Here is a 56228-nt window from a genome sequence, read left to right on the forward strand (position 1 = left end):
GGCAGGCCGTCGGCGATATATCGCTCGACCAGGGCTTTCAGCAGTGTTTGGGCACGTGTATCGAGTTGCATGGTGTCTTAGGTAAGCAAATATTCTTTAAACAAGCATATTGTTAATCAAGCGGCAACAACAGCGGCCGAACGTGCAGTAACAGCACCTATTATGCACGTTCGCCCGACCAGCGGCGATCAATCTTCCAGCTGGCCTTGCAGCCACAGCAGCAATTCATCAAAGTTGGCGCAAATGGCGTCGGGCTGCACGCCGGCGGCCAGGTGGGCATCGCTGCCCTTGCGGTTCATCCATACGGCACGCATGCCCGCGCCTTGCGCTCCCGTCACGTCGAAATACAGGTCGTCGCCCACATACACGGCTTCATGCGGGGCCACTTCCAGCGCGGCGCAGGCGGCCAGGAAGATGCTGGCATCGGGCTTGGCCACGCCAAAGTCGCTGGCGGCGATCGATACCTTGAAATGCTGCGCCAGGCCGATAATTTCAAGGTCCGCATTGCCATTCGAGATCGAGCCGAGCAGCATGCGCTGGCGCATCCAGGCCAGGCCAGGCAAGACGTCATCATACGGCTGGACGCGGTTGCGCGCGGCCAGGAAGTGCGCGATGGCCTGCTCGACCAAGGCGGCATCCTCGCCAGCGGTCTCGAAGGCGGCCAGCAGGCCAGCGCGACGCAACTCGATCAAATTGCCATGAAAATGCGGTTGCGCATTGAGCATGGCCAGACGGTGCTGGCGCAGCACCTCGATGGAAAATTGCTGCGCCACCCTGGGCGCATGCGCGGCCAGCCAGTCGTGCAACAGGGTTTCGGCGGCGGCAATCACGGGCGCGATGGGCCACAAGGTATCGTCAAGATCGAACAGGATGGCCTTGGGTGGCACGGCGGGTTTTACAGGGGCAAGGGACATGGGACTCACGGTGGTTGCTGCGCCACGATGCGCAGGCTGCATGTATTGTCGCACTGATCGCCGCAGCAGGCATGGCTGCGCCCCCGTGAAATGGGGCCGGGCCAGCGCTTCCCGGCGAAAAATTGTTACAGGGTGATACAAGGCAAGATCATTCGGCTTGCCAGATAGACTAAAATAGGCGCCATTCCAATGCGGCGCCAGCGTCCGCGTTGCGCTACCCAACCTAATTCGTTTTGGAGAATGTATGAAAAATTTGTACCTGCGCTCGATGCTGGCGGCGGCTTGCGCCGTCACACTGGCAGCTTGCGGCGGCAGCGGCGGCAACCTGTATCTGAGTGGCCAAGTCTCCAATCTGGCAAAAGAGGGACTGATTCTGCTGAATGATGGCGAACGCTTGTCCGTTCCTGCGGGCCAGTCCTCCTTTGTTTTCACCAAGCTGGTCAAGACCGATGACCGCTACGATATCACCATCGCGCAGCAGCCAAAGGGCGCCGTTTGCAGCATTACCAACGGCAGCGGCAAGGCAACAAGCTATTCCGCGAGCACGGCCGTGGTGAGCTGCCAGACCAATACCTACCCGCTGAGCGGCACGATCACGGGCCTGACCGCTGGCGGCTTGCGCCTGGTGATGGGCCCTAACGGCACCAGCCCCCTGGCTAACACCGGCTCCTACAAATTCGATGCGGTAGCTGACGGCGCCCCATACGGCATTTCCATACTGACTCAGCCGACGGGCCTGAAGTGCCGTTTCCAGGGCTCCACCAGTGCCGATGGCAGCGATACGGTCGGCACGATGGGCTCTGCCCCCACGACCGCGGCCACACTCGACTGCACGCCGCAGTAATCCTTGCGATCCGTCACCTATTTTTTGGAGAAATACATGAAGTTATCCTGCTTGCGCCCACTCGCCGCGCTGCTGCTGACCCTGGGACTGGCCGCTTGCGGTGGCAAGGCCTCGTATGATGTCAGCGGCTCCATCAGCAACTTGAACAACAATGGCCTGATCCTGGCCAACGGCGGGGAGGAACTCCCGATTCCAGCCGGCCAGACCTCGTTTACCTTTAAAAAACGCATCGACTATGGCACCGACTACAACATCACCTTCAAGCAACAACCGGCCCATATGACTTGCGGCATCAATGGTGGCTCCGGTTCGGCTGGCCATTACATCAACATCAGCGCCGCTGTTTTTTGCTCACAAAACACGTATAGCGTGGGCGGCACGATTTCCGGCCTGACAGTAGAAGGCTTGGTGTTGATTAACGGCAGTACAACCACCACGGTGGCCAAGGATGCCACGAGCTTTACCTTGAACGGCCCTGTCGCCGATGGCGCCACCTATAACGTCACCGTCTCCCCCACCCAGCCGAAAGGCCTGTTGTGCGTCGTACAGCCAGGCACAGGCGTCGGCACGATGGGCGAAGCGAATGTGACGACAGTGAAGATCGCCTGTAATCCGGTCTGAGTTGTGGGAACGGTAGCCGCCATGCGGCTACCTGGAAGAGATATCACCAAAACATATAGTTGATATTCTAAAGATAAATTGGAGTTATATGTGGCGATGCAGCATAATGCATCTGTCTCCTCCAACTCTTCCAAGAATTGGATTTAGCCCGCTTTTACCAGCGGGCTTTTTTTTGCCCAAAAATTCCTCAGACAGTCTTGTTCAAGCCCGGCTGCAGCATGTGCACGATGCTGGAGAAATCCTGCTGCGCATAACCGGCTTGCGCATGCATCTGGTACAGCTGGCGCACCAGGCCACCCAGTGGCGTGGGCGCGTTTGCCGACAGGGCCGACTGCTGCGCCAGGCCCAGGTCTTTCAGCATCAGCGCCGTGCCGAAGCCGCCCGTGTAATTGCGCGACGCGGGCGTACCGTCCATGACGCCGGGCCACGGGTTGTACACTTCCAGGGTCCAGTTGCGGCCCGAACTCTTGGCCATGATGTCGGACAGCACTTTCGGATCGAGGCCATGCGCCACGCCCAGGTTCAGCGCCTCGGCCGTACCGGCCATCAAAATACCCAGCAGCATGTTGTTGCAAATCTTTGCCACCTGGCCTGCGCCGGCCTCGCCCGCATGGAAAATGTTCTTGCCCATCTTTTCCAGCAAGGGCCGCGCCTGCTGCAAGGCCGCTACGCTACCACCGACGATGAAGGTGAGGGTGCCGGCCGCCGCGCCCGCCGTGCCGCCCGAGACGGGCGCATCGATCATGGCAAAACCCCGCTCGCTGGCTGCCTGCGCCACCTGGCGCGCCACATCGGCGGCGATAGTGCTGCAATCGATAAACAGGGCGCCGGGCTTGGCCGAATCGAGCACGCCCCCTGCGCCCAGGTACAGTTCCTGCACGTGCTTGTTGGCTGGCAGCATGGTGATGACGGCATCGGCCGTCTGCACGGCCGCGCTGGCGGATGCGGCCGCCGTGGCGCCTGCTTCGACCAGCGACGCCACTGCCGCTGGTGCCAGGTCGAACACGGAGACGTGGAAGCCAGCGGCCACCAGATTGCGGGCCATCGGTGCACCCATGTTGCCCAGGCCGATAAAAGCGATATGTTGCATTTTTAGAGTCTCCTGTTGTTCTTTTAATGCAGGTCGCGCAAAGGATGGCTATCCCATGGCGCCGTGAAATATTCATTGAGATACGCTGCGCTGACGTCGGCCAGGCTGGCTGGCTGCCATTGCGGCGCGTTGTCCTTGTCGATCAGCAAGGCGCGCACGCCTTCGCTGAAGTCCCCATGGGCGCAGCATTGCACGGCAACGATCAGTTCCAGCTGGAACACTTGCGCCAGACTCAGATGCCACGTGCGTTCGCGCATGGCCCAGACCAAAGCAGCCGAGCTGGGTGCGCCCTTGTGCAGCGAGTGGGCCGCCTTTTGCAGCCAGGCCGAGTCGCCGTCATACGCGGCAATGGCGGCCACCACTTCGGGCAGAGTGGGCGCTTGCGTCAAGGCGGCGATGGCGTCGAAATTGGCGCGCACTTCGGAGACGGGCAGCATGGATGCCGGAGCCGAGAAGCCGCGCAGCAAACGGCTCAGCTGCTGATGGTTTGCGGGCGCATCCACTTGCCATTGCGCCAGCGCCAGCGCGTCGAGCACCATGGCGCGCTCTTCCTGGCGCAGGAAATAATCACCCAGGCCCGCGAACAGGGCGTCGGCCGCGTTCATCGGTGCGCCCGTCAAGCCCAGGAACAGGCCGCTGCGTCCCGGCATGCGGCCCAGGAACCAGCTGCCGCCCACGTCGGGGAACAGGCCGATCGTGATTTCCGGCATGGCGATGCGCGTGCTTTCCGTCACCACCTTGTGGCTGGCGCCCGCCATCAGACCCAGGCCGCCACCCATGACGATGCCGCCGCCCCACACCAGCAGCGGCTTTGCATAGGTATGGATGCGGTGGTCGAGCCGGTATTCCTCGGCAAAGAAGGCCAGCGCCTGCGGATTCGGCACGACACCGGGCTGCTCGGCGACTGCCGAACGCAGACTGCGCACATCGCCGCCCGCGCAAAAGGCCTTGTCGGTCGACGATTGCAGCACCACGCAGGCGATGGCGTCGTCACCGGCCCAGCGCACCAGAGCGCCATCGATGGCGCGTATCATCTCCAGGGTCAGCGCGTGCAAGGACTTCGGTGCGTCGAGGGTGATGACGCCCAGCTTCATGCCGCCGGGACAGTCGCGCTCCTCGAGCTTCACGGTCTCAATATTGACGGTTTCAGCCATTCTTCCACTCCGCCGGACGTTTTTCCAGGAACGCTTGCACGCCCTCTTTCTGGTCTTGCGTATCGAACAAGCCCAGGAACAGGGTGCGCTCATCGGGCAGGGAATTGACCAGCGGATGGCTGCGCGCGCCCTGGATCAGGGTCTTGCATGCCGTCACGCTGCTGGGGCTCTGGCGCGCCACCTTGGCGGCCAGTGCCAGCGCCGTGGCGGCAGCCTTGCCGGTTGGCACGACTTCCTCGACGAGGCCGATGGCCAGGGCCTTGGCCGCATCGACACGCTCGCCGCACAAAATCATGCGCTTGGCCCAGCCTTCGCCCACCAGCCACGGCAAGTGCTGTGTGCCGCCCGCGCATGGCAGCAAGCCGACGGACGCTTCCGGCAAGGCCATCTGCGCATGTTCTTCGGCAATACGGATGTCGCAAGCGAGCGCGCATTCGAGCCCGCCGCCCATGGCATAGCCATTGATGGCGGCGATGCTGACGCCGCGAAACGCGGACAGCGCCTCGAAGGCCTCGCCAAACGCGGCGGCCATGGCGAACGCCGTGTCCTTGTTACCATCGGCAAACACCTTTAAATCCGCACCGGCCGAGAAGAACTTGGCGCCACCGCCCGTGATCACCAGCGCATACACGTCCGGATCGGCATTCAGGTCGGCCACCAGCTGCGTCAGCGCGTTCAGGCTGGCCAGGGTCCACGTGTGGGCGGGCGGGTTGTCGAGGGTCACCAGGGCCGTATGGCCGCGGCGTTCCAGCAACAGGTTGGTATACACTTTAGTCATCGTAAGGTCTCCGTGGCGCCATCTTTCAAAATCGCTCGCGCGACGATCAGGCGCATGATTTCATTCGTCCCTTCCAGGATCTGGTGTACGCGCGTGTCGCGCACGTGGCGCTCAAGCGGGTACTCGCGGATATAGCCGTAGCCGCCGTGCAATTGCAGCGCATCGTTGGCCACATTAAAACCCACATCCGTGGCGAAACGTTTTGCCATGGCGCAATACGCGGTGGCGTCCGGGCTTTCCTGGTCCAGTTTCCAGGCCGCCAGGCGCACCATCTGGCGCGCCGCCACCAGTTCCGTCAGCATGTCGGCCAGCTTGAATTGCAGGGCCTGGAACTGGGCCAGCTCGCGGCCGAACTGCGTGCGCTCCTTCATGTACGCCTGCGCCCGCGTCAGGGCAGCCTGCGCCGTGCCCACCGAGCACACGGCAATATTGATGCGCCCGCCATCGATGCCCTTCATGGCGATGGCAAAGCCTTCGCCTTCCGCGCCCAGCAAGTTAGCAACAGGCACTTTCACCTGGTCAAAGCTGATGATGCGCGTGGGCTGGCTGTTCCAGCCCATCTTTTCTTCTTTCTTGCCATATACGATGCCGGGCAAATTCGCCGGCACGGCAAACGCGGAAATGCCGGCCGCACCTTCGCCGCCGGTTCTCGCCATGACGATCAGCATGTCCGTCTGGCCCGCGCCGGAAATGAAGGCCTTCGTGCCGTCGAGCACGTAGAAATCGCCATCCTTGACGGCTTTCGTGCGCAAGGACGCCGCGTCGGAACCCGACTGCGGTTCGGTCAGGCAATAGCTGGCCAGCTTCTGGCCGGCGGCCAGGGCCGGCACCCACTCGTCGCACAGGGCTTCCTGCCCCCAGCGCGACAGCATCCAGGTGGCCATGTTGTGAATCGTGATGTAGGCCGTGGTGGAGGTGCAGCCGCCGGCCAGCTCCTCGAAGACGATGGCCGCATCCTGGCGCGACAGGCCCAGGCCGCCCCAGCGCTGCGGCGTGTACAGGCCGCAAAAGCCCATCTCGCCCGCCTTGGCAATCGTTTCCACCGGGAAGATCGATTCCGCATCCCAATGCGCCGCGTGCGGCGCCAGTTCGCCTTCGGAAAACGCGCGCGCCGCCTGCTGGAACTCGCGCTGCTCGTCGCTCAATTCAAAGTCCATGCCAGCTCCTTACTTGAGGCTGATGGTGGTGTTGACCTTGCCCACCGAAGCCGCATCCGTGAACCAGCGCTGGGTAATCGTCTGCGTCTGCGTATAGAACAGCACGACTTGCTTGCCGAACGGACCCAGGTCGCCCAGCTTGGAGCCGCGCGAGCCCGTAAAGCTGAACAGGGGAACAGGCACGGGAATGGGCACGTTGATGCCGACCTGGCCCACGTCGATTTCTTCCTGGAAGTAGCGCGCGGCCGCGCCGCTTTGCGTAAACAGCGCCGTGCCGTTGCCGTTCGGATTCGCGTTAACCAGGGCGATCGCTTCATCCAGGGTATCGACTTCGACGACGATCAAGACGGGGCCAAAGATTTCCTGGTCATACACGACCATGCCGGGTTTCACGCCGGACAGAATCGTCGGCCCGACGAAGTTGCCGTTCGGATAGCCATCGACCTTCACGTCGCGGCCATCGAGGGTCAGCACGGCGCCCTGTTCGATGCCCTTGGCGACCAGGCTGAAGACACGCTCTTTTGCCGCGCAGGAAATGACGGGGCCCAGGTCAGGGTTATCCTTGCCCGCGCCCACCGTCAAGGTTTGCGCCTTGGCGGACAATTCCGGCAGCCACTCGCGCGCCGCACCCACCAGCACGGCGACAGAGGCGGCCATGCAGCGCTGGCCGGCCGCGCCGAAGCCGGCGCCCAGCAACTGGTTCAGGGTCTGTTCTTTATTTGCGTCAGGCAAGACGACGGCGTGGTTCTTGGCGCCCATCATGCATTGCGCGCGTTTGCCGTTCAGGCTGGCGCGCTGGTACACATGCGTACCCACCTTGCTCGATCCCACGAACGAGATCGCCTTGATGTCCGGATGGTCGCACAGGGCGTTGACCACGTCTTCGCCGCCGTGTATCACGTTCAGCACGCCGGCCGGGATGCCCGCCTGCAAGGCCAGGCGCACCAGCTTTTCCGTCACGAGCGGATCTTGCTCCGATGGTTTCAGCACGAACGTGTTGCCGCAGGCAATTGCCATTGGGAACATCCACAGGGGGATCATGGCGGGGAAGTTGAACGGGGTAATGCCGGCGCACACGCCCAGCGGCTGCATCACGCTGTAGGTATCGACGCCACCGGCCACGTTTTGCGCGTATTCGCCCATTTGCAGGGTGCCGATATTGGCGGCATGCTCGACCACTTCCAGGCCACGGAAGACGTCGCCTTCCGCGTCGAGCAGGGTCTTGCCCTGTTCCATCGTCAAGGTGGCGGCCAGGTCGGCCATGTTTTCGCGGATCAACTGCTGGAGTTTGAGGAAGATGCGCGCGCGCGCGCCGATCGGCGTCTTGCGCCAGGTTTTGAAGGCGCGCTGGGCCGAGGCGATTGCCGCGTTGACTTCATCGGGCGTGGCAAACGGCACACGGGCCAGCACTTCCTGCGTGGCCGGGTTGACGACGTCGCGCCAGACGGTGGTTTGGGATTCAACCCACTCGCCGTTGATCAAGAGGGGAACGGTCGGAATTGTTGTTTGCGTGGTCACTCGGTGTCTCCTGGTGTGGGTATAGGTCTGTTTGCATTATTCGCACAATACGGCCCGCAAACAAGGCGTGAAAATGCGAGATAATGCAAAGCTGAATCTGTTAATCTGCAAATATTGTAAATTTGCAGATTCCACAAACCGGGGAAGAGGAAGCGCGATGGCAAAGGTTTTCATGGGCGTGCGCCTGCAGCGGCTGCGCGAGGAACGACGCATGACGCAGGTAGCGCTGGCCAAGTCCCTGGGCATTTCGCCCAGCTATCTGAACCAGATGGAGCGCAACCAGCGCCCGCTGACGGTGCCGATACTGTTGCGCATTGGCACGGTACTGGGAGTCGATCCGCAAATTTTCTCCGAACACGACAGCGCCAGCCTGGTGGCCGACGTGCGCGACGTGTTCGGCGAATTGCCCGACGCGCCGCCCACCTCGATGGCGGAATTGAAAATGCTGGTGGAAAACATGCCGGAACTGGCACGCTCGATCTTGCTGCTGCAGCGGCGCTACCGCGTGATGGCGGAACGGGCCGATACCTTGGCCGCGCGCCTCGATGACGGCAGCCGTGGCGCCAGTTCGGCGACTCCTTCCACGGACGAGGAAGTGCGCGAATACCTGAACCGGCGGCAGAACTATATCGATGAGCTGGACCGGGCGGCGGAGCGGGTGGCGGGCGAACTTGACCCTCAGTTGCGCGCGCTCGACGCGCTGCAAAGCCGGCTGCTGGAGCGCCACGGTATCCAGGTGCAACTGTCCGATGGCGACGCGGGCATGGTGCGCAAGCACCGCTTCGACGCCCAGCAACACATCCTGTGGCTGCCCGACACCCTGACGGGCGGCCAGCGCGCCTTCCAGATGGCGGCGCAAATCAGCCTGCTCGAACACAGCGAGCTGATCGACGCGCTGGTGCTGGCGGCGGGATTGTCCGGCGCGGCGGCGCAAACGAGCGCGCGCCTGGCATTCTCGAATTACTTTGCCGGCGCCCTGCTGATGCCGTACCAGCGCTTCCTGCAGGCGGCGGAAACGCGCGCCTACGATATCGAGCGCCTGGCGCACCAGTTCGGCGTGGGCTTCGAGGCCGTGTGCCATCGTCTGAGCACCATGCAGCGCCCCGAGGCGGCGGGACTACCCTTCTTCTTCGTGCGCGTCGACCGCGCGGGCAATGTGTCAAAGCGCCAGTCGGCGACGGATTTTCACTTTTCCAGGGTGGGCGGTACTTGCCCCCTGTGGATCGTCTACGACGCCTTCAGCCATCCGGGCCAGGTGCTCACGCAAGTGGCCAGCATGCCCGACGGCTGTACGTATTTGTGGATCGCGCGCCAGGTCAGCACGGCCTCGCCGGGCTTCCGCGCACCGGGCAAGACCTTTGCCGTGGCGCTGGGCTGCGACATCTCGCAGGCGCACCGCTTGATCTATTCGAAGGGACTCGATTTGCACGACCCTTCCAGCGCCACGCCCATCGGTACGGGCTGCAAGGTATGCGAGCGGCAGGCGTGCCCGCAACGGGCATTTCCATCCCTGCTGCTGCCGCCGCCTGTTTCAGCTTAAGAGACGTCGACGACGCGGGCGCGCAGCGCGTCGAACTCGCGCGTAAATTCCGCGCGCCAGTCGCGCCGCGTACTCTCATCGATCCAGGCCGCGTCCAGGCCATTCAACATGAAGCCGCGCATATCATCGAGGCCGAAACCGAATTCGCGCATCATCATCCAGGCGCCCGTTGGCGTCACGTGGTGCAGGGTCGGGTCGTCCGTGTTCGGATGCAGTTTCAGGCCCAGCTTGGCCATGGCGCGGATCGGGTGATCCAGCGCCCAGCGTTCGGGCGCCAGCGTGCGCAGATAATACGAATTGGTCGGCACGACCGTAAATACCAGGCCGCGCTCCACGCAGCGCTGTGCCAGTTCCGGATTGTCAACGATCGTGTAGCCATGATCGACCCGGTCCACCTGCAGCTGCTCGATAGCCGTCGCCACATTCATCCACGGCATGCCGAATTCGCCCGCGTGCGCCGTGCACTTGAAACCGGCTGCGCGGGCGGCGCGGTAGGCTTCGATGAAGAGCTCCGGCGGGCGGTCGTTTTCGCGGTAGTCGATGCCGATGCCGATCACTTCCGGCGCGCGGTGCGCCTTCATCCATTCCACCATCTGCACGGCTTCCGCGGGAGCGGCTTCGCGGTCGATGCTGGGAATCAAACGGCCGATCACGCCGAAGTCGCGCTGCGCGTCGCGGATGGCGGCCACGATGGCGTCTTGCGCCGCGTCATAGCGGATGCCCGACACGCGCACGGTACCGGTGGGGTTCCAGAAGAACTCCGCATAGCGCACGCCATGGCCATGCACGTCTTCCAGGTATTCGTAGGCGAGGCAATACAGGTCGGTGGGCGAAACGATCAGGTGCGCATCGAGCGCGCGCAGCACGCGCAGCACGCCGACGGGCTTGTCGCCGCGCGTGTAAAACGCGTCGATTTCCTCGGGAGTGACGACATTGCCCGACTTGGCGGCCAGCGCGCGGAAAGTCGCCTGGCGCACCGTGCCAAACAGGTGGCAATGCAGCTCCACTTTCGGCATGGCGCGTAAAAACTGTTCGATGCTCAGGGGGGAATTAGACATGAAGCTCGTTTCGTAGTGAAGTGGGTCAGACGAGAATGGCGGCCAGGCGGCGCATCAGGCGCTCGATGGCGGCCGGGCCATCGGCCAGCATCGCCACTTGCGTGTTGATGGGCGCGCGGCGCGGCACGCGGAACTCGCACACCGTCATGCCGCGCGTCAGTTCGCCCGTCAATTCGATGGCCACGTGGGCGCTCTGGAACTGGAACAGCTGCGGCGCTTCCAGGTACAGGGCCACCACCGGGTCGTACATGGGCATGGGCACGGAGCCGTCGGCGCTGCGGATACGCACATACGCTTCCAGGTAGCCGGCCAGACGCAGCGCGCGCGGCGTGCCGATGGCGCGCAGACGTGCCACTTCCGCATTCGTCACCAGCAGTTGGCGGCACAGGTTCAAGCCGAACATGCGCAGCGCAATGCCGGACTTGAACACCTGGGCAGCCGCTTCCGGGTCCGCATAGATATTGAATTCGGCCGCCGCCGTGTGGTTGCCCTGGTCGGTGGAGCCGCCCATCAAAATGATTTCGACGATTTTTTCCGCGATGTCGGGCGCGCGGCTCAAGGCGGTCGCCAGATTCGTCATCGGCGCGATCGCCATGATGGTGATCTGGCCAGGGTGGGCGCGCACGGCGGCGATCAGCGCGTCGACGGCGTGGCCGGCGGCGTCACTGGCCGCGCCGGGCGGCAGGATCTCGCCCGTCGTCGGCATGCCGCTGTCGCCGAGAATGCGCTGCGCCGTTTCGATGACGCCGGCCAGCGGTTCTTCGCAGCCGCGGTAGATCGGTACCGTCAAGCCGTCATGCGCCTTGATGCGCAAGGCATTGTCGTAGGTGATATCGACAGGCGCATTGCCCGCCACCACGCTCACGCCCAGCCACTCGATATCGGGATTGCTGCCCAGCAGCAGCATCGTCAGCCAGTCGTCGAAACCGGGATCGGTATCGAGCCAGATCTTTTTCAAGGCGTGGGTCATGATGCGCTCCATTCAGAAATTACGCGCCCAGCCACAGGGCGCTGTCGGACGGCAGCACGAAAGACACGGCCGTGCCTTCGCGCCAGGTGGCGCCGCCGGCCGCGCAAATGCCCTTGACCTGGCCCAGCGGGGTTTGCAGCAGGTATTCGACGGTGTCGCCCAGGAAGCCACGTGCCAGCACGGTGCCAGGGTAGTGACCCGCTGCGTCGTCGGCGGCGCAGACGCGCACCTTGTCCGGACGCCAGCCCAGCACCGTGGTGCCGGCAGCGACGGCAGACGCGTACGGCAGGCTGGCGCCCGCGTGGTGCAGCGCACCGTCGCGGTAGTCGAACAGGTTTTCAAAACCCATGAAGTTGGCGACGAAGCGTGTCGACGGCGTATTGAAGACGGCTTCCGGCGCGGCCAGCTGCTCGATGCGCCCGCCGTTCATGACGACGATACGGTCGGACAAAGCCAGCGCTTCTTCCTGGTCATGCGTCACGTACAGCATGGTGATGCCCAGTTCGCGCTGGATGCGGCGCAGCTCGGCGCGCATCTGCACGCGCAGCTTGGCGTCCAGGTTCGACAGCGGTTCATCGAGCAGCAGCAGGGCCGGTTCGACGACGATGGCGCGCGCCAGCGCGACGCGCTGCTGCTGGCCGCCGGACATCTGCGCCGGCAAGCGGGTTTCAAAACCGGTCAGGCCCACGGCCGCGATCACCGCTTCCACCTTGGTTTTCAGCAGGGCCGGCGCGACCTTGCGCAGGCGCAAACCGAAGGCGATGTTGTCGTACACATTCAGGTGCGGGAACAGCGCGTACGACTGGAACACCATGCCGATATTGCGCTTGTTCGGCGCCAGCTTGCCGATTTCGCGGCCGTCCAGCACGATGCGGCCCGACTGCAGCGGCATCAGGCCGGCGATCGCGCGCATGGTGGTGGTCTTGCCGCAGCCGCTGGGGCCCAGCAGGGAAATCAGTTCGCCCTGCTCGACGTGCAAGTCCAGGTCTTTCACGGACGTCGTGTTCTTGGCGTAGCCGAGGTTCAGCTTGTGCAGTTCCAGATAACTCATCGTGTGTTGCCTCTTACATGTATTTAGAAATGCCCAGCACCTTCTCGGTCACCATCACGAAGGCCATGGTGAACAAGACCAGCAAGGTCGACAGGGCAGCGATCGACGGGTCGAAGCTGTTTTCCATATGCCCCAGCATCTCGATGGGCAAGGTGCTGATGCCCGGTCCCGTCAGGAACAGCGAGACGGGCACCTGGTTGAACGAGGTGACGAAGGCGAGGAAGAAGGCGGCGATCACGGCGTTGCGGATATTCGGCAGCACGATCATGAAGAAGGCGCGCAGGCGCGACGCGCCCAGGGTGATGGCGGCATCCTCGATATCCACGCGCAAATTCACCAGGCTGGCGTACACCACGCGCACCGAGTACGGAATCAACAGCGCGATATGGCCGATCAAGAGGCCCACATACACGGGCGCGTTGATGGTCAGGACCAGGTGGTGCAGCAAGCCCAGGCCGACGAGGATGGCGGGAATGATCAGCGGCGACGTCAGGATCTGGCGGATAGCGCCGATGCCCGGCGGCGGCATGCGCGAAAACGCATACGCGACGGGAATGCCCAGCAACAGCGCGATGACGGTGGCGATCAGGCCGATTTCCAGGCTGGTCTGGAAGGCGCGGCGGAATTCGGGCGCCGACCACACTTCCAGAATCCAGCGCAGCGAATACGACTCGGGCGGGAACGCCAGCGTTTCGCCGCCGGAAAAGCCCGCCAGCACGACGATGGCGAAAGGCCCCAGCAGGAACAAAAACACCAGCCACAGGACGGCGCGTGAGAACAAGCTTTCTTTCATACGGAGCTCCGGCTCGAGGAAATACGTTTAAGGCCGGCGTTGACCAGCAGGGTCATGCAGACGAGGATGACGGCGATGACATTCGCGGCGCCAAAATCGCTCTCCACGCTGACCTTCTGGTACAGCAGGGTTTCCAGCATCAGCACCTTGGTGCCGCCCAAGAGGGCCGGCGTCACATAGGCCGTCACGCAGCCCGTAAACACCAGCGTGCCGCCGACGACCAGACCTTCCTGCGTCAGCGGCAGGGTGACCTTGCAAAACACTTGCCATGGATTGGCGCCCAAAGTCGCCGCGGCCGGTTCCACGTCGCGCGGCAGGTTTTCCAGCGCGCCCGCCAGCGACATCAGCATCAAGGGCAGCAGCAGTTGCAGCAAGCCGACAAACACGGCGAACTCGCTGAACAGCAAACGCAGGGGCTCGTCCGTGAAACCCATGTTGACCAGCGCCGCGTTGAGGGCGCCGTTACGGCCCAGCAGCACGATCCACGCATAGGTACGCGCGATCGGCGAGACCATCAGCGGCAAGATCATCATGCCCACCACCAGGCCGCGCCACTTGGGCGACACGCGCGCCACGGCTTGCGCGGCCGGGTAGCCGAGGATGATGGAGGCCAGGGTCACCAGCGCGGCGATGCGCAGGGTGCGCCAGAAGATGGTGCGGTTGAATTCCTGCGAGAAGAAGTCAATGAAACGGTCGACGCCCCACTGCATGCCGTCGCCGACGCGGAAGGCGTCGACCAGCAAGGCCAGCACGGGCAGCAGGAAGCAAACGACGATAAAGATCAGCGCCGGCAGGACCAGCAGCAGGCCCAGGCGCTTTTTTGGATCAGCAAACATGGTGTTTTCTCCTCGTCACCACTATTTGCTCATGGCCTTGTTCCACTGCGTCATCCAGTTGCTGCGCTGTTTGAGGATGGTTTCCGGCTTGACGAACTTCAGCGAGCTGATTTGATCGGCACCATAGGTATTGAATTGCGCGGCCGCCACCGACAGGCGCACGTCCTTGTTGACGGGCGAGTCGACCAGATTGGTCGCCAGTTGCGTCTGCACTTCCTTGGACAGCCAGAAATCCATCAGCTGGTAGGCCAGGTCCGCATTCTTCGAACCGGCCACGATGCCCATCACGTTCATGCCGGCCGCCTGGCCTTCGGCCGGGATGCTCCACTTCAGGGGCAGGCCCGTCTTGAGCATTTGCGACCAGGTAAAGCGCGCCACGGGCGCGGCCCAGATTTCATCTTGCGCGAACAGGGCGGCCAGCTGCGCGCTGTTTTTCGAGAACGTGACGACGTTGCCCTTCATGCCGACGATCTTGGCAAAGCCCGTGGCGTAGTCGTCCGTCTTGCCGCCCCAGGCCGCATCGGCCATGCGCAGCATCAGCGGGCCCTGCGTGGTGCTCACGTCGGGGAAGGCCACGCGGCCCTTCAGTTCGGGGCGCCACAGGTCCTTCCAGGACGTCAGCGGGGCGATCTTGTCGCTGCGGTACACCAGGCCCACCGAGTACAAGGTGTAGCCGACGGCGTAGTTGCCGCCGATGGGGTTTTTCGCCACGTCGTACAGCGCCTTGTAATTGCTCAGCTTGGCGTAATCCATGGGCTGGATCACGCCCTTTTGCGCCGCTTCCAGCATGCCGGAATCGGACAGCAGCACCAGGTCGATCACCGGGTTCTTGGCGTGCACCACCAGCTTGGCGATGCGGTCCGCGTTATTCCCCGTTTCCACCTTGATATCGCACCCGCATTTGGCCTTGAACGGCTCGTACACATACTTCATGAACAAGGGCTGGGCAATCGGATAGGCCGAAATGACCAGCTCGCGTTTTTCCGCGTGGGCGGCATTGGCCAGCAAGCCTAGGCTCAACGCCAACATGAGGTGCTTTTTCAAGATGCTTCCTTTCAGGGGGCGGCGCTGCGGGACAGCGCCTGTAAAGATGAATCAGACTCAGAAATAATGTCGCATGCCGACGATCAGGACACTTTGCGTCTTGCCGGCCGAGGCGCCGAAACCGAACACGCGCGCGAACGTCGCATCGCCGGCCGCTTTCTGGTAGCTCCAGGTGATGGCGACGTCGGTGCGCTTGGACAGGAAGTAATCGGCCTGGAAGTTGACCTGATGCCATTTCGGCGTCTTGTTGATCACGTCATATTTTCCGGTGGTATAGAAATACGACGCGCCCAGATTCAACGCTTCCGTCAGCTTGTGGTTCACGTTCAGGTCCACGTTTTGCAAGGTCAGATTGCTTTGATCCAAGTAGTGATAGCGCACGTTGGTGTACAACGCGCCAAACTTGGTCCTGCCCACATTATAAAAGCCTCCCGTGCCGGCGATGGCCTGGCTGTCCACGCCGGCGCCCTTGACGGCGCTCTTGTTGAAGATCAACAGGGAACTGCCGTAATCGTTGCCGATGGCGCCATTTGGCGCATCGGGGCTGTTCGGGTGGTCCATCTTGGTATAGGCGACGGCCCAGCTGAAGGCATCGACCTTGTAGCCGGCGCCCATGCTGTAGACGCGGTTGCGGTTGGAGTCCGCCGGGTTTTCGCTGAAGCCATACAGGCCCGTGAACGACAGGTTGCTGATGTTCGGGCTGACATACTTGACGGCGTTTTGCACGCGCAGGTTGTTGTAGCCATTGTCGTTGTCGCCGATGTGCACGCCGTTACTGGCGATGACCACGGGGCCCAGCAAGTCCTTGATGGCTTCATACTGGCGGCCCAGAGTCAGGGTGCCCTTGTCGTTGCTGGACAAGCCCACATACGACTGGCGGCCGAACAGGCGGCCACTTTGCGCAGCCACGCCCGTCATCACGTTAAAACCGTTTTCCAGCACGAAGATCGCCTTGGTGCCGTCGCCCAGGTCTTCCTGGCCGCGGAAACCGATGCGGGGATTCTGATTCGTGCCGCTCAGCGCATGCGTGCGGCTGCCGTTACCCTCGTCCGAGACATAGCCGATACCGGCCGACAGCAGTCCATACACTTGCACGCTGCTTTGCGCCTGTGCCGCGCCCTGCACCGCCAGCAAGCCCCCAACTACCATCGTTCCCGTCATCCATTTGTTCATCGCCGCCACCCTAAAAAGAATACACCCTGAGTTTTTTTGGAATTATTTTATTGATGCGTCCCGTGCCTGGCGCGCCGCCGCACGTGCCGGCACCGCATTCCAGGCGTTTCTCCTGAATATTATTGCTTTCAAGACAAGTAAAGACCAGTCCAGAATATGGTAAATTGCGGGATAAGAAAATTTGTTTATTTTTATAAATCCATTACTTTTTCTAATAAGCAACGTCCATGCATGAACTGAGCAAGAAGATTTCCTTACGACATTTGCAAGCGTTTGCCACCCTAGCCCGGGTAAACAGCTTCAGCAAGGCTGCACAGGAATTGTGCGTGACCCAGCCGGCCCTCAGCGCGTCGATCAAGCTGCTGGAAAATCAACTGGGAAAAAAGTTGTTTAACCGCACAACCCACCAGCTGGAACTGACGCGCGAAGGCAAGCTGGCGCTCGACTACGCCACGCATTTATTGAATACGGCGAGCAACACTTTTGCCGATATCCAGCGCGCCATCGGCAGCGGCCGCCACCGCATCCGCATCGGCGCGATTCCGTCGGCCATGGCGATGACGGCCGTGGTGGTGGCGCGCTACAGCGAGCGGCATGGCGATGAAGTGGAAATCGTGCTGTCGGACATGCCCAACGATGGCTTGCTGCACGCGCTGCATTCGGGCCAGCTGGACTTTTGCGTGGGCATCGAGGTGCCCGGCTCCGTCTCGCTGGAAAGCGTGGGCTTGTTCGAAGACGAGCTGGTGCTGGTAACGGCGGGACGCCATGCGCTGGCGCCGCTCAAGGAAGTGCGCTGGGAGCAGCTGGCGGGCCAGGAAATCGTCGTGTTTACCAAGGGCAGCATCTGGGAATTCGCCTCCAGCGCGCTGCGCCAGCATGGCTTGAGCCCGTCGAGCCTGTACCAGATGATACACAGCGAGTCGCTGTATGGCGTGGTGCGCGCCGGCATCGCCGTGGGCATCATGCCCAGCCTGTACACGACTTTCCTCAACGACGAGGATCTGCACGTGGCGCCGCTGCGCCAGCCCACCTGCAAGCGCAAGATCGCCTTGATGCGGCGCAATGAAATCAGCCGCAACCACCACGTGGACGATTGCTTCCTCGCGTTACGCAAGGATCTGCAACAGGTCGACCAGTGGTTTTAAGTGAAACCAGCACTGCCGGGGTCAGACCCCCGTTCGCGTCGACGCCTGCTCAGACGCTGGTGGTGGAGAGGGTCTGACCCCAGCCCTTGCGATTACTGCGGTGCCTTCAGCAAATTCGCCAAAGCAACATACTGCTCCAGCCCCACGGTTTCCGGCCGCTTGGTCGGGTCGATGCCGGCCGCCTTGATCTGCTCCTCCGTAAACATGCCGGCCAGGCAGTTGCGGATCACCTTGCGGCGCTGCGAGAAGGCCTTCATGACCACCGCTTCCAGCGTCGCCTGGTCGCAGGCCAGACGCTCGGCCACGGGGATCATGCGCACGATGGCCGATTCCACTTTCGGCGGCGGATCAAACGCCGTCGGCGGCACGATGAACATCAAGGTCATGTCGTAGCGCCATTGCAGCATCACGGACAGGCGGCCATACGCCTTGCTGCCCGGCTCGGCCACCATGCGTTCGACGACTTCCTTTTGCAGCATGAAATGCTGGTCTTTCACCAGCGGTGCGAAGTCCGCCAGATGGAACAGCAGGGGGCTGGAAATGTTGTACGGCAAATTGCCCACGATGCGCAACTTCTGGCCGGCCGGCACGGGAATTTGCGCAAAGTCGAATTTCAGCGCGTCGCCCGAGTGGATCGTCAGCTTGGCCGGATTAAACGTTTTTTCCAGGCGCACGATCAGGTCGCGGTCCAGTTCCACCACATGCATCTGCTTCAGGTGGCGCAGCAACTGCTCCGTCATGGCGCCCAGGCCGGGGCCAATTTCGACCATGGCATCGTCCTCCTGCGGCGCGATGGCGGCCGTGATGTCGTTGAGGACGAAGCGGTCGTGCAGGAAGTTCTGGCCAAAGCGTTTGCGGGCAACGTGTTTCATATTCTGTTTTCTATCAATGCGGTAAAGCCGGCACAGGCCGGCGGGATCGTTGAGCAGGCAGCGTCGGGTTACGCCTTGCGGCTAACCCGACCTACGCTCTGGTCGGGGTGCTGGCGCGCAGCATAGCGAGCGCCGTTTGCAGCGCCTGCTCCATGCTGTGGCAATCGGCCAGCCCCAGCCCTTGCGCGGCCAGGTCCAGCGCCGTGCCATGGTCGACCGAGGTGCGGATCAGCGGCAAGCCCAGGGTGATATTGATGCCGCGCCCGAAGGTCGCGTATTTCAGCACGGGCAAGCCCTGGTCGTGGTACATGGCCAGCACGCAATCGGCGTCGGCCAGGTATTTGTGCTGGAACAGGGTGTCGGCAGGGTACGGTCCGTGCGCATCGATGCCGCGCGCTTGCGCCGCGGCAATCGCCGGGGCGATGACATCGATTTCCTCGCGTCCCAGGTAACCGCCCTCGCCCGCATGCGGATTCAGGCCGGTCACCAGGATGCGTGGCGTGGCGATGCCGAATTTCTGTTGCAAGTCCGTCTGAATGATATCCAGGGTGACGGCCAGGCTGTCCAGGGTGATGGCGGCGGACACGTCCTTCAAGGGCAAATGCGTGGTGGCCAGCGCCACGCGCAGGGTCGGTTCGCCATGTCCCGGTTCGCCGGCCAGCATCATCACCACTTGCGGCGTGTTGGTTTTTTCTGCCAGGTATTCCGTATGGCCGGAAAACGCCACGCCGGCGTCATTGATCGTACTCTTTTGCAAGGGCGCCGTGACCATGGCGCCAAACCAGCCGGCAGCTATACCTTCCACGGCCGCGTCCAGGGTCGCCAGCACGGAGCGCCCGTTTTCCTTGTCTAGTACGCCAGGAATGACATTGTTGACAGTCGGAATATCGATCACGGCCAGGCGTTCGGAGCCGAAATGCGGCAGGCCGTTGTTGCGCACGGCTTGCAGCGACAGCGCCGCCAGGCGGATCTCCGGATCGATCAGGCTGGCCGTCAGCGCCAGCAAGGCGGCGTCGCCCAGCAAGATGCAGTTGACTTCATTGCGCATGGCCCAGGCCGCGCGTATGGAGATTTCCGGGCCAACACCGGCCGGTTCGCCACAGGTAATGGCGATGGCCGGGCGGCTTGATACAGGCAAGTTACTCATGCGCAAATAGTCAGCAGCATTACTGGTCGTCCGCGCGGAATTCGACGTAGGCACGGTCGCGTACTTCGCGCGCCCAGTTTTCCGTCGCTTCTTCCAGCTTGCGTTCGCGCAAGGCGTTGCGCGCGGCGCTGCGCTGCTTCTCTTTCGAGACGTCGTCGCTCTTGCGTTCCAGCACTTCGATCAGGTGGAAGCCAAAGCTCGACTCGATCGGCTCGCTCACTTCGCCTGGTTTCAGTGCATTCATCGCCGTTTCAAATTCCGGTACGGTATCGCCTGGATACAGCCAGCCCAGGTCGCCGCCCTTGGCGGCCGAACCGTCGTTCGAGAACAAGCGGGCCAGGTCTTCGAACTTGGCCGCCTTGTTATCGAGACGCTCTTTCAATTCGGCCAGTTTGCGCTTGGCTTCGGCAGCCGACAGGGTCGGCGTAATTTTCAGCAAGATGTGGCGCGCATGCGTCTGCTGCACGGCAGCGACGGCTTGCGCTTCGGCCGCGCTGCGGCGATCCACCAGTTTCAAAATATGGAAACCGGTGTTGCTCTTGATGATGGGCGTGATCTGGCCCGGCTTCAACTTCATCAACTGTTCCGTGAACAAAGGCGGCAAACGGTCGCTATTGCGCCAGCCGATATCGCCGCCGCTCAGCGCATCGCTGGCGTCGGAATAGGTGGCGGCCATCTTGGCAAAGTCGCCGCCCGTGCGCAACTGGCGGCTGACTTCTTCGGCACGCGCGCGGCGCGCGGCGATCTGTTCAGGGCTGGAGTTTTCCGGAATGCGCACGAGAATCTGCGCCAGGTTCAGCTCCACCTGTTCGCTGGCCGCCGCTTTTTCCGCTTCCAGGAAGTTATCCACTTCGGAATCGGAAATCTGGATCTTGGCGTCGACTTCATGCTCGCGCAAGCGCTGCATGATGATTTCATCGCGGATTTCTTCGCGGAAGGTCGCAAACGGCGTGCCTTCTTTTTCCATCTGGTTGCGCAGCTCTTGCACCGTCATCTTTTGCTGTTCAGCAATACGGCCAATCGCGCGGTCCAGGGTCAGATCATCCACGCGCACGCCCATTTCCTTGGCCAGCTGCATTTGTGCGCGCTCAACGATCATGCGCTCCAGCAATTGGCGACGCAGGTCGGCGGGATCGGGCACGGGAATATTCTGCGCCTTCATGCGCTGCTCCACGCTCTTGATGCGGGCCGCCACTTCATTGCGCGTAATCACATCGTCATTGACGACGACGGCGATGGAGTCGATGCTCTGGCCACTGCTCGAGGCCGGTGGTGTGAAGCCCTTGACCGGTGCTGGCGCAGCGGCAGCGGGCTTGCTCGCAGGCGCTGGTGCAGCCTGTTGCGCCCAGACACTACTGGTCGTGGCGCCGGAAATGGCGCACAACAAAACCGTTGCAATTTTGAGTTGGTGCATACTGGCATTACGCATAATGTGTAGAGCGCTCATGAGTTCAGGTGAATAAAAAAACCGGTTGTGCCAGCGCCGGGAACACCGGCGGCGACAACGGTGCCTATCTTAACGGAGTGGCTGGCTCAGTGTCTGGTAACCAGGGATGGTTTTGGTAAATGTTTCCAGCCCATTCGTGCCCAGACCCAAGCCATTCGACAGCCCAGTCAGTTCCAACTGGAAGAAAATCGGCGTCGAGGCCTTGTTGGCCGAAGTCACGAAACGCTGCGCCCCCATGCGGAACACCCAGCAGTCGCCCTTGTATTCCAGGCCGACCAGGCTTTCCAGCATGCGCCGGTCCAGCAGGGAGTAACTGATGCGTCCCACGCCATACAAGCGGTCCGTCAATGGCCATTGCGTCGACACTTCCGCATTGCGTATGCTGCCACGCTGAAAACGGTTACTAAAGTTCAATACTTTCTTGGCACCTGGCTGATATTGCAAGGTGTACGTCGAGCTCATCAACTGGCGATCGCTGGGATTGTACTGCACCAGGCTATCGACGGTCCAAGTCTCCGACACGCGGCCCGTTGCTGCCAGCAGGATATCCGAACGTGACTGGTTGACGGGCGTGGTCGAATTGAGCTGCACACGCTGGTCGGCAAAGTAGAAACGCTGGCCGAAGGTCAGGCGCATGCGCTCCGTGCCGTCCGACTGCAAGAAGCGCGAAACGACAGCGGCCGTGACCTGGTTGGCATCAGCGATACGGTCGCTGCCAACAAAACGGTTTTCCGTGAAGATCTGCGTCAGATTGAACGTGCCGGCGGCCGTATCGAAATTCGGGAACTGCGATTGGTCGCGGTACGGCGTATAGACGTAGAACAGGCGCGGCTCCAGGGTTTGCGTACCGCCCTTGGCGCCAAACAGATTCGAGTCGCGTTCGAACACCAGGCCGCTGTCGACCGAAAAGGTGGGCACGGCGCGCGTAAATGACGTGTCCGGAAACAGTGCCTTGGTCCTGGCATCGTTGTCGAGCTGATACGCGCTGGCATTGAGCATCAGCTTGGGCGTGATGAAGTAGCCAGGGCGCACGATGGGGAAACTCACTTGCGGCACAGCCACGAGGCGCGACCCTTGCACCAGAGTCGGGTGCGCGAAGCGCGTCGCTTCCGCGTCGAAGGTCCAGTCGAAACCGCCCCAGACATCATATTTATCAGCGTGAAAGTTTACCGCCGGCAAACGGTCATACGGCCGCGACACAGTCAGACTGGGATCTTTGGCGGCATCGGGGTCTTGCAGCACCTGATAGTTCTGCACGCGCGCCGTCAGGCTCCAGTCCTCGGTGCGGTAATCGGTGCGCAATTCGCGCAGCAACTGGCGCTCGGTGGCGGAGGCGACGTTTTTCGAAAAATCGTTCGGGTAATTATTGTCCGATGCGTCGCTCAGATCCCAGCTGTACGTCCAGTCCTTGGCCAGCGCCTGCTCGTGCTTGGACTTGAGCATGTAGCGGTTGGTCTTGGTTTGCTTGTCATTTGGCAAGAACTCAACCGACGTTTCGCCGCGGTACAAACCGGCATCCGTCTCACCCATGTAGCGGCCCGTCGCACCGAGCTGAATGCCGCGCCGCTGGATATAGCGCGGGAACAGCGTCAGGTCGCGGTTCGGCGCGATGTTCAGGTAATACGGCATCAGCAGCTCGAAACCGTTCTTCGAGGCAAAGCCCGGCGTGGGCGCCAGCCAGCCCGAGCGGCGCGCGCCCGACAGCGAAAACGAGATGCCCGGCGTGCCCAGGATCGGCACGTCCTTGAAATAGATGATGGTCTTGCTGCCCGTACCCACGTCGCGGCCCGTATCGAGGTTCAAGGTGCTCGATTTCAGGTACCAGTCCGGATTCGGCCCTTCGCAGGTACTGTACGTACCTTCGATGACATTGGCTTCGTCGGGGTTGATGAAGTCGACGCGCTCGGCCTTGCCCCGGCCGCCGCCCACTTCGAAGCGGTACGTCGGGTTGAGCAGGAAACCCTTGCCGGTCTCCATGTTCAGCTTCAGGACGTCACCCGTGTAGTAATCGCCGAAACGCCACATCTTGATATGGCCCTCGGCCTCGAACTGATCTTCAACTTGTTTGTAACAAGCTGTATCGGCCGTCATTTTTGTGGTTTTTCCGCGCTCAATCACGACATTTTTATCGAGATTGATCTCCCTTTCGGGTCGTCCGTTCATGCTGTTCGCCGTCATGACGGTGGGCGCGTCGGGATCTTCCACATGAACCGGACGCGGTGCTTTCTGGGCGTGAACAGGCACCGTCGTGGCGGCGACGAGCGCGCTGATGGCGAAAGCCCAGCGCTGCGAAGGGGGGGAGGCCGAAAACCAGCTCATGAATTGGAAGGGGCAAGCACCATTGAGAGGCGATTTTTTGATTTGAATCCCTTATTATATGGGAATCTGCATCATCAACCCGATTCCACAGGCCGCTTAATGTCATTCTCTTCCAATTCCTCCACCGCGCCGGCCCAGGCCGACGCTCGCCTGACCCTGTTGAAAGCCTGGTTGACCTCGCTTAACCTCGTCGCGCCCGATTCCGCCCGCCCCGCTTCCAGCGATGCCAGCTTCCGCCGCTACTACCGTCTCGATATGCTGCCAGGCAATACAACATTGCCAGGAAGTACACTGATTGCCATGGATGCGCCGCCCGAGCGCGAAAACGTGCCCGCCTTTGTCAAGGTGGCCGGCTTGCTGAAAGGTGCTGGCGTGTCCGTGCCCGAGATCATCGCGCAAGACCTGGACAACGGCTTCCTGCTGCTCTCCGACCTGGGCACGACCACCTACCTCGATGCATTGAACCACGACAATGCCAGCGTGCTGTACGCCGAAGCGCTGGAATCCTTGATGAAAATCCAGCTGGCCAGCCAGCCGGACGTCTTGCCCGAGTTCGACCGCGCCTTCATCCTGCGCGAAATGAATCTGTTCCCGGAATGGTTCATCGGCAAGCATCTGGGCGCCACCTTGACGGATGTGCAACAAACCCAGCTGGACAAGGTCTTCGAAGCCATTACGGCAAATATTTTATCGCAACAACAAGTATTCATGCACCGCGACTACCATTCGCGCAATTTGATGCACATCAACGATGGCTCCATCCCGAATCCCGGCATCCTCGATTTCCAGGACGCCGTTTTCGGCCCCGTCACCTATGACATCGCCTCGCTGCTGCGCGACGCCTACATCCAGTGGGATGAAGAACTGGTGCTCGACTGGGTAATCCGCTACTGGCAGCGCGCCAAGCAGTTGGGCTTGCCAGTCAATCCCGACATCGACGCCTTCTACCGCGATTTCGAATTCACGGCCCTGCAACGCCACCTGAAAATCCTGGGCCTGTTCTCGCGCCTGAATTACCGCGACGGCAAGGATCTGTACATGGGCGACCTGCCAACCGTGCTCGACTATGTGCGCAAGACCGCCAACCGCTATACGGAACTCAAGCCGCTGGTGCGTTTGCTCGATGCGCTCGAAAATAAAACGCCCCAGGTCGGTTATACCTTCTAGGCACTTTCCCGCTGCGCGGCCTGTCCGCGCAGCCGACTTACCGATACTGAAAACGACTACCCATGAAAGCCATGATCTTTGCCGCAGGCCGCGGTGAACGGATGCGTCCGCTTACCGATACCTGTCCCAAACCGCTGCTGAAAGTGCGCGGCCGCCCGCTGATCGTCTGGCATGTACTGAACCTGGTGCGCGCCGGCATCACGGACATCGTCATTAACCATTCCCACCTGGGCCACCAGATCGAGGAAACCCTGGGCGATGGCAGCGCGTATGGCGCGCGCATCGCGTATTCGCCGGAAAGCACGCCGCTGGAAACGGCGGGCGGCATCGCCCAGGCGCGCCACTTGCTGGGCGAGGAACCATTTCTCGCCATTTCCGGCGACATCTATTGCCCGTATTTCGACTTCAAGCAGGTACTCGACGTGCTGGCCGACAAAGATGTGCTGGGCACGCCGTACCCCGCCGACCAGCGCGACATCGCCTGGACTTACCTGGTGCCCAATCCCGACTTCCATCCACAGGGCGACTTCGGCCTGACCTTGTTCGCGATCAACAATACGGACGACACCAAGTGGACTTTCGCCAATATCGGCGTGTACCGTCCCGAGATGTTCGACGGCATCACGCCGGGCAGCCACGCCAGACTGGGCGACCTGCTGCGCAGCTATGCGGACCAGGGCCGCGTGGGCGGCGAAGTCTATCCGGGCGAGTGGACGAATGTGGGCACCCCACAGCAGCTCGACGCGCTCAACGGCGTCGCCAGCGCAAGCACCAAGGCGCCCGCGGCATGATGGCCAATTACGCGGCACGGCGCGCGGCGCTGCTGGCGCAGATGCTGCCCGGTAGCGTGGCTATCCTCGCCACGGCGCCCGAAGTGCCGCGCAACAGCGATTGCGATTATCCGTATCGCCACGACAGCTATTTTTACTACCTCAGCGGCTTTACGGAACCCGACAGCGCCGTGGCGCTGGTGGCCGCCAGCGCCACGGCGCCCGCGCGCGCCATCCTGTTTTGCCGCGCCAAGAACACCGAGCGCGAAATCTGGGAAGGTTTCCGCCATGGCCCCGAGGCGGCCCGCGCCAGCTTCGGTTTTGACGGCGCCTTCCCCATCGAGGAATTCGACGTGGAAATGACGCGCCTGCTGGCCGACGCTCCCGCCATATACTATGCGCTGGGCGGCAGCCTCGATGCACAGGTCAAGGTCTGGCTGCACAGTGTGCGCAAGAAGGCGCGCAGCGGCGTCACGGCGCCCGCCATGGCCATTGAGCTCAACGGCATGCTCGACGCCATGCGCCTGCTGAAAGACACGCAGGAACAGCAGCTGATGCGCCGCGCGGCCGCCATTTCCAGCGCGGCCCACGTGCGCGCCATGCGCGCCACGCGGCCCGGCATGCACGAATACGCGCTGGAAGCGGAACTGCTGTACGAATTTCGCCGCAGCGGCGCGCAGTTCCCCGCGTATTCCTCCATCGTGGCCGGCGGCGACAACGCCTGCATCCTGCATTACAGCGCCAACAACGCGGTATTAAAAGACGGCGACCTGGTATTGATCGACGCCGGCTGCGAACTCGATGGCTACGCCTCCGACATCACGCGCACGTATCCTGTCAACGGCCGCTTCAGCGGCCCGCAGCGGGCGCTGTATGAACTGGTGCTGGCCGCGCAACAAGCGTCGCTGGATATGCTGCGCCCCGGCTTGCCGCACAGCGCCATCCACGAGGCGGCCGTGCAGGTGCTGGCGCAGGGCATGCTGGATTTGAACTTGCTGGACCGGCAAAAAAGCGGCAGCGCGCAGGACGTCGTCGCCGACAAGGCCTATATGCCCTTCTACATGCACGGCACCAGCCACTGGCTGGGCATGGACGTGCACGACGTGGGCGCCTACCGCGACACGGGCGCGCCCGGCAAGCCGTGGCGCGCTTTGGCACCGGGCATGGTGCTGACGGTGGAGCCGGGCATCTATGTGCGCCCCGGCGCGGGTGTGCCGGAGCAGTTCTGGCATACCGGCATCCGCATCGAAGACGATGTGCTGGTCACGCCGCAAGGCCATGAAGTCTTCAGCACGGCGCCCAAGAGCGTCGCTGAAATCGAACAACTGATGTCACAGGATTAACGCCGCCGCATGCATACACCGTCCACTTTCGATCTCGCCATCTGCGGCGCCGGCCCCGTCGGCATGGCGCTGGCCGCCCTGCTGGTGCAGCGGGGCAGCCGCGCCGCCGGCATCGCCCTGCTCGACGCCAAATCCATCGAGCAAGCCAGGCGCGACCCGCGCACCATCGCCCTGTCGCACGGCAGCCGCCAGATACTCGAGGAAGCGGGCGCCTGGCCCGTCGAGGCGACGCCTATCCACCAGATCCACGTGTCGCGCCGCGGCCAGTTCGGGCGCAGCCTGATGGACCGCAGCGAGCATGGCGTCGAGGCGCTCGGTTACGTGGCGCGTTACGGCGCCGTCGTCAGCGCGCTGGCCGATGTATGCGAGCGCCTGGGCGTGGCCAGCTTGCGCCCGGCCCTGGTCACCGGCAGTGCGGAAGATGCCGACGGCGTCAGCGTGCAGATCGAACAGGCGGGCGCCGCGTCGAGCTTGCGCGCCAGCCTGCTGGTGCAGGCCGAGGGCGGCCTGTTCGGCCAGCAGCCGGAGCGCGCCGTCAGCCGCGACTATGGCCAAAGCGCCATCATCGCCCATGTGCGCACGAGTGCCCCCATCGCTCACCGCGCGTATGAGCGCTTCACCGACGGAGGCCCGCTGGCCCTGCTGCCGCAGGACGATGGCTACGCGCTGGTGTGGTGCGTGCCGCCCACGCGCGCCGAACAGTTGCTGGCCCTGGACGACTCTACCTTTCTGGCGCGCCTGGGCGCCGCCTTCGGCAGCCGCCTGGGACGCTTTACCCACACGACGGCGCGCCTGGCCTATCCGCTGGGCCTGAACGCGCAGGCGGGCGGCACGGCGCGCACGGTCGCCATCGGCAATGCGGCGCAAACCCTGCACCCGGTGGCGGGGCAAGGCCTGAACCTGGGCTTGCGCGACGCCGCCGTGCTGGCCCGCGTGCTGGCGCAGGACAGCAGCCCGGCCTGCCTGGAACGCTATGCGCAATTGCGCCAGGCCGACCGGGGACTGACCGTGCGCGTCACCGACACCATGGCGCGCATCTTCACGGGCAGCGCCCCTGCGCAAGGCTTGCTGGGACTGTCGCTGGGTTTGCTCGATGCCTTCAGCCCGGCGCGCAAAAGTCTGGCGGAACTGATGATGTACGGCCGCCGCTGAATCTTGGCAATAAAGAAAGAGCACGGGCGAAAAAGAAACAGGCTAGATATCCGGCATGGAGTAAACGGCCCGCGGATGCGACAATGGCTGTCACCTGGCTTTCGGCGACCGTTCCATGACAGATGCATTGCCCGCAGCACCGCCTGCCGCTCTTCCCGAAGTACTTTTTTTCCGCCTGCTGGAAGATGCCCTCGACGCCGTCATCATCATCGACGAGCAGTGCCGCATCCGCTATATCAATGGCGCCATGCAGGCGCTGTCGGGCTATGCCAGCGGAGAATTGCTGGGCCAGACCCTGAACGGCCTGCTGCCCGACGCCGTCGGCGCGCAGCACGACAACCTCGTGATCAGCTACATCCGCAGCTCACGCAGCTCCAGCGTGTTGGGCAAGATACGCGAATTCGCCATTCGCCACCGCGACACGCAAATGATCCCCATCGAAATGAAGGCGCTGGACCTGGGCGTGGTCGACGGCGTGCGCTATTTCGGCGCCTTTTTGCTCGATGTGCGCGAACGGCGCGAACTGGCGGCAAAAAACGCCAGCCTGCTGGCGCAGCTGGAACAGCAGGCGCTGTACGATGCGCTGACGTCGCTGCCCAACCGGCGCGCCTATGAAGCGCAGGCCGAGCAGGCGATGGCACGCGCGGCGCGCAGCGGCGCCGCCCTGAGCGTGGGCGTGGCCGACCTCGACCACTTTAAAAAGATCAACGACCGCTACGGCCATGCCGTGGGCGACGCCGTGCTGCGCACGGTGGCGCAGGCGCTGCGCGACACGGGACGCATCACCGACGTGGCGGCGCGCCTCGGTGGCGAGGAGTTCGGCCTGCTCTTCCCGGACGCCAGCCTGCAGCAGGCACACCAGGTGGCCGAACGCATCCGCGCGGCCGTGGCAGCGGCGGTCACCGTGCTGCCCGACGGCGCCCCGTTGCACGTCACCATCAGCATCGGCGTGGCGTCGCTGGTGCAAGGCGCCAGCCTGGACGCGGCCATATCGGATGCCGACAAGGCCCTGTACGCGGCCAAGCATCAGGGCCGCAATAAAGTCGTCGCGGCAGCGGCCGGCCAATAAAAACGGCCCGCGCAAGGCGGGCCGTCCGGTCGCTGCAAGCGGCATTTATTCGATAGCTTTCAGCATATCCTCGATCACCTTCTTGGCGTCGCCAAACACCATCATCGTGTTCGGCTGGTAGAACAGTTCATTGTCCAGGCCCGCATAGCCGGAAGCCATCGAGCGCTTGTTGACGATGATGCTCTTGGCCTTGTAGGCTTCCAGGATCGGCATGCCGGCGATCGGCGATGTCGGATCTTTCGCCGCCGGGTTAACGACGTCGTTCGCGCCCAGCACCAGCACCACGTCCGTCTGGCCGAATTCGCCGTTGATGTCTTCCATCTCGAAGACCTGGTCGTATGGCACTTCCGCCTCGGCCAGCAGTACGTTCATGTGGCCCGGCATGCGCCCTGCCACCGGGTGGATCGCATACTTGACGGTGATGCCCTTGTGCGTGAGCTTTTCCACCAGTTCCTTCAACGAGTGCTGCGCGCGCGCCACGGCCAGGCCGTAGCCGGGCACGATGATGACGGTTTCCGCATTGCTCATGATGAAGGCGGCGTCGTCGGCCGAACCCGATTTCACGGGACGCTGTTCCTGCGCGCCGGCCACGCCTGCCGCCGGCGCAGCGCCGCCGAAGCCACCGAGGATGACGTTGAAGAACGAGCGGTTCATGGCCTTGCACATGATGTACGACAGGATCGCGCCGGAAGAACCGACCAATGACCCCGCGATGATCAGCATCGAGTTATTCAGCGAAAACCCGATGCCGGCCGCGGCCCAGCCGGAGTAACTGTTGAGCATCGACACCACCACCGGCATATCGGCACCACCGATGGGAATGATGATCAGCACGCCCAGCGCAAAGGCGATGAGGGTCATGACGATGAACGGCGTCCAGGCCGGCTCCACTCCGTCGGCGAAGCAGAACGCCAGGCCCAGGCCGACCATCACCAGCGCCAGCACCAGGTTGAGCATGTGCTGGCCCTTGAAGCTGACGGGCGCGCCCTGGAACAGGCGGAACTTGTATTTGCCCGACAGCTTGCCGAAGGCGATCACCGAACCGGAGAACGTGATGGCGCCGACAAAGGTGCCGATGAACAGCTCGAAACGGTTACCGATGGGCAGCGCCTCGCCGTGCTTGGCGATATTGAAGGCCCATGGCTCGGACACCGCCGCCACGGCGATGCACACGGCCGCCAGGCCGATCAGCGAGTGCATGGCCGCCACCAGTTCCGGCATCTTCGTCATTTCCACGGTTTTCGCCAGGTAGGCGCCGATGGCGCCGCCCGTGACGATACCGATGATGACGAGGGTCAGGCCCATGCCGCCCGTTTGCTGTTCCTTCAGTTTCAGGATCAGCGCCACGGTGGTGACGGCGGCAATCGCCATGCCGCTCATGCCGAAGGCATTGCCGCGGCGCGCCGTCGATGGCGACGACAGGCCTTTCAAAGCCTGGATGAAGCACACCGAGGCGATCAGGTACATCATCGTCACCAGGTTCATGGTGACGAAGCTCATGGCGTGACTCATTCTTTGGCTCCTTGCTTGGCCTTCGGTTCTTTTTTGCGGAACATCTCGAGCATGCGCTGCGTGACGAGGAAGCCGCCAAACACGTTGACGGCGGCCAGCGCCACGGCCAGGGTGCCGGCCACCTGCGCCAGCGGGCCATCGGTCAGGCCGGCCGCCAGCATGGCGCCGACGATGATGATGGCGGAAATGGCATTGGTGACGGCCATCAGCGGCGTATGCAGCGCCGGCGTGACAGTCCAGACGACGTGGTAGCCGACATAAATGGCCAGCACGAAGATGATCAGGTTGGTGATGGTGTGACTGATTTCCATGATGTTGTTCTCTCCGGCGCCGCGTTATTTACGTAAGATTTCACTACCTGCGCACACCAGGCTGGCCTTGATGATTTCATCCTCGCGGTCGATCAGCAATTGATCGTCCTTGTCGATGATGAGCTTTAAGAAGTCCAGCACGTTGCGCGCATACAGGGCCGAAGCATCGGCCGCCACCAGGGTCGCCAGGTTCGGCTCGCCCACGATGTAGACGCCGTGCTTGATGACCGTCTTGCCCAGTTCTGACAGGGGGCAGTTGCCGCCCTGCTCGACGGCCAGGTCGACGATGACGGAACCGGGCTTCATGGCCTTCACCGTTTCTTCGGAGATCAGCACGGGCGCGGCGCGGCCGGGGATCAGGGCGGTAGTGATGATGATGTCGGCCAGTTTCGCCCGTTCATGCACCAGTTCGGCCTGGCGGCGCATCCAGTCGGCCGGCATGGCGCGCGCATAGCCGCCCGAGCCCTTGGCGATTTCCTTTTCTTCCTCGGTCAGGAAAGGCACGTCGAGGAATTTCGCGCCCAGCGACTCCACTTGTTCCTTGACGGGCGGGCGCACGTCGGACGCCTCGATGACGGCACCCAGGCGCTTGGCCGTGGCGATCGCCTGCAAGCCCGCCACGCCCACGCCCATGATCAGCACGCGGGCCGCCTTGACGGTGCCGGCCGCCGTCATCAGCATGGGCATGAAGCGCTGGTAGGTATTCGCGGCCACCAGCACCGCCTTGTAGCCGGCGATATTCGCCTGCGAGGACAGCACGTCCATCGACTGCGCGCGCGTGATGCGCGGCACGGCTTCCAGCGCAAAGGCGGACAGGCCGGCCGTGGCCATGGCGGCGATATTGTCCGCGTCAAACGGGTTGAGCATGCCGATCAGCACGGTGCCGCTGGCCATCAGGGCCCGTTCCCCTGCATCGGGGGCGCGCACCTTGAGCACGATGGCGCAGCCATAAGCTTCCTGGGCGGTGCCGATCTGCGCGCCGACGGCGGCATACGCCTCGTCGGGAATCGACGCTTGCAAGCCCGCTCCCGCCTGCACGATGATCTGATGCTTGGCTGCCAGCTTCTTGACTGTCTCGGGCGTGGCTGCCACCCGCGTTTCACCAGGCCGTGTTTCGGCCGGTATGCCTATCCTCATGATGCCTCCGCTAATTGATAAACTGACTAGAATCTAACACGGAAAGCAGCGCGTTAAACGTTTGTGAACCAGCAACTTCTAGTTGTACGACACTAATTTCATCAGCATCCCCCAATTCGTTTCACCATGCGGCGCGGCGACCATATTGTGGAAATGTGTGTCAATCTCACCACAGTCGAGCCTGCGTGCGCGCTTGTTTTGACCACAGGGAAAGCCTATATTAGCGGGCGTTTCCTGCCATCTTGCCGACTAAGCCCCCATGCTAGTGCGCTCCCCGGGAAAGACGTAAGTACCTCCCACCGCTATTTGCTAAAACGTTGTCATTTATCAATATGTCCGCGCAACAGAAGGCCGGGTTCAAACCGCGCGCGCAGAACAAGATAAAATGTCGGCTCTTTCAAGGATGGAATCATGCCGAGAATCTGGAAACCCTCTGTCACCGTTGCCGCCATCGTCGAGCGCGACGGCCTGTTTTTACTGATTGAAGAAGAAACCAGCGAAGGCATCAAGCTCAACCAGCCGGCCGGTCATCTCGACCCGTTCGAGTCGCTGGAACAGGCGGTGATCCGCGAAACGCTGGAAGAAGCGGCCTACGATTTCATCCCCACGGCACTGGTCGGCATGTACATGTCGCGCTATCAGTCACTGCGCACGGGCGAGGACGTGACCTATTTGCGCTTCACCTTTTGCGGCACGGCCGGCGCCGAGCATGACCGCCCGCTGGACGAAGGCATCATCCGCACCCTGTGGATGACGCGCGACGAGCTGGCGGCATGCCAGGAGCGCCACCGCAGCCCCCTGGTGCTGCAGTGCGTGGACGAATACCTGGCTGGCCGGCGCGCGCCGCTGGCCCTGCTGCACACGCATGTGTCCGTTTTCAATAGCGCATAGACCCGCGCATGGCAATCATTTAAAAGTAACTGGAAAGCAAGATGAGCAAGAAGAAAGTCGTTATCGGCATGTCCGGCGGGGTCGATTCCTCGGTCGCGGCATGGATGCTGAAGGAACAAGGCTATGAAGTCATCGGCCTGTTCATGAAAAACTGGGAAGATGACGACGATTCGGAATACTGCTCCACGCGCCAGGACTGGATCGACGCGGCCAGCGTGGCCGACGTCATCGGCGTCGATATCGAAGCCGTCAATTTCGCCTCCGAATACAAGGACCGCGTATTCGCCGATTTTTTACGCGAATACCAGGCCGGCCGCACGCCGAACCCGGACGTGCTGTGCAACGCTGAAATCAAGTTCAAGGCCTTCCTCGACCACGCCATGACCCTGGGCGCCGACCTGATCGCCACCGGCCACTACGCGCGCGTACGCCAGGCACCCACCGATGCGAGCCGCTACGAGCTGCTGAAAGCCGTCGACGCCAGCAAGGATCAAAGCTACTTCCTGCACCGTTTGAACCAGGCGCAATTGTCGAAAACCCTGTTTCCGCTCGGTGAAATCCCGAAGACGCAAGTGCGCAAGATCGCCGAACAGCTGGCGCTGCCGAACGCGCAAAAGAAGGATTCGACGGGCATCTGTTTTATCGGCGAACGCCCGTTCCGCGAATTTTTGAACCGCTATCTGTCGTACAAGCCTGGCCCGATGAAGACGGCCGACGGCAAGACGGTGGGCGAACACGTGGGCCTGAGTTTTTATACGCTGGGCCAGCGCAAGGGCATCGGCATCGGCGGCGTGAAGTCGTACCAGAATGCCGATGGCAGCAGCGACGCCTGGTATGTGGCGCGCAAGGATATCGCCAATAACACCCTGTGGGTGGTGCAGGGCCATGACCATCCGTGGCTGCTGTCGCCCGCCTTGACGGCGGACCAGGCCAGCTGGGTCGCGGGCGTGGCGCCGCAAGCGGGCGCCCTGTCCGCCAAGACGCGCTACCGCCAGGCCGACGTGGCTTGCCAGCTGCTGCCGGAGGGAAATGAACACTTCAGCCTGGCGTTTGACCAGGCACAATGGGCCGTCACGCCGGGCCAGTCGGCCGTGTTGTATGATGGGGATATCTGCCTGGGCGGCGGCATCATCGCCAGCGCCACGGGCTTGCCCTGATCATGGACTGAAAGGATACGCTGATGCACACACTGCACGCCCGGATTGTCACCGCATGGAATGCCTTGCCCGTAGTCTTGCAAGCCAGCTTGCTGCTGGGTGCCACAGCGTACTGTTTGCTGCATCTCGGAAAGTCATTGGGCCAGGCACTGTATTACCTGACCCACTGACACCTGACAATGCCACCAGTTCAGCCGGGCTGCTTGGTCGATTGTGCGGCGGCGGCCAGCGCCTGCTGCTGCTTGCGCACCATGGCAATGACCGTATTGCGCACGGTTTTCAGGACCGTGTCGGCCATGAAGGGCTTGACGATGAAGCCCGACACGCCCATCGCATGCGCCGCCTGCAGCGAGGCGGCGTCGATGCCGCCCGAGACCATGAAAATGAGCGTCTTCGGGTACTGGGCGCGGATGGTTTGCACCACATTGCTCCCGTCTTCCACCTGCTCGCGCGCGATGCACACGAAATGCGGATGGTGCTTGACCAGCAGCGCCAGTCCCAGCGCGCTGGTATGCGTCTGCCCGCAGACATCGTAGCCGCCATCGGTCAGGACCGTGTTCAGCAGGCCGCGCGCCACGGCGCTGCTATCGATCAGGACTGTTTTTAACATCATGATTGCTTCCCTTGCTTGATTTATTCCGCGTTCTGGCTGGAAGAGCTCTATTTTTCCCACACAAGCTTGTTCCAGGTCACGCCCAACGTGACATCCGTTTTGAGCGCAACTAACTTTCTTGAAAGATACAGTATTTCCCGCTCTTTTCGCAGGCTTTCGCCCAGCGCACCGGGCAAAATCCCCGCGCCGGCCATCACGGCGTCGATATTGCCGTAACCGCGCAACAGTTTCGCCCCCGTTTTCAGGCCGATCTTCGACACCCCGGGGATGCTGTCGGTGACGTCGCCCATCAGCGCCAGCAAGTCGGGCAGCAGTTCCGGCGGCACGCCGAACTTTTTCTCGACCCAGGCACGGTCGTGCCAGATGCCCTTGAAATGGTCCCACACGAGCGCGCCGTGCGCGATCAGGCCATGCAAATCCTTGTCGGTGGTGGCGATGACGGCCGCGCCGCGCCCCTCGTGCAGCCAGCGCATGACGGCCGTGCCGATCACGTCGTCGGCCTCCACTTCGGGAATGCTGACCACGTGCATGCCGAAGCTGGCCAGGGTGGCGTAAAAGCCCGGCAAGGCGTCGCGCAGTACCTGCGGCATGGGCTGGCGCCCCTCGCGATAGCCCGCATACAGGGCGTGGCGCCAGGTCGGGCCGCCAAAGTCGAAGGCCGGCAGGATGTGCGTCGGCTCGTGGTCGTTGATGAGGGTGCGGAACGACGACAGCGCGTGGCGCAGCGCGATCTCCGCCTTCAGGTCGGAATCGGGTTCAGGACTGGCTTCGTAGACGCGGCGTACGATATTCAAGCCGTCGATAGCGAGGAGTCTGGCCATGCGGTTAATAGATGCTGGTTGAATCGGGCATTTTACCGTATGGTTCCCCGCACATAGCCCTTGAATGCCGCTTATTTGGCGAAATCGTAGGGCCCGCCTTTTTCCAGGGCCCGCTGGTAGGCGGGCCGCGCGTGGATGCGCTGCAGGAACGCCGTCAGCTTCGGCAGGCGATCGTCGAGTCCGCCGCGCATGGCGGCCGCTTCCAGCGGAAAGCTCATCTGGATGTCGGCCGCCGTGAATTCATTGCCGGCAAACCATTTGGTGTTCTCCAGCTCCCCTTCCATGTAGGCCAGCTGGCTGTTGATGTTGGGCATGATGAAGCTGCTCTTGACCTTGCCGGCGATGCCGCGCGCGATCGGTTTCACGAAGAAAGGCATGGGCGACGATTCGACCTTGTCGAACACCAGCTTCAGCAGCAGCGGCGGCATGGCCGAGCCTTCCGCGAAGTGCAGCCAGTAGGTCCAGCGCAGCTTGTCCGGCGTGCCCGCTGCCGGGATCAAGCGGCCATTGCCGTAGCGCTCGACCAGGTAGTCGATGATGGCGCCCGATTCGGCGATGGTGTTGGCGCCATCCGTGATCACGGGCGACTTGCCCAGGGGATGGACGGCTTTCAGCGAGGCGGGCGCCAGCATGGTTTTCGGGTCGCGCTGGTAGCGCTTGACCTCATATTCCAGGCCCAGTTCCTCGAGCAGCCAGAGCACGCGCTGCGAGCGCGAATTGTTCAGATGGTGGACGACGATCATGGTGTTTCCCGTTAGGCGATGGATGAGTTCCAGTATAGCCGGGACGACCGGATCGGGCAGCGCATGACGATATACGAAAAGAAATTGCGAAAAACAGCATTTTCAATTGATAACTTTTCAATCTTCCCTTATCTTGTTTTGTTTCCAATAAGTAAGGAAACCCCCTGTGGATTTCGACACCAACAACACCACGCCCAAGCGCGAAGCCATCACCTTCAGCGCCACCGGCAGCGAATACTTCCGTATCTGGATCGTCAACCTGCTGCTGAGCATCGTTACCCTGGGCATTTATTCCGCATGGGCCAAGGTGCGCCGCAACCGCTATTTCTATTCCAGTACCCACCTCGCCGGCAGCAGCTTCGAATACCACGGCAATGCCGTGGCCATCCTGAAGGGCCGCATCGTGGCCGTCGTACTGATCGGCGGCTACAACATCGCCCTGAAAGTTGCGCCCCTTGTGGGCCTGCTGATGTTCGTGCTGCTGGCCGCCATCCTGCCCTGGCTGGTATGGAAAAGCCTGCAGTTCAAGCTGTACAACACCAGTTACCGGGGTATCCGCTTCGGTTTCGGCGGCAGCGCCAAGGAAGCCTACAAATACTTCCTGTGGCTGCCCATCCTGAATACCTTCACCCTGGGCTTGATGACGCCATTCCTGCACCAGCGCCTGAAGCGCTTCCAGCACACGCAAAGCCGCTTCGGCACCAGCCAGTTCAGCTTTGACGCCACGGTCGGCAGCTTTTACAAGACGTACCTGCTGTTCTTCGCGCTGCTGCTGGGCGGCCTGCTGGTGCTCATTTTCGTCGTCTTCGGCAGCGTGTTTGCCTCGTTTGCGGCCCATGCCAACGACGCCACCAAGGTCGGCAGCCTGATGTTTGCCATCGGCGCCCTGTATCTGTGGGCGTTTACCGTGCTGCCGCTGTTCCTGACCATGATCCAGAACCTGATCTGGAACCACACGCGCTTGCAGCAGCACCAGTTCCAGTCGCAGCTGACCTGGGGCCGCACCACCTTCATCATGCTGACCAACCTGCTGGGCGTCATCGTCACGCTGGGCCTGTTCGCGCCATTCGCCCACGTGCGCTGGCTGAAGTACCGCCTGGAAGCGACGTCGATGCTGGTGCACGGCAGCCTGGACGAGTTTGTCGCCGCCACGGGCCAGCAAGTGTCGGCCACGGGCGAAGGCATGGCCGACCTGCTGGACTTCGACCTGTCGATGTAAGCAATGAACGCCAACACGCAAGAAGACCACGCCGCTCTGGCCGCCCGCTATTTCGACGGCCAGAGTTCGCGCCTGTACCACGTGACACTGTCCGTGCGCGATGGCGTGGCCATGCTGGCAGGCGACATCGAGCGCAGCTGTCCGCTGGGCGAACTGCACGTGTCCGAACGCAGCAGCCACGCCGTGCGCAAGGTCAGCTTTCCCGACGGCGCCTACCTGGAAATCGCCGACCAGGCGGCCTTCAACACATTGCTGCACGACACGGGCCACCGCGACGGCTGGGTGGTGCGGCTGCAGCAAAGCTGGCGCGGCGCCCTGCTGGCCACGGTCGCCACCGTGCTGGCCCTGTGGCTCAGCTATCAGTACCTGCTGCCGGTGGTGGCGAAGGGGCTCGCGTATGCGATTCCCCAGTCCGTCGAGCGGCAACTGGGCCAGGGCGTGCTCGATTTCCTCGACGGCCACGTGTTTGAAGCGAGCAAGCTCGCTGGCACGCGCCAGCAAGCCTTGCGCAATCAGTTCGCGCGCCTGTCCACGCCCGGCGACAGCACGCCCGAGCACCGCATCGTTTTCCGCAAGAGCAAGATCGGTCCGAACGCGTTTGCCCTGCCATCCGGCGACATCGTGCTGACCGATGAAATGATCGAGCTGCTGCCCGATGACCTGGCCATCATGGGCGTGCTGGCGCATGAGCTGGGCCATTTGCAGCAGCGCCACCTGACGCGGCGCATCATCCAGACCTCGGCCGTCGGCGCCGGCGCGGCGCTGCTGTTCGGCGACGTGTCGACGGTGGTGGCCACCGTGCCACCGCTGTTGCTGGACTTGAAGTATTCGCGCGATGTCGAACGCGACGCGGACGACTATGCGATCGCCATGCTGCGCCAGAATGGCATTGCGCTGGAACACCTGGCGCAAGTGTTTGTCGCCCTGGGCAAGCTGGACCAGGGCACGCCGTACTTGTCGAGCCATCCGGCCAGCACTGAACGCATCGCACGCATCAGAGCGGCACAGCGCTAAGCACCTCACGCGGCGCCGCTGGGCGCCGCGTTCTTTCCCTCCAGCACGTTCCGTGAATCGAAGGTAGACTCAGCAATATCAGTCTGACTTCACCGGAGTGCCCATGCACCTAGTACCATTTCGCTACCTGACCTTCATTGCGACGGCCGCCATCTTTGTCCTGTCCCTGTTTTACTATGACCATTACTGGCTGCCCGTGCTGGCCGGTGCGTTGACCCTGGTCGGCATCAGCGACCTGCTGCAAACGAAGCGCGCCCTGCGCCGCAACTACCCCATCCTCGCGCACTTCCGCTTCTTTTTTGAGAGCATCCGCCCCGAAATCCGCCAGTATTTCCTGGAAAGCGACAGTGAGGCGACGCCGTTCTCGCGCAGCCAGCGCAGCATCGTCTACCAGCGCGCCAAGGAGCAAACGGACAAGCGCCCGTTCGGCACCCAGCTCGACGTGTACCAGGCGGGCTATGAATGGATCAACCATTCCATCGCCCCCGCCAAGGTGACGGGCCACGATTTCCGCATCGAGATCGGCAACCACCCGGACTGCCCGCGCACAAAGCCGTATTCGGCCAGCGTCTTCAATATCTCGGCGATGAGCTTTGGCGCCCTGTCGGCCAACGCCATCCTGGCCCTGAATGGCGGCGCGCGCAGCGGCGGCTTCATGCACGACACGGGCGAAGGCAGCATCAGCCCCTATCACCGCGAAAACGGCGGCGACCTGGTGTGGGAAATCGGCTCCGGCTATTTTGGCTGCCGCAACCAGGACGGTACCTTTTCAGAAGAACGCTTCATCGCCAACGCCAGCTCCGAGCAAGTCAAAATGATCGAGCTGAAAATGTCGCAGGGCGCCAAGCCTGGCCACGGCGGCGTGCTGCCCGGCCCGAAGGTGACGATCGAGATCGCCACCACGCGCGGCGTGATGGTGGGCGAGGATTGCGTCTCGCCGGCGGCGCACAGCGCCTTTTCCACGCCACTGGAAATGCTGCATTTTATCGACCGTCTGCGCACGCTCTCCGGCGGCAAGCCGACGGGCTTCAAGCTGGCCATCGGCCATCCGTGGGAGTTTTTCGCCATCGTCAAGGCCATGCTGGAAACGGGCATCACGCCCGACTTCATCGTCGTCGACGGCAGCGAAGGGGGCACGGGCGCCGCGCCCCTGGAATTCACGGACCATGTGGGCACACCGCTGCAGGAAGCGCTGGTGCTCGTGCATAACACCCTGGTGGGCGCCAACCTGCGCGCGAAGATCAAGATCGGCTGCTCGGGCAAGATCATCACGGCCTTCGACATCGCCCGCTTGCTGGCACTGGGCGCCGACTGGTGCAATTCGGCGCGCGGCTTCATGTTCGCGCTGGGCTGCATCCAGTCGCAAAGCTGCCACACGGACCGCTGCCCCACGGGCGTGGCCACGCAAGACCCGCAGCGCCAGCGCGCGCTGGTGGTGTCCGACAAGATCGCCCGCGTGGCGCACTTCCACCAGAACACCATGAAGGCGCTGGCCGAACTGATCGCCGCCGCCGGCCTGGCGCATCCGCAGGAGCTGCGCCCGCATCACCTGGTGCGGCGCATTTCGCCCAACCAGGTGAAACTGGCCTCGGCCCTGCTGCCCTTCCTGGAAGCGGGCCAGCTGCTCGACCCGAGCCAGCTGCCGCAGCTGCCGCCCGTATTCGGCCTGTACTGGCCCAAGGCGCAATCGGCATCGTTCCAGCGCCTCGATTGAGACGGCGCCTGCGCAAGTGAGCAAGTGGAGCAATACCACTTAATAACCACTTGCGCAAATATCCAAATCCAATACAATACCAAAACAAGTACAAAACCAAGGCAGCTTTTCCGGTGACCGCCACGATGCGCCACCACGGTGCCAGAATACGTATGTCGTCGTCACAATAAATACCGGAGGAGTTGCAGCATGGAGCAGGGTTTGCGCGAAAAAGTAGGACAGTTGTTCATGGTGGGCTTCGACGCCCTGCAGGCGGACGAGCATATCAAGACCTTGATACGCGAAAAGAAGGTGGGCGGCGTGATCCTGTTCCGCCGCAACGTGCACACGCCTGCGCAAGTGTCCGCCCTGTGCCGCGAACTGCAGGAAATCAACGCGGAAGTGTCCGACATTCCACTGCTGATCTCCATCGACCAGGAAGGCGGCATGGTCATGCGCATCGAGCAGGGCGTCACGCCGATTCCCGCGGCGATGGCCTTCCAGGCGGCCGGTTCGGTGGAAGATTGCGAGCGCATGAACCAGATCAGCGGCGATGAAATGCGCCAGCTGGGCATCAACCTGCTGCTCGCGCCCGTGCTGGATGTGAACAACAACCGCAACAACCCCGTCATCGGCGTGCGCGCGTATGGCGAGGATGCCGCCACCGTCATAGCCTACGGCATGGCCGCCATGCGCGGCCAGCGCGCCAGCGGCATCGCCGTGACCGCCAAGCACTTCCCCGGCCACGGCGACACGGCCATCGACACGCATTACGCCATGGCCCTGGTGCCGCACGACAAAGAGCGCCTGCGCGCCGTGGAACTGGCGCCGTTCCGCGCGGCCATCGCCGGCGGCGTCGACGCCATCATGACGGCGCACGTGGTCTTCCCCGCCTTCGAGGCCGACACCAGCGTGCCGGCCACCCTCTCCAAGGGCGTGCTGACGGACCTGCTGCGAGGTGAAATGCAATACCAGGGCGTGGTCATTACCGACTGCCTGGAAATGGCGGCCATCGCCGATGGCATCGGCATCGCCCAGGGCGCCATCGCCACCTTGCAGGCAGGCGCCGACATCGTCCTCATCTCGCACCGCGAAGCGCAGCAGACGGCGGCCATCGAGGCCGTCATCGCCGCCGTGGAGCGCGGTGACATTGCGATCGACCGCATCGACGCGGCTTGCGCGCGCGTGGCTGAACTCAAGCGCAACCGTGCCGTGCGCGACTGGCGCAACCGCCCCGTCGCGCCGCCGGCGCTGATGCAGCCGGCCGCCATGGCCCTGTCCCAGCTGCTGCAAAAAGCGGCACTGCGCGTGCAAGGCGAATACCGCGCGCTCGAAGCCAGCCTGCCCGTGACCCTGCTGACGGTGGAAGTGCGCTCGCGCAGCGAGATCGACGAAGTGGCGCTGGGCCGCAACAAGGAAGCGCGCAGCTCGATGCTGCCGGCGCTGCTCGAAGCGGGCCTGGACGTGCGCGAATACGCCTTGTCGGCCGAAGCGCTGGACGAAGAGGTCAACGAGGCCATCGCCTTTGCGCAAGGCGCGCAGCAGATCGTGCTGCAAACGTATAACGCCATGTTCGTCGAGGGCCAGCGCCGTCTGGTCGAAGCCCTGCCGCAGGATAAACTGTGGCTGGTGGCGGGCCGTTTGCCGTATGACCTGGACCTGGCGCCCCACGCGCAAGGCCGCCTGGCCGCCTTCGGCTGCCGCCCGGCCGCGCTGGTGCCGGTCGTCGACAAGCTGGCAGGCAAGGCGTAAAGCCACGCCGCCGTCATGCACATGCCGGGCATTGCCCGGCATTTTTTATGCCGCGTCGCAATCGAAGCGCACGCCCGTCATCTGCTCGCTGAGCGCCCAAAGCTGGCGTGCTTGCGCGGGATCGATCGCCCAGCGCCGCACGCCCGGCCCCGTGCTGTCGTCCGCCACCAGGGTGGCGATGTCGCAATCCTCGCAATACACGCCGCCCATACCTGCGAGCTGCGCGCTGGTGGCGCACCAGACGGCCGTGGCCGCGCCCTGCTCCACATTCTTGAAGCCCGATCGCGGCGGCGGATTCACCTTGCCTGCGTCGTCCAGCGCGCCCACGCGGCGCATGTCATCGAGGTCGAGGTGGCGCAGCAGCGGCGTCAGGATGGCGCCCGGATGCAGCGAATAGGCGCGCACGCCGTGCGCCGCGGCGCGCCGGTCCAGCTCCACGGCAAACAGGGCATTGGCGCTTTTCGACTGCGCATACGCGCGCCATTTGTCGTACGGCTGGCGCAAGAAATGCGGGTCATCCAGGTCGACGCCCGCCTGCCGGTGTCCCAGCGACGACACGCACACCACGCGCGCGCCCCGCGCCTGTCGCAGGGCGGGCCACAAACGCGCCGTCAGCTGGAAATGCCCCAGGTGATTCGTCGCGAACTGCGCCTCGTAGCCGCGCGCATCGCGCAGCAAAGGCGTGGCCATGATACCGGCGCCATTGACCAGCACGTGCAGGGCGCGGCCGGTGGCAAGAAAGGCGGCGGCAAAGGCGTCGATCGATTGCGAATCGAGCAGGTCGAGCGCCGCGACCTCCACGCCGGCCATGCCATCCAGGGCCGCTTGTGCCTAATGCGGGTCGCGCGCCGGCACCAGTACACGGGCGCCAGCACAGGCCAGCACGCGCACCGTTTCCAGCCCCAGGCCCGACGCGCCGCCCGTGACGATGGCCTGCATGCCGGACAGGTCGCGCCCGGCCAGCGCCTCGGTGGCGGTCGTGGTGGCGTCGAAGCCGGAGTGCAGGGGAGTTTGAAGGGTAGTGGTATATGTCATGGCTGCCTGGGCGTGATGGATAAAAACCCATTGTGCGCGCCGCGGCCTGGACTGTGAATGGCGTAAAATCTTTAATACTATCGCCATCGTCCAGAATTGAAGCCGCCATGGATTTGCTCTCCGATGTACTCTCGCTGCTCGATACGCGCAGTTCCTACTTTGCCGGCCTGAAGGCGGGCGGCCACTGGGCCATCGACTTTCCGCCGCCGGACGGCATCAAGTTCAACGCTGTCATCGAAGGCGGCTGCTGGCTGACCGTCACGGGCATCGACGCTCCCGTGCTGCTGCAGACGGGCGACTGCTTCCTGCTGGCGCCTGGGCGCGCGTTTACCCTGGCCAGCACACCCGGCTTGCCGGCCGCGCCGGCGCTGGACGTGTACCGGCACGCGCAGCACGGCGTGGCCCGCCACGGCGCGCCGCAGCACGATTTTTTCCTCATCGGCGGACGCTTCAGCTTTGGCGACGAAGCGGCCATCCTGCTCGACTGCCTGCCGCCGCTACTGCACGTGCGCGGCGATACGGACCAGGCCAGCGTGCTGCACTGGGCCTTGCAACGTCTGGCGCAGGAACTGCAGGCGACGGCGCCCGGCGCGGCGCTGATGACGCGCCACCTGGGCCACATGATGCTGCTGCAGATGCTGCGCCAGTATCTGGCAACGCAAGCGTCGCACCCGGCCGGCTGGCTGTTCGCGCTGGCCGATCCCCGCCTGCGCACGGCCATCGAGGCCATGCATGCGCAACCGGCGCAGCGCTGGACCTTGGCGCAACTGGCCGCCGTCGCGGGACAATCGCGCTCCGCCTTTGCGCTGCACTTCAAGAACAGGGTGGGCGTGACGCCGCTCGACTACCTGCTACGCTGGCGCATGCGCCTGGCCACGCGGCGCCTGAAGGACAGCGGCGCACCCATCGCCGCGATCGCGCAGGCGCTGGGCTACGATTCCGACAGCGCCTTCAGCCATGCCTTCAAACGCGTCATGGCCTGCTCGCCGCGCCAGTACCGGCTGCGCCACGCGGGCGCGCAGGCGTAAAAAAACCCGCAGCTGCGGGTTTTAACAATACAGGGTCAGCGCGCCGCGACTGGCGGCAGGGCCGCCACCGCCAGCAAGGCGAACGGCCCGAGGAACAGGCCGATACCGAACCAGAGTCCCCCGTGGCGCCCACGCCGGCTGGCCAGCAGCCAGGAGGCGATCGCAAACAAAAACATGAAGATCAACAGTATCGCCATTGCCACTCCTTGCCATGCGGAAATCCCAGTGTAGCCCACGGGCGCGCCCATGACCAGACCTACATCAAGCCCTAACGCTGTACCTGTATCAGGATCACGCGCTTGCTGCTGCCGTCTGCCGGCGGCGTGGTGGACGGTGGCGGCGGGCTGTCGCAGGAACCGCAAGAACCGCAACCGCTGCCGCAGCCGGGCGCCACCTTGAAGAAGGCTGACATTTTCGCCTCATCGAGGCCGCAGCGCACCAGGCCACGCACGATGGCGCGGCGCACGCCCGCCGGCAAATACTTGGTCGAAAAATGCAGCAGCGCGGCTGCGACGATCAGGGCGACGATGAGGGTTTGCCACATGGTTTTCTCCTAGGCGCCCAGCATCAGGGCGACGCGATACGTGATGAACGAGGCGGCATACGCCAGCGCGAACATGTAGCCGGCCATCAGCAGCGGATAGCGCCAGCCACCCGTCTCGCGTTTCACCACGGAGAGGGTCGACAGGCACTGCGGCGCGAACACATACCATGCCAGCAAGGACAGCGCGGTGGCCATCGACCATGAATGGGCGATCAGCGGCTCGAGCGTGGTGGCCAGCGCGTCGCCCGTTTGCGACAGCGCATACACGGTGCCCAGGGCGCCGACGGCCACTTCGCGCGCCGCCATGCCGGGTACCAGCGCGATGCAGATCTGCCAGTTGAAACCGATGGGCGCGAAGATCACTTCCAGGCCGCGGCCCAGGATGCCCGCCAGGCTGTAATAGATCGGCGGATGGATCGCGTTGTCCGGCGCGCCGGGGAAGGTGCTGAGGAACCACAGGATGATCATCAGGCTCAGGATGATGGTACCGACGCGCGTGAGGAAAATCTTCGCGCGCTCCCACAGGCTGACGGCCAGGTTGCGCAGATGCGGCCAGTGGTAGGCCGGCAGTTCCAGCATCAGCGGCTGGTTGCCGCGCACGCCCATGCCGCGCTTCATGACCCAGGCCACGGCCATGGCCGAGATGATGCCGGCGAAGTACAGCACGAACAGCACCAGGCCTTGCAGGCTCAGATAGCCCCACACTTCGCGCTGCGGGATGAAGGCGGCGATGATCAGCGCATACACGGGCAGGCGCGCCGAGCACGTCATCAGCGGCGCGATCATGATGGTGACCAGGCGGTCGCGCGGGTTCTGGATGGTGCGCGCCGCCATCACGCCGGGAATGGCGCAGGCAAAGCTCGACAGCAGCGGGATGAAGGCACGGCCCGACAGGCCCACGCCGCCCATCAGGCGGTCCAGCAAAAAGGCCGCGCGCGGCAGGTAGCCGCAGTCTTCCAGGCTCAGGATAAAGAAGAACAGGATCAGGATTTGCGGCAGGAATACCAGCACGCTGCCGACGCCGCCGATGATGCCTTCCACCAGCAAGCTCTTCAGGTGGCCATCGGGCATGTTCGCCGTCAGCAGGGCACCCAGGTGGCCCACGCCATCGGTAATCATTTCCATCGGCGTGGCGGCCCAGGCAAACACGGCCTGGAAGATCAGGAACATCAGCACGGCCAGGATGAGGGGACCGAACACGGGGTGCAGCACCACATCGTCGATTTTTTCCGTCAGGTTGCCCGTGTCGCTGGTGTCATTGCTGACGGCGGCCAGGATGCGGCGTACTTCGCGCTGGGTTTCTTCGACGCTGACGGCATCGATGGCCGCCAGCGGTTTCGCTTCCACGACCGGCAGCGGCAGCATGGCGTCGATGGCGTTCAACAGGGCTTTTTCGCCATCGTGCTGCACTGCCACGGTTTCCACCACGGGCATGCCCAGTTCCTGCGACAGCCTGGCCGTATCGATCAGCATGCCGCGCTTGCGCGCCACGTCCGTCATGTTCAGCGCCAGCAGCATGGGCAAGCCCAGGCGCTTGACTTCCAGCACCAGGCGCAAGTTCAGGCGCAGATTGGTGGCATCGACGACGCAGATGATGGCGTCCGGGCGCGGGTCGCCCTTGCGCAAGCCCCCCACCACGTCGCGCGTGATGGCTTCGTCGGGCGTGGTGGCCGACAGGCTGTAGGCGCCCGGCAGATCGAGCAGGCGCACGGGCGTGCCGGCGGGCGAAGTGAAATGGCCCTCCTTGCGCTCGATGGTCACGCCGGCGTAGTTCGCCACCTTCTGGCGCGCGCCCGTCAAACGGTTGAACAGGGCGGTCTTGCCGCAGTTCGGATTACCCAGCAAGGCAATTTGTGGCTGATGCGGCGGCTTGTGCACGCCCGCTTCCACGATAGTTTCGACAGCACCCATGGTTATTCCGGTTGAAGCAGCGGTTGAATCGTGATCAGCGCCGCTTCGAAGCGGCGCAGTGCGAACGTGGCATTGCCGACCTTGATGGCCAGCGGGTCGCCGCCGGGAATACCGCGCTTGAGCATGCGGATATGTTCGCCAGGAACGAATCCCAGCTCCATCAAGCGGCGGGCGAGGTCGACGCCATCTTCCGTCTGTCCCGCCGTGTGGGGCGTGATATGCAACACCGTGCCGCTCTGGCCGACTGCCAGCGCGTCGAGCGTCATCAAGGGTGGAACTAGAGTCATGAGCAAATTCCGTTCAAATTAAGAACACCGGGACAAACTGCTGCGCGCGGCGCATCGCGTTTGACTTGGGTGTTGTGAGGCAAAACGCAACTGTTGCGCATTACCGACAAGCGGTCTTTCCAACTGTCCGGACGGCGACCGTCCGAGACAATACCAGCATTATAAACATGAATGCGAATTGTTTTTATTTAGCCCGGAGAGTGGCCCCTGTCAAGGGCTACGCCATGCGTACGCAGGCCATATCCACGCGCCGCGCCCAGCCGCCAGGCGCCGCACACTTGATCAAAATCACTTGCATTGTCCCCCGCTTTGCGCGACAATGAAACGTAATGATAATGATTCTCATTAAAACACTAGCAACAATGCTTCAGAGCACTAGTGTCTGTTCATCCTCCAGCCAGAAGGTGTATCAATGATTGTATGTGTCTGCAACAACATATCTGATCGTGAAATCCGTCAAGCCGTCGATCTTGGCCTGTCCAGCATGGCCGAACTGCGCCGCGACCTGGGCGTGGCGACCTGCTGCGGCAAATGCCATACCTGCGCGCGGGAAGTACTGAACGATCACCTGAACGCCACCGTAGTGCTGCAAGAAACCGTATTGATGCGAGCTGTACTGACAAACTAAAGAAAGCGATGAACGCCATGACGATGATGCCCCCGCCCGTAACGGTGCAGGCCGTGCAACAATTTGCCGACTTCGACAAGAAGCGCAACAAGTTCGCGCCGCTGATGGCCATCGTCGTCCTGCATCTCGCCGGCTTTTACGCCATCCAGAGCGGCCTGCTGAGCCGCGTCGTCACGGCGGCCATGCCGACCATCACCACCATCAGCATCATCGCCCCGCCGGCGCCACCCAAGCCGCCGGCACCGTCGGTGCCAAAAACCGTGGAACTGAGTGCTCCCGTACCGCGCGCCGTCATCCCGCCGCTGCCGCTGATCGCCGTGGCACCGAGCGAACCGACGATCACGCCGCCGCAGCCGACGCGTGCCGAAGCGGCCCCCGTGGCCACCGCCGCGCCGACTGCGCCAGCCGCACCGTCGCCGACACCACCGGCGCCGTCCACGCCGCGTACCGTCAGCAGCGTCGAATACATCAAGGCGCCGCAACTGATCTACCCGAATTTGTCGCGCCGCCTGGGCGAAAGTGGCACCGTGGTATTGCGCATCCTGATCAATGAAAAGGGTTTGCCGGAGCAAATCCTGATCCATAAATCGACCGGCTACAGCAACCTCGATGAAGCGGGCCGCCAGGCTGCGCAGCGCGCGCTGTTCAAGCCGATGATCGAAAACGGCAAGCCTGTTCCCGTCTACGTTTTAGTACCGCTGACCTTCCAACTGAGCTAGCCTTCCGGCGGCCTTCGCGCCGCTGCCAGCCCGCAAGCACCGCACCCTGTGCCCTGCTTGCTTTTTTGCGCCCTGTTTTCTGTACCAGTCAAGCAACTGCTTGTTTCAGTCTGCCAGCCTACATCCCCGGGCCAGGCAGACTTTTTTTTGCCCAAGGGGTCAGACCCGAGGGGGGAATGGGCCCCAATGGGGCCCATTCCGCTCGCGCAGCGACTGACCCTTTTTACATCTCCGCCCACATCCTGAGCAGGTTGTGATAATGCCCCGTCAGACCCACCGTCGCGGGCGAATCGCCGTGCTCGCCGCGCACGCTCTGGATGTTTTGATCGAGCTCGAACAGCATGCTGCGTTTCCAGTCCTCGCGCACCATGCTTTGCGTCCACAGGAAGGAGCAGATACGCTCGCCGCTGGTGACGGGCAGCACCTGATGCACGCTGCTCGAGGGATACACGATCACGTCGCCGGCCGGCAATTTCACCTCATGCGTGCCGTAGGAGTCGACCACCACCAGCTCGCCGCCTTCGTACTCGTCCGGCTCGCTCAGGAACACGGTCGAGGAGACGTCGGCACGCATCGACTGCAGGCCGTTTTTCGGCGTGCGGATGGCGCCGTCGATATGCAGGCCATAGTGCTCGCCACCCGCATAGCTGTTGAAGAACGGCGGCAGGATGCGCAGCGGCAGCACGGCGGCGAAGAACAGCGGATTGGCCATCAGCGCGCGGCTGACGATCTCGCCCAGCTCCAGCGCCAGCGGCGAACCTTCGGCCAGCTGGCGGTTGCGCTTGACCTGCGCCCCTTGCGCCCCGACGCTGGCACGCCCGTCGACCCAGTCCGTCTGCGCCAGGCGCTGGCGAAACTGCGTCACCTGTTCCGGCGTCAGCACACCGGGTATATGCAGCATCATCTTGCTATCCTTTTTCAATAAAATTGCTGCCTGATTATCGCATCGCCGGCAGCGGTCAAGAAGACACAAAAGCAAGAACGGACCAACATTTCCCGCCTTTTCAGCGCAGCCACATAGCAGCATGAACGCGAATGAGAATGGCCTTCATTTTCCTTAACAAATAAAAAACGGGAAAATGGGGCAATCCATTTGAGAATGGGTTTTATTCGCACGATATTTACGTTAAAAAGACGGAAAAACACCGTTTCGCAGCAAAAAACGCCCCTATTTTGCGCTATCATGCGGGCATAGCGAGACCGGCAACCTGCGCGCCACCAGGCAGCCCAGCGCCACCCGGCAGTGAACGCCAGCAGCCTCCGGTTTCATCATCGAACGCGACACAGAACAAAGGAATTCCCATGAAGGGCGATAAAGAAGTCATCCGCATGCTCAACGCACAGCTCACCAACGAACTGTCGGCCATCAACCAGTACTTCCTGCATGCGCGCATGTACAAGCACTGGGGCCTGGAAAAGCTGGGCAAGAAGGAATACGAAGAATCGATCGGCGAAATGAAACACGCCGACAAGCTGATCGACCGCATCCTGATGCTCGACGGCCTGCCTAACCTGCAAGCGCTGCACAAGCTGCTGATCGGCGAGAACACGCCGGAAATGCTGGAATGCGACTTGAAGCTGGAGCGCGCCGCGCACGCCACCGTCAAGGAAGGCATCGCCATCAGCGAAAAAGCGGGCGACTACGTTTCGCGCGACCTGTTCCTGATGATCCTGGAAGACACGGAAGAGCATATCGACTGGCTCGAAACGCAGATCGACCTGATCGCCAAAGTCGGTATTCAAAATTATCTGCAAAGCCAGATGGCGGTTGAAGAGTAATCCTTTCGCAGCATCGTAAAAAAACCGGCAATTGCCGGTTTTTTTTACGTCCGTCCTCAAGTCTTTGTGGCCTGCGGCGAGCGCAGCTTGACGAACAGCACCGCCACCGCCGCGCACAGCAACAGGGCGCCGGCCAGCCGGATGACGTTCTCCGGATTGCCGCCCAGCCAGCTGCGGTAATACAGGGGCAGAGTAAATATCTGGATGATCATCGGGATGACGATGAACATGTTGAATATACCCATGTACACGCCCGTGCGCTCGGGCGGAATGCAGCCGGCCAGCATGATGTAGGGATTGCCCATGATGCTGGCCCAGGCCAGGCCCACGCCCAGCATGGGCAGCAACAGCAGCACCGGGCTGTGGATCAGCGGGATGCTCAGCATGCCGATACCGGCCGCGCACAGGCACAGGCTGTGCATGCGCTTGGGGCCGAAACGGCGCGTGAACGGCACCAGCGCAAAGGCGGCGACAAAGGCGACGAAATTGTAGAAGGCGCCCACCTGCCCGTTCAGCAGGCCCGCGTCGCGAAAGCCTTGCGAAGCGGGGTCCGTCGTGTGGAACAGGGTGGCCGCCAGCGACAGCGCAATGTACTGCCAGTAGCAGAACATGGCGTACCACTGGAACAGGTTGACGAGGGCCAGCTGCTTCATCGTCGGCGGCATGTCGCGCAGGGCCGCGCCGATATCGGCCAGCGTGTGGCGCCAGCCCGGCGGGCGGCTGCGGATGGCCGCCAGCTCGCTGGCAGTAAGCGGGTTTTCCGGCGTCGTCTTCAAGGTCCACAGCACCGAGGCCAGCGAGAACACGGCGCCGATCAGGAAGGCGGCGATGACGATGTGCGGTATATGGCTGCCATTGACGGCATCCTTGTTCATGCCCAGCATGACCAGCAGCGATGGCGTCAGATAGGCCAGCGTTTGCCCCAGCCCCGTAAACGCGCTTTGCGTGAGAAAACCCAGCGAATGCTGCTTCTTGTCGAGCTTGTCGCTGACGAAGGCGCGGTACGGCTCCATCGTCACGTTGTTGGCCGCGTCGAGTATCCACAGCAGGCTGGCGGCCATCCACAGGGTGGGACTGAACGGCATGGCCAGCAGGCCCAGGCTGCACAGGATGGCGCCGATCAGGAAGTACGGCGTGCGGCGGCCCCAGCGCGTCACCGTGCGGTCGCTCATGGCGCCGATCAGCGGTTGCACGAGCAGCCCCGTCATGGGACCGGCCAGCCACAAATATGGCAGGCTCGCCTCGTCGGCGCCCAGGTATTTGTAGATGGGGCTCATGCTGCTTTGCTGCAACCCGAAGCTGAACTGGATGCCGAAAAAACCGACATTCATGTTGACGATCTGCCAGAACGACAGATGCGGACGGTGCGTGCTGGCGTCGCTCATGACTGCTCCCTTTCCAGCCACAGCATATGCCAGGGCTGCAGGCCCACCGTGCCGGCCAGCACGCTGCCATCGAGGCTGTTGCGCCACTCGCCTGCGGGCAAAGTGAAACGCTGGCTGGTGCCGCTGAAATTGCTCAGGTTGAGAAACGCGTCGCCGCGCAGCAGCGCCAGCACGGCCGGCGTGTCGGCGGGCAGCACGCTGCGCGGCGCGGCGGCGGCCAAGGCCGGCAAGCGCCCGCGCGCGTCGACCAGCTGGCGCAGCGCCAGGTACAGCCGGCCGCTGGCGCTCACGCCATCGTGGCGCCATGCCAGCAGGCTGTCGTCGAACGCGGGGCGCTGCAGCCAGCGGCTGTCCATCGCCCGGTCCGCGCGCTGCGTGTAACTGTGATCGTTGGTCATGCCCAGTTCATCGCCCATGTACAGCACCGGCAAGGCGCCAAAGCTCAATGCCAGGCCATGCAGCAGCAGCAGGCGGCGCAACGCGTATTCCTGCTCCTGCACCGTGACGGCGCTTTCCAGGCCGGCCAGCGAGGCGGCCATGCCGTTGCTGCCATGCGCCTTGTCGGCGCTGCTGCTCTGGAAGGCCGCGCCGCGCGCATAGCTGCCGGGGGCACCGGCAAAGAAGCGGGCGATGCGCGCCAGGCGCGCCGGCCCGTCCGCACCCGCTTCATTAAGCAGCACGTTCCAGCCGATGTCGTCGTGGCAGCGCACATAACTGAGCCAGCTTGCGGCCGGCGGCAGCGGCGGCGTGGCGGCGATCACCTGCTGCAGCAAGTCCGTGCTTTCCTCGGCCAGCGCGCCCCAGCCGGCGGCCATCAGGCTGCTGTGATAAGCGATATGGCATTCGGGCGCGGCATCGCCGCCAAAATAGGCGGGCAGCTTGGGCGTGGGCACGATGGCTTCGGCCTTGAGCAGCACGCCAGGCGCGACGATGGCGGCAATCGCCCGCAATGCTTGCAGCAGGCTGTGGGCTTCGGGCTGGTTCATGCAGTCCGTGCCTTCGCGCTTCCACAGGAAGGCCGTCGAATCGAGGCGGAACACTTCGATGCCCTTGTTGGCCAGGCCCAGCATGGCGCCGGCCATGGCCGCGAAGACTGCCGGATTGGCGTAGTTCAAGTCCCACTGATACGGATAAAACGTGGTCCAGACCCAGCGCTGCAGCTCTGGCACGAAGGTGAAATTGCCCGGCGCCGCCTGCGGGAAGACCTGGCCCACGGTCTGCTCGTAGCGGTCCGGCTGCACGCGGTCGGGATAGGTGTGGAAAAAATCGCGCAGCAGCGGGTCGCCCGCCTTCGCGCCCAGCGCCCATGCATGGTCGTCGGCCACGTGATTGAGGATCAGGTCCGAGCACAGGCTGATGCCAGCCGTGCGCAGCTGCGCCGTCAACGCCAGCAAGTCGGCATTGCTGCCCAGCGCGGGGTCGACTTCCTCGAAGCTGGCGACGGCAAAGCCGCCATCGCTTTCACCGGCACGCGCACGCAAAAAGGGCAGCAAATGCAGATACGTCACGCCCAGTTCACGCAGGTGGGCAATGCGTTCGGCCACGCCTTGCAGGTTGCCGCCGAAGCGCTGCACATACGCGCTGTAGCCCAGCATGGACTGGCTGGCAAACCAGTCCGGCTGCGCTTCGCGCTGCGCATCTTGCCACAGCAGCGCCGGCGCGCGCGCCGCGTACAGCCGGCCCACGCTTTCCATCAGGTCGCCCAGCCAAGGCAGGAAGTCCGGCCGCTGGCCATACAGGCTGCCCAGGCGGTCGAGCAAGACCGCCTCCTGGCGCGCGTAGCGGCGTGCCGCATCGGCGCGCAAGTGCGTGGGGAGCGGCGCCAGCAGGCGCGCCAGGGGGCTGCGTATCGACATCATGAATCCTATCCTTGCTTAAAATGCGTATTTCAGGCTGACCTTGACGGCGCGCCCCGTGATCGAGCGGGCCGCATGGCCATCGCCCTCGACTTCCGTATAGCCGATCTTGTTGAGCAGATTATTCGCCGTCAGCGCCACCTGCATTTGTGGCGTCAACTGGTAATTGACGAAGGCATTGAGCACCTGGTAGGCGGGCAAGGTGATCGTGTGCGCATCGTCGCCCCACGACTTGCCCGTGCCGACCAGGCTCGCACCCAGGGTGGCCGATCCCCATTCATAGGTGGGCGCGATCTGGTACACGACGCGCGCCTGGCGCCGCGGCGTGTTGCCGATCAGCGCCACATCGGCCGCCGCCGTGCCCGTGATTTCGGCATCCGTGAACGTCAGGCCGCCATTGATGCGGAAGTCGCCGGCGCTGTAGGCCGCTTCCAGCTCCACGCCCTTGGCTTCATAGCTGTTGGCCGTGCGCAGCTGGGTGGTCGCCTCGTAATTGCTTTCCTTGGTCTTGGCCTGGAACACGGTGACGAAGGTGCTCAGGGGACCCTGGCGCCATTTCACGCCGCCTTCGAGCTGGCGCACGGTGTTCATCGCCACCGGCACGCTGCCATCGAGCGGCGTACCGAACAGGATGCGGTCGGCATTGAACGCCACGCCTTCGCTGACGCGGGCAAACACGGCCAGGTTCGCTTGCAGTTTGTAGTTCGCGCCCAGCGAGTACGAGGTGTGGCCCAGGGTGTAGTCGACCTGCTGCACCGTCGACGGCAGATAGGCTTGCGCGCCGGTGGCGATATTGGCCGTGCCGCTGGCGTGCTGGCGGTCGCGCCGCAGGCCGCCATCGAGGTTCAGCGCGCCGCTTTCCCAGGCCAGGTTCAGGTACGGCGACGTCGTGCGGTATTCCATGTCGACGGCGCGCGAGCAGCAGGCGCCGAAGGCCGGGCCGATGTAGCCGGGCGTGCCGCTGGCCGTTTGCAACAGCGCCGGCTGGTCGCCCGTGGCCTGCATCAGGTATTCATTGAAGTTCCAGGTCAGGCCCAGCTTTTGCTGCGACAGGTACAGGCCGGCCGTGGTGGTCAGCTTGCCGCTGTCAAGAACAAACGTCTTGGCCAGCTTGGTGTCGCTCAAGGTATTGCTGGCGTCGTCGATCGAGGTATTGAACACCACGGCGGAAAACGCGCGGCCCGTGTAGGGCTTGCCCTGGTTCGGGCCGCTGGCAAATACATAGCTGCCGTCGCTGCCGTTATTCGACGGGAACACACCCGTGAAGCGGCCCGAATTGTCCGCGTAGCGGAAGTTTTCGCTCACGCTCCAGCCCTGCCCCAGCTTGAACGAGGCTTCCAGGCCCACGGTATCGCTTTTGACGTGCAAGCCGTCGTTGACGCGGGTGGCCACGCGCTGGTTATCCTTGTTCAGCACCATGTCGGGCACCCAGTACGGCGAATAGAAACTGGCCTTGCGCGGGTCGATGCCGGCGATTTCCGTGATGCGGCCATTGCGTACGCTGACCGGCACCGGCAGGGCCGTGGGCGACTGGTCGTCGAGGTGCTTGAACGACAGGCGCACGAAGCCGCTGTCGAATTCATGCGTGACATTGCCGCGGATCTGGCCGCCCTTTTCGCTGTTGACGCCACTGTGGCGGATGCCTTCGCCCGTGCGCCAGGAGCCGCCGATGAAAAAGCGCGTGCGTTCCGAGATCGGCGCGCCATAGTCGAAGTCCACGCGCGTCTGGTCGTAGCCCAGGCCGCGGCTGATGGCCACGCTGCCACCCTGCTCCTTGCCATTCTTGCTGATGAAATTGATGATGCCACCCGGCGAATTGGTGGCCAGGGTGGAGGCCGAACCGCCGCGCACCACTTCCAGGTGGTCCAGCGTGGAATCGATTTTCACGAAGCTGTCGGGCGTGGTGAAGTTGAAGTCGCCGAACTGCAGCACCGGCAAGCCGTCTTCCTGGATCTGCACATAGCGCGCGCCGCCGGCGGAAATGGGCAGGCCGCGCACGGTGATGTTGGCATTGCCTTCGCCACCCGAGGATTCGGCCCGCAAGCCCGGTACCGAGCGCAGGACTTCGGCGGCGCTGGTCGGCGCGTTGTGCAGGATGGTGTCGAGTTCCATGCTGCTGACGGAATTGCTCGATTTCATTTTCGACGTGCCGCCGGTGCTGCCCGTGACCACGATGCGTTCCAGGTTCAGGCCATCGGCGGGGGCGGCGCTGGCGGTGTCGGCGATCGATTGTGCCTGGGCTGCGCCCCATTGCAGCATGGCCAGGGCGACGGCGGCGGCCATGCAGCCGCGTTGAGCAGTACGTGTCTTCATCTTGTCTCCAGTGTTGTATGCCGATACATCGAGGTATCCGCTTGTTATGAGTCCTGGCCGCCGCATGCCGTGGCGCGCTGGCTGAGCCGGTACGTCATTATTCAACGAATAAAAATTTATTGCAATCGATTGCAATCTAGCACTGCAACATGAAAATGTTGTTGTTTTTAAGAGAATATTACGGGCAATACAGAGGGAAAAAGCGGGATGCGAGGCGAATGCAGCGTTTTTTTTGCTGCTGTGCAGCATAAAAATAAGCGGGAAAATTTGAAATTACTGCAATCGGTTGCAGGCGATAGGAGATGCGCGCCTCAGCGGCCCGAGGCGCGTACAATCAGCTCGGTTGGCAATTGCTGGGATGGCGCAGGCGCGCCGTCGACCAGCGCCAGCAGCGAGGCCACCAGCGCGCGCCCGGCGGCGCGGATCGGCTGGCGCACGGTGGTCAGCGGCGGGTGGAAATACGCGGCCAGTTCGATATCGTCGTAGCCGACCACGGCCACCTGTTCCGGCACGGCCACGCCGCGCGCGCGCAGGGCGCTGATGGCGCTCATGGCCAGCAAGTCGCTGCAGGCAAAGATGGCGTCGAACGGGATCTGGCGATCCAGCAATTCCTGCACGTCCGTCGCGCCGCCCTGCGGCAGGAAGGAGCCGGCCACGTACAGTTGCGGGTCGGGCGCCAGACCTTGCGCGGCCAGCGCCTGCGCATAACCCTGGTGGCGCTGCGCCACTTCGGGCAGCTTGGCGTCGCCAAAGAAGGCGATGCGCGTGCGCCCCGCCGCCAGCAAGTGTTCCGTGGCCAGCCTGCCGCCGGCGACGTTGTCGCCGCCGACGGTGCAATACAGCTGCTGCGGCAATTGCGCGCCCCACACGACGATGGGCACCTGGCGCGCGGCCAGCTGGTTCAGTTG

General features: G+C 63.0%; 51 protein-coding genes and 2 pseudogenes (2 of these 53 only partly in view). 19 read left to right on the forward strand and 34 right to left on the reverse strand.

Going from position 1 to position 56228, the window contains the following annotated elements; genetic code table 11:
* Together hrcA and O0882_RS07435 are read right to left on the reverse strand one after the other, a co-directional pair.
* Positions 1 to 71 carry the beginning of a heat-inducible transcriptional repressor HrcA gene (gene hrcA, locus O0882_RS07430; protein WP_289946566.1) on the reverse strand. 946 nt of this gene lie to the left of the window's left edge, so 71 of the gene's 1017 nt are visible here — the first part of the coding sequence; its start codon is at positions 69 to 71; the stop codon falls past the left edge of the window.
* Between the two features lie 117 nt (positions 72 to 188).
* Complete coding sequence (locus O0882_RS07435; RefSeq protein WP_289946567.1) at positions 189 to 914, reverse strand: HAD family hydrolase; 726 nt, start codon at positions 912 to 914, stop codon at positions 189 to 191.
* 244 nt (positions 915 to 1158) lie between these two features.
* On the opposite strand from O0882_RS07435, the gene O0882_RS07440 reads away from it, so the two are divergent.
* Together O0882_RS07440 and O0882_RS07445 are read left to right on the forward strand one after the other, a co-directional pair.
* Positions 1159 to 1758, forward strand: a complete 600-nt coding sequence (locus O0882_RS07440) for a hypothetical protein (RefSeq protein WP_289946569.1) — start codon at positions 1159 to 1161, stop codon at positions 1756 to 1758.
* 36 nt (positions 1759 to 1794) lie between these two features.
* Positions 1795 to 2379, forward strand: coding sequence for a hypothetical protein (locus O0882_RS07445; RefSeq protein WP_289946571.1), 585 nt, complete (start codon positions 1795 to 1797; stop codon positions 2377 to 2379).
* 187 nt (positions 2380 to 2566) lie between these two features.
* Here the strand turns inward: O0882_RS07445 and mmsB are convergent.
* The 5 genes and pseudogenes from mmsB to O0882_RS07470 all read right to left on the reverse strand — a co-directional run.
* Positions 2567 to 3475 (reverse strand): annotated as a pseudogene (gene mmsB, locus O0882_RS07450) (3-hydroxyisobutyrate dehydrogenase); the annotation flags it as partial.
* Positions 3476 to 3492: 17 nt separating this feature from the next.
* Entirely contained in the window at positions 3493 to 4623 is a 1131-nt protein-coding gene (locus O0882_RS07455) for an enoyl-CoA hydratase/isomerase family protein (RefSeq protein ID WP_289946573.1), read from the reverse strand.
* A complete protein-coding gene (locus O0882_RS07460; RefSeq protein WP_099761916.1) occupies positions 4616 to 5401 on the reverse strand; it encodes an enoyl-CoA hydratase in 786 nt (261 codons plus the stop codon). The genes O0882_RS07455 and O0882_RS07460 overlap by 8 nt, the downstream gene beginning before the upstream one ends.
* The gene (locus O0882_RS07465) at positions 5398 to 6558 is read right to left on the reverse strand and encodes an acyl-CoA dehydrogenase family protein (protein ID WP_289946574.1); all 1161 of its coding nucleotides are present in this window, start codon (positions 6556 to 6558) and stop codon (positions 5398 to 5400) included. Before O0882_RS07465 ends, O0882_RS07460 begins: the two co-directional genes overlap by 4 nt.
* A 9-nt stretch (positions 6559 to 6567) precedes the next feature.
* Complete coding sequence (locus O0882_RS07470) at positions 6568 to 8076, reverse strand: CoA-acylating methylmalonate-semialdehyde dehydrogenase (RefSeq protein ID WP_099761914.1); 1509 nt, start codon at positions 8074 to 8076, stop codon at positions 6568 to 6570.
* 157 nt (positions 8077 to 8233) lie between these two features.
* On the opposite strand from O0882_RS07470, the gene O0882_RS07475 reads away from it, so the two are divergent.
* The gene (locus tag O0882_RS07475; RefSeq protein ID WP_289946576.1) at positions 8234 to 9616 is read left to right on the forward strand and encodes a short-chain fatty acyl-CoA regulator family protein; all 1383 of its coding nucleotides are present in this window, start codon (positions 8234 to 8236) and stop codon (positions 9614 to 9616) included.
* Here the strand turns inward: O0882_RS07475 and O0882_RS07480 are convergent.
* Genes O0882_RS07480 through O0882_RS07510 form a run of 7 tightly spaced genes read right to left on the reverse strand, consistent with a single transcriptional unit; the run spans position 9613 to position 16529 of the window.
* Positions 9613 to 10674, reverse strand: coding sequence for an adenosine deaminase (locus tag O0882_RS07480; RefSeq protein WP_289946579.1), 1062 nt, complete (start codon positions 10672 to 10674; stop codon positions 9613 to 9615). The two genes, O0882_RS07475 and O0882_RS07480, sit on opposite strands and share 4 nt — an antisense overlap.
* 25 nt (positions 10675 to 10699) lie before the next feature.
* Positions 10700 to 11644 carry a nucleoside hydrolase gene (locus O0882_RS07485; protein WP_289946580.1) on the reverse strand — a complete coding sequence of 315 codons (945 nt, stop codon included), beginning with the start codon at positions 11642 to 11644 and terminating at the stop codon, positions 10700 to 10702.
* Between the two features lie 19 nt (positions 11645 to 11663).
* The gene (locus O0882_RS07490; RefSeq protein WP_289946581.1) at positions 11664 to 12695 is read right to left on the reverse strand and encodes an ABC transporter ATP-binding protein; all 1032 of its coding nucleotides are present in this window, start codon (positions 12693 to 12695) and stop codon (positions 11664 to 11666) included.
* A 13-nt stretch (positions 12696 to 12708) separates the two neighbouring features.
* The gene (locus O0882_RS07495) at positions 12709 to 13488 is read right to left on the reverse strand and encodes an ABC transporter permease (RefSeq protein ID WP_035822719.1); all 780 of its coding nucleotides are present in this window, start codon (positions 13486 to 13488) and stop codon (positions 12709 to 12711) included.
* Positions 13485 to 14324, reverse strand: a complete 840-nt coding sequence (locus O0882_RS07500; RefSeq protein WP_289946582.1) for an ABC transporter permease — start codon at positions 14322 to 14324, stop codon at positions 13485 to 13487. Before O0882_RS07500 ends, O0882_RS07495 begins: the two co-directional genes overlap by 4 nt.
* A 21-nt stretch (positions 14325 to 14345) precedes the next feature.
* The gene (locus tag O0882_RS07505; RefSeq protein ID WP_243136084.1) at positions 14346 to 15368 is read right to left on the reverse strand and encodes an ABC transporter substrate-binding protein; all 1023 of its coding nucleotides are present in this window, start codon (positions 15366 to 15368) and stop codon (positions 14346 to 14348) included.
* 57 nt (positions 15369 to 15425) lie between these two features.
* Positions 15426 to 16529 carry a porin gene (locus O0882_RS07510; RefSeq protein WP_289946884.1) on the reverse strand — a complete coding sequence of 368 codons (1104 nt, stop codon included), beginning with the start codon at positions 16527 to 16529 and terminating at the stop codon, positions 15426 to 15428.
* Between the two features lie 239 nt (positions 16530 to 16768).
* On the opposite strand from O0882_RS07510, the gene O0882_RS07515 reads away from it, so the two are divergent.
* A complete protein-coding gene (locus tag O0882_RS07515) occupies positions 16769 to 17686 on the forward strand; it encodes a LysR family transcriptional regulator (protein ID WP_071075232.1) in 918 nt (305 codons plus the stop codon).
* 92 nt (positions 17687 to 17778) lie between these two features.
* Here O0882_RS07515 and rsmA read toward each other — a convergent pair whose 3' ends face one another.
* From rsmA to O0882_RS07535, 4 genes are all read right to left on the reverse strand, one after another.
* Positions 17779 to 18558 (reverse strand): 16S rRNA (adenine(1518)-N(6)/adenine(1519)-N(6))-dimethyltransferase RsmA, encoded by a 780-nt coding sequence (gene rsmA / locus O0882_RS07520; protein WP_289946590.1) that lies wholly within the window; start codon positions 18556 to 18558, stop codon positions 17779 to 17781.
* A gap of 91 nt (positions 18559 to 18649) precedes the next feature.
* Positions 18650 to 19705 (reverse strand): 4-hydroxythreonine-4-phosphate dehydrogenase PdxA, encoded by a 1056-nt coding sequence (gene pdxA, locus O0882_RS07525; protein WP_289946592.1) that lies wholly within the window; start codon positions 19703 to 19705, stop codon positions 18650 to 18652.
* Between the two features lie 19 nt (positions 19706 to 19724).
* The gene (locus tag O0882_RS07530) at positions 19725 to 21119 is read right to left on the reverse strand and encodes a peptidylprolyl isomerase (RefSeq protein WP_289946594.1); all 1395 of its coding nucleotides are present in this window, start codon (positions 21117 to 21119) and stop codon (positions 19725 to 19727) included.
* A 102-nt stretch (positions 21120 to 21221) separates the two neighbouring features.
* The gene (locus O0882_RS07535) at positions 21222 to 23471 is read right to left on the reverse strand and encodes an LPS-assembly protein LptD (protein ID WP_289946596.1); all 2250 of its coding nucleotides are present in this window, start codon (positions 23469 to 23471) and stop codon (positions 21222 to 21224) included.
* Between the two features lie 99 nt (positions 23472 to 23570).
* Between O0882_RS07535 and O0882_RS07540 the strand changes: the two genes are divergently transcribed.
* The 5 genes from O0882_RS07540 (at position 23571) to O0882_RS07560 (ending at position 28972) form a co-directional block, all read left to right on the forward strand.
* The gene (locus O0882_RS07540) at positions 23571 to 24638 is read left to right on the forward strand and encodes a phosphotransferase (RefSeq protein WP_289946598.1); all 1068 of its coding nucleotides are present in this window, start codon (positions 23571 to 23573) and stop codon (positions 24636 to 24638) included.
* Positions 24639 to 24700: 62 nt separating this feature from the next.
* Positions 24701 to 25429, forward strand: a complete 729-nt coding sequence (gene murU / locus O0882_RS07545; protein ID WP_289946600.1) for an N-acetylmuramate alpha-1-phosphate uridylyltransferase MurU — start codon at positions 24701 to 24703, stop codon at positions 25427 to 25429.
* Positions 25429 to 26751, forward strand: coding sequence for a Xaa-Pro aminopeptidase (pepP, locus tag O0882_RS07550; RefSeq protein WP_289946886.1), 1323 nt, complete (start codon positions 25429 to 25431; stop codon positions 26749 to 26751). The genes murU and pepP overlap by 1 nt, the downstream gene beginning before the upstream one ends.
* 9 nt (positions 26752 to 26760) lie before the next feature.
* Complete coding sequence (locus O0882_RS07555; RefSeq protein ID WP_289946602.1) at positions 26761 to 27903, forward strand: FAD-dependent monooxygenase; 1143 nt, start codon at positions 26761 to 26763, stop codon at positions 27901 to 27903.
* A gap of 115 nt (positions 27904 to 28018) precedes the next feature.
* The gene (locus tag O0882_RS07560) at positions 28019 to 28972 is read left to right on the forward strand and encodes a sensor domain-containing diguanylate cyclase (RefSeq protein ID WP_289946603.1); all 954 of its coding nucleotides are present in this window, start codon (positions 28019 to 28021) and stop codon (positions 28970 to 28972) included.
* 45 nt (positions 28973 to 29017) lie between these two features.
* On the opposite strand, the gene O0882_RS07565 is transcribed toward O0882_RS07560, so the two are convergent.
* The 3 genes from O0882_RS07565 to O0882_RS07575 are packed head-to-tail and all read right to left on the reverse strand — an operon-like array spanning position 29018 to position 31932.
* Entirely contained in the window at positions 29018 to 30472 is a 1455-nt protein-coding gene (locus O0882_RS07565; RefSeq protein ID WP_289946888.1) for an NAD(P)(+) transhydrogenase (Re/Si-specific) subunit beta, read from the reverse strand.
* An 8-nt stretch (positions 30473 to 30480) separates the two neighbouring features.
* Positions 30481 to 30795 (reverse strand): NAD(P) transhydrogenase subunit alpha, encoded by a 315-nt coding sequence (locus tag O0882_RS07570; RefSeq protein ID WP_034745644.1) that lies wholly within the window; start codon positions 30793 to 30795, stop codon positions 30481 to 30483.
* Between the two features lie 24 nt (positions 30796 to 30819).
* Complete coding sequence (locus O0882_RS07575; protein ID WP_289946607.1) at positions 30820 to 31932, reverse strand: Re/Si-specific NAD(P)(+) transhydrogenase subunit alpha; 1113 nt, start codon at positions 31930 to 31932, stop codon at positions 30820 to 30822.
* A 411-nt stretch (positions 31933 to 32343) separates the two neighbouring features.
* Here O0882_RS07575 and O0882_RS07580 point away from each other — a divergent pair, with 411 nt between their 5' ends.
* Positions 32344 to 32823 (forward strand): NUDIX hydrolase, encoded by a 480-nt coding sequence (locus O0882_RS07580; RefSeq protein WP_096238110.1) that lies wholly within the window; start codon positions 32344 to 32346, stop codon positions 32821 to 32823.
* A 41-nt stretch (positions 32824 to 32864) separates the two neighbouring features.
* Positions 32865 to 33980: a tRNA 2-thiouridine(34) synthase MnmA gene (gene mnmA / locus O0882_RS07585; protein ID WP_289946612.1), complete on the forward strand. Its 1116-nt coding sequence runs from the start codon at positions 32865 to 32867 to the stop codon at positions 33978 to 33980.
* A gap of 190 nt (positions 33981 to 34170) precedes the next feature.
* On the opposite strand, the gene O0882_RS07590 is transcribed toward mnmA, so the two are convergent.
* The 3 genes from O0882_RS07590 to O0882_RS07600 form a co-directional block, all read right to left on the reverse strand.
* The gene (locus O0882_RS07590) at positions 34171 to 34590 is read right to left on the reverse strand and encodes a response regulator (RefSeq protein ID WP_289946890.1); all 420 of its coding nucleotides are present in this window, start codon (positions 34588 to 34590) and stop codon (positions 34171 to 34173) included.
* Between the two features lie 50 nt (positions 34591 to 34640).
* A complete protein-coding gene (locus O0882_RS07595; protein WP_071075219.1) occupies positions 34641 to 35414 on the reverse strand; it encodes a 5'-3' exonuclease H3TH domain-containing protein in 774 nt (257 codons plus the stop codon).
* A gap of 71 nt (positions 35415 to 35485) precedes the next feature.
* On the reverse strand, positions 35486 to 36157 hold the full coding sequence (locus O0882_RS07600) for a glutathione S-transferase (protein WP_289946616.1): 672 nt from the start codon (positions 36155 to 36157) through the stop codon (positions 35486 to 35488).
* A 166-nt stretch (positions 36158 to 36323) separates the two neighbouring features.
* On the opposite strand from O0882_RS07600, the gene O0882_RS07605 reads away from it, so the two are divergent.
* The 4 genes from O0882_RS07605 to nagZ all read left to right on the forward strand — a co-directional run bounded on the left by O0882_RS07605 (position 36324) and on the right by nagZ (position 41835).
* Complete coding sequence (locus O0882_RS07605) at positions 36324 to 37376, forward strand: YjgN family protein (RefSeq protein WP_289946617.1); 1053 nt, start codon at positions 36324 to 36326, stop codon at positions 37374 to 37376.
* 3 nt (positions 37377 to 37379) lie between these two features.
* Positions 37380 to 38390, forward strand: a complete 1011-nt coding sequence (locus O0882_RS07610) for a M48 family metallopeptidase (RefSeq protein WP_289946620.1) — start codon at positions 37380 to 37382, stop codon at positions 38388 to 38390.
* 103 nt (positions 38391 to 38493) lie between these two features.
* Positions 38494 to 40104, forward strand: coding sequence for an FMN-binding glutamate synthase family protein (locus tag O0882_RS07615; RefSeq protein ID WP_289946622.1), 1611 nt, complete (start codon positions 38494 to 38496; stop codon positions 40102 to 40104).
* Positions 40105 to 40293: 189 nt separating this feature from the next.
* Complete coding sequence (gene nagZ / locus O0882_RS07620; protein WP_289946624.1) at positions 40294 to 41835, forward strand: beta-N-acetylhexosaminidase; 1542 nt, start codon at positions 40294 to 40296, stop codon at positions 41833 to 41835.
* A gap of 45 nt (positions 41836 to 41880) precedes the next feature.
* Here the strand turns inward: nagZ and O0882_RS07625 are convergent.
* Positions 41881 to 42870, reverse strand: a pseudogene (locus tag O0882_RS07625) (oxidoreductase).
* 107 nt (positions 42871 to 42977) lie between these two features.
* On the opposite strand from O0882_RS07625, the gene O0882_RS07630 reads away from it, so the two are divergent.
* Entirely contained in the window at positions 42978 to 43898 is a 921-nt protein-coding gene (locus O0882_RS07630) for an AraC family transcriptional regulator (protein WP_289946625.1), read from the forward strand.
* A 35-nt stretch (positions 43899 to 43933) separates the two neighbouring features.
* Here the strand turns inward: O0882_RS07630 and O0882_RS07635 are convergent, their stop codons facing one another.
* The 4 genes from O0882_RS07635 to O0882_RS07650 all read right to left on the reverse strand — a co-directional run bounded on the left by O0882_RS07635 (position 43934) and on the right by O0882_RS07650 (position 46640).
* On the reverse strand, positions 43934 to 44095 hold the full coding sequence (locus tag O0882_RS07635; RefSeq protein WP_289946627.1) for a hypothetical protein: 162 nt from the start codon (positions 44093 to 44095) through the stop codon (positions 43934 to 43936).
* Positions 44096 to 44166: 71 nt separating this feature from the next.
* Entirely contained in the window at positions 44167 to 44442 is a 276-nt protein-coding gene (locus tag O0882_RS07640) for a hypothetical protein (protein WP_289946629.1), read from the reverse strand.
* 9 nt (positions 44443 to 44451) lie between these two features.
* Entirely contained in the window at positions 44452 to 46353 is a 1902-nt protein-coding gene (locus tag O0882_RS07645) for a ferrous iron transporter B (protein ID WP_289946631.1), read from the reverse strand.
* Between the two features lie 2 nt (positions 46354 to 46355).
* Positions 46356 to 46640, reverse strand: coding sequence for a FeoA family protein (locus O0882_RS07650; protein ID WP_071075209.1), 285 nt, complete (start codon positions 46638 to 46640; stop codon positions 46356 to 46358).
* A 412-nt stretch (positions 46641 to 47052) separates the two neighbouring features.
* Between O0882_RS07650 and O0882_RS07655 the strand changes: the two genes are divergently transcribed.
* Both O0882_RS07655 and O0882_RS07660 read left to right on the forward strand, forming a co-directional pair.
* Positions 47053 to 47268, forward strand: a complete 216-nt coding sequence (locus O0882_RS07655; protein ID WP_131387646.1) for a bacterioferritin-associated ferredoxin — start codon at positions 47053 to 47055, stop codon at positions 47266 to 47268.
* A 17-nt stretch (positions 47269 to 47285) separates the two neighbouring features.
* Complete coding sequence (locus tag O0882_RS07660; protein ID WP_289946634.1) at positions 47286 to 47987, forward strand: energy transducer TonB; 702 nt, start codon at positions 47286 to 47288, stop codon at positions 47985 to 47987.
* A gap of 223 nt (positions 47988 to 48210) precedes the next feature.
* Here O0882_RS07660 and O0882_RS07665 read toward each other — a convergent pair whose 3' ends face one another.
* Positions 48211 to 48891: a Fe2+-dependent dioxygenase gene (locus O0882_RS07665; protein ID WP_289946635.1), complete on the reverse strand. Its 681-nt coding sequence runs from the start codon at positions 48889 to 48891 to the stop codon at positions 48211 to 48213.
* Between the two features lie 398 nt (positions 48892 to 49289).
* Between O0882_RS07665 and bfr the strand changes: the two genes are divergently transcribed.
* Positions 49290 to 49766, forward strand: coding sequence for a bacterioferritin (gene bfr, locus O0882_RS07670; RefSeq protein ID WP_010401839.1), 477 nt, complete (start codon positions 49290 to 49292; stop codon positions 49764 to 49766).
* Between the two features lie 56 nt (positions 49767 to 49822).
* Here the strand turns inward: bfr and O0882_RS07675 are convergent, their stop codons facing one another.
* From O0882_RS07675 to O0882_RS07690, 4 genes are all read right to left on the reverse strand, one after another.
* On the reverse strand, positions 49823 to 51151 hold the full coding sequence (locus O0882_RS07675; protein ID WP_289946639.1) for an MFS transporter: 1329 nt from the start codon (positions 51149 to 51151) through the stop codon (positions 49823 to 49825).
* Complete coding sequence (locus O0882_RS07680; protein WP_289946641.1) at positions 51148 to 53010, reverse strand: alpha-amylase family glycosyl hydrolase; 1863 nt, start codon at positions 53008 to 53010, stop codon at positions 51148 to 51150. Before O0882_RS07680 ends, O0882_RS07675 begins: the two co-directional genes overlap by 4 nt.
* 15 nt (positions 53011 to 53025) lie before the next feature.
* Positions 53026 to 55320, reverse strand: a complete 2295-nt coding sequence (locus O0882_RS07685; RefSeq protein WP_289946642.1) for a TonB-dependent receptor — start codon at positions 55318 to 55320, stop codon at positions 53026 to 53028.
* A gap of 311 nt (positions 55321 to 55631) precedes the next feature.
* A protein-coding gene (locus tag O0882_RS07690) for a LacI family DNA-binding transcriptional regulator (RefSeq protein WP_289946645.1) crosses the window boundary here: on the reverse strand, positions 55632 to 56228 show its 3' portion. 432 nt of this gene lie beyond the right edge of the window; 597 of the gene's 1029 nt are visible here — the last part of the coding sequence; its start codon lies off the right edge, out of view — the gene reads right to left on this strand; the stop codon is at positions 55632 to 55634.

This window comes from Janthinobacterium sp. SUN073 (genome assembly GCF_030397665.1).
Classification (GTDB): Bacteria; Pseudomonadota; Gammaproteobacteria; order Burkholderiales; family Burkholderiaceae_D; genus Janthinobacterium.

Excerpts from the sequence above, each read along its gene's own strand:
- O0882_RS07465 (WP_289946574.1), bottom strand. The coding sequence starts at position 6,558 with ATGGACTTTGAATTGAGCGACGAGCAGCGCGAGTTCCAGCAGGCGGCG.
- O0882_RS07540 (WP_289946598.1), top strand. The coding sequence starts at position 23,571 with ATGTCATTCTCTTCCAATTCCTCCACCGCGCCGGCCCAGGCCGACGCT.
- O0882_RS07440 (WP_289946569.1), top strand. The coding sequence starts at position 1,159 with ATGAAAAATTTGTACCTGCGCTCGATGCTGGCGGCGGCTTGCGCCGTC.
- O0882_RS07595 (WP_071075219.1), bottom strand. The coding sequence starts at position 35,414 with ATGGCCAGACTCCTCGCTATCGACGGCTTGAATATCGTACGCCGCGTC.
- murU (WP_289946600.1), top strand. The coding sequence starts at position 24,701 with ATGAAAGCCATGATCTTTGCCGCAGGCCGCGGTGAACGGATGCGTCCG.
- O0882_RS07645 (WP_289946631.1), bottom strand. The coding sequence starts at position 46,353 with ATGGGTGCTGTCGAAACTATCGTGGAAGCGGGCGTGCACAAGCCGCCG.
- O0882_RS07475 (WP_289946576.1), top strand. The coding sequence starts at position 8,234 with ATGGCAAAGGTTTTCATGGGCGTGCGCCTGCAGCGGCTGCGCGAGGAA.
- bfr (WP_010401839.1), top strand. The coding sequence starts at position 49,290 with ATGAAGGGCGATAAAGAAGTCATCCGCATGCTCAACGCACAGCTCACC.
- O0882_RS07660 (WP_289946634.1), top strand. The coding sequence starts at position 47,286 with ATGACGATGATGCCCCCGCCCGTAACGGTGCAGGCCGTGCAACAATTT.
- O0882_RS07530 (WP_289946594.1), bottom strand. The coding sequence starts at position 21,119 with ATGCACCAACTCAAAATTGCAACGGTTTTGTTGTGCGCCATTTCCGGC.
- O0882_RS07570 (WP_034745644.1), bottom strand. The coding sequence starts at position 30,795 with ATGGAAATCAGTCACACCATCACCAACCTGATCATCTTCGTGCTGGCC.
- O0882_RS07650 (WP_071075209.1), bottom strand. The coding sequence starts at position 46,640 with ATGACTCTAGTTCCACCCTTGATGACGCTCGACGCGCTGGCAGTCGGC.
- O0882_RS07665 (WP_289946635.1), bottom strand. The coding sequence starts at position 48,891 with ATGATGCTGCATATACCCGGTGTGCTGACGCCGGAACAGGTGACGCAG.
- O0882_RS07460 (WP_099761916.1), bottom strand. The coding sequence starts at position 5,401 with ATGACTAAAGTGTATACCAACCTGTTGCTGGAACGCCGCGGCCATACG.
- O0882_RS07630 (WP_289946625.1), top strand. The coding sequence starts at position 42,978 with ATGGATTTGCTCTCCGATGTACTCTCGCTGCTCGATACGCGCAGTTCC.
- O0882_RS07435 (WP_289946567.1), bottom strand. The coding sequence starts at position 914 with ATGTCCCTTGCCCCTGTAAAACCCGCCGTGCCACCCAAGGCCATCCTG.
- O0882_RS07575 (WP_289946607.1), bottom strand. The coding sequence starts at position 31,932 with ATGAGGATAGGCATACCGGCCGAAACACGGCCTGGTGAAACGCGGGTG.
- O0882_RS07565 (WP_289946888.1), bottom strand. The coding sequence starts at position 30,472 with ATGAGCTTCGTCACCATGAACCTGGTGACGATGATGTACCTGATCGCC.
- O0882_RS07580 (WP_096238110.1), top strand. The coding sequence starts at position 32,344 with ATGCCGAGAATCTGGAAACCCTCTGTCACCGTTGCCGCCATCGTCGAG.
- pepP (WP_289946886.1), top strand. The coding sequence starts at position 25,429 with ATGGCCAATTACGCGGCACGGCGCGCGGCGCTGCTGGCGCAGATGCTG.
- O0882_RS07635 (WP_289946627.1), bottom strand. The coding sequence starts at position 44,095 with ATGGCGATACTGTTGATCTTCATGTTTTTGTTTGCGATCGCCTCCTGG.
- O0882_RS07590 (WP_289946890.1), bottom strand. The coding sequence starts at position 34,590 with ATGTTAAAAACAGTCCTGATCGATAGCAGCGCCGTGGCGCGCGGCCTG.
- O0882_RS07680 (WP_289946641.1), bottom strand. The coding sequence starts at position 53,010 with ATGATGTCGATACGCAGCCCCCTGGCGCGCCTGCTGGCGCCGCTCCCC.
- O0882_RS07555 (WP_289946602.1), top strand. The coding sequence starts at position 26,761 with ATGCATACACCGTCCACTTTCGATCTCGCCATCTGCGGCGCCGGCCCC.
- O0882_RS07445 (WP_289946571.1), top strand. The coding sequence starts at position 1,795 with ATGAAGTTATCCTGCTTGCGCCCACTCGCCGCGCTGCTGCTGACCCTG.
- rsmA (WP_289946590.1), bottom strand. The coding sequence starts at position 18,558 with ATGAAACACGTTGCCCGCAAACGCTTTGGCCAGAACTTCCTGCACGAC.
- O0882_RS07490 (WP_289946581.1), bottom strand. The coding sequence starts at position 12,695 with ATGAGTTATCTGGAACTGCACAAGCTGAACCTCGGCTACGCCAAGAAC.
- O0882_RS07610 (WP_289946620.1), top strand. The coding sequence starts at position 37,380 with ATGAACGCCAACACGCAAGAAGACCACGCCGCTCTGGCCGCCCGCTAT.
- O0882_RS07510 (WP_289946884.1), bottom strand. The coding sequence starts at position 16,529 with ATGACGGGAACGATGGTAGTTGGGGGCTTGCTGGCGGTGCAGGGCGCG.
- O0882_RS07655 (WP_131387646.1), top strand. The coding sequence starts at position 47,053 with ATGATTGTATGTGTCTGCAACAACATATCTGATCGTGAAATCCGTCAA.
- O0882_RS07515 (WP_071075232.1), top strand. The coding sequence starts at position 16,769 with ATGCATGAACTGAGCAAGAAGATTTCCTTACGACATTTGCAAGCGTTT.
- O0882_RS07675 (WP_289946639.1), bottom strand. The coding sequence starts at position 51,151 with ATGAGCGACGCCAGCACGCACCGTCCGCATCTGTCGTTCTGGCAGATC.
- O0882_RS07685 (WP_289946642.1), bottom strand. The coding sequence starts at position 55,320 with ATGAAGACACGTACTGCTCAACGCGGCTGCATGGCCGCCGCCGTCGCC.
- O0882_RS07615 (WP_289946622.1), top strand. The coding sequence starts at position 38,494 with ATGCACCTAGTACCATTTCGCTACCTGACCTTCATTGCGACGGCCGCC.
- O0882_RS07480 (WP_289946579.1), bottom strand. The coding sequence starts at position 10,674 with ATGTCTAATTCCCCCCTGAGCATCGAACAGTTTTTACGCGCCATGCCG.
- mnmA (WP_289946612.1), top strand. The coding sequence starts at position 32,865 with ATGAGCAAGAAGAAAGTCGTTATCGGCATGTCCGGCGGGGTCGATTCC.
- O0882_RS07640 (WP_289946629.1), bottom strand. The coding sequence starts at position 44,442 with ATGTGGCAAACCCTCATCGTCGCCCTGATCGTCGCAGCCGCGCTGCTG.
- pdxA (WP_289946592.1), bottom strand. The coding sequence starts at position 19,705 with ATGAGTAACTTGCCTGTATCAAGCCGCCCGGCCATCGCCATTACCTGT.
- O0882_RS07600 (WP_289946616.1), bottom strand. The coding sequence starts at position 36,157 with ATGATCGTCGTCCACCATCTGAACAATTCGCGCTCGCAGCGCGTGCTC.
- O0882_RS07560 (WP_289946603.1), top strand. The coding sequence starts at position 28,019 with ATGACAGATGCATTGCCCGCAGCACCGCCTGCCGCTCTTCCCGAAGTA.
- O0882_RS07485 (WP_289946580.1), bottom strand. The coding sequence starts at position 11,644 with ATGACCCACGCCTTGAAAAAGATCTGGCTCGATACCGATCCCGGTTTC.
- O0882_RS07495 (WP_035822719.1), bottom strand. The coding sequence starts at position 13,488 with ATGAAAGAAAGCTTGTTCTCACGCGCCGTCCTGTGGCTGGTGTTTTTG.
- O0882_RS07500 (WP_289946582.1), bottom strand. The coding sequence starts at position 14,324 with ATGTTTGCTGATCCAAAAAAGCGCCTGGGCCTGCTGCTGGTCCTGCCG.
- nagZ (WP_289946624.1), top strand. The coding sequence starts at position 40,294 with ATGGAGCAGGGTTTGCGCGAAAAAGTAGGACAGTTGTTCATGGTGGGC.
- O0882_RS07535 (WP_289946596.1), bottom strand. The coding sequence starts at position 23,471 with ATGAGCTGGTTTTCGGCCTCCCCCCCTTCGCAGCGCTGGGCTTTCGCC.
- O0882_RS07455 (WP_289946573.1), bottom strand. The coding sequence starts at position 4,623 with ATGGCTGAAACCGTCAATATTGAGACCGTGAAGCTCGAGGAGCGCGAC.